A 57,546-nucleotide genomic window follows, 5' to 3' on the forward strand; every position below is an offset into this window, starting at 1 on the left:
ACGAGGTGACAGGCCGGTAGGTGAAGCCGCTCAGCGGTGCGAGGGCCTTCCAGCCGATCGCCTCGTAGAGCGCCCGGCCCTGGACGGTCGCGCCCAGGACGCCTTCGGACACGCCCCTCTCCAGGGCGGCGCGGGTGAGGGCGGCCATCACCGCCGTCCCGAGGCCGCGGCGCCGGTGGGCCGGTTCGGTGATGATCTGATCGAAGACGCAGGCGGTGTCCGTCAGGCCGGCCTGGCCGCGGGCGGCGAGTTCGCCGCCCGCGGCCACGACGCGCACGCGGGCCACGCCGTCGGCGGTCTCGACGGCGGCGGTGTACCCGTCCGGCGTGCGCACGCGCGCCGGACGCAGGTCGACGGCCATCAAGAAGCAGGGCTCGGTGGGCTCCCACCCGGCCGGGAACCAGGGTTCCATGTCGGCCGGCGGCAGGAACGCCTTGACGCACGTGGCCGGCTCGGTGACCGTGCCGACGAGCGTGCGGGCGGTGTCGGCGTCGGCACCGAGCAGGACGTGACGGACCGTCCGCGACGGCCGCCCGACCTCGATCCGCAGCCCCCAGGGGACGTCCTCCGGCGCGGTCGCCCCACGGGACACGGCCCATCCCTCGGCCCACGAACGCGCGGTCCTCAACATTTCGGTCACCCCGTGGAGACGCCTGCCGACACGACACGAGGGAGTCCCCGCGGCCGGCGTGAAGACGGCCCGGGCTCCCTCACCACCGCACTGTACGTGAAGCACGCCGGGCCGCCGGGGGGTTCGCCGTGCCGGGCGCCACCGGCGCCGGCGGGTCGCCGGCGCCGCACGACGGACGGCGTCGCGGGGACGGGGGGCTGGCGGGCGCGTTGTCAGTGGCGCCCCCTAATGTCGCTCGCACATCGCGGTTCAGGGGCGCTTCGGCCCCTGGTTCAGGCTGCGTGGACGGATGACGTACGGGTGGAGAGGCGCTGCTGATGGCGTGGCTGGATGCGGGTGAGGGGTACGAGGTCACCCTCGGCGAGGGCGGGCGTGTGGTCGCACGCCGGGCCGGGGGGCGGGAGCTGAAGTCCGTCCCGAAGGCGCTTCGGGACGATCCGGGGGTGGACCGGCTGCGGCGGCTCTCCGAGTGGCTGGACCGGCACGCGGACGCGTGCGTGGCGCAGGTGGACGCCTGGATGGTGTCCTCGCTGCCGGTGCCGACCGCGCTGATCGCCCGGGTCTGGCCGGACGAGGCGTGGCGGTCCGCGCTGCGCGACATGGCCGTCGTGGGGGACGACCCGGAGGAGGTCGGCTTCCTGAGGGACGTGTCCGGGGACGGCGGCCTCAAGGTCGTCGACCTCGACGGCGAGACGGTGCGGATGGCGCCGCGCACGGTCACCGTTCCGCACCCGGTGCTCCTCCCCGACCTCGACGACGTACGGGAGTTCGCGGCCGAGCTGGGCATCACCCAGCGCGTGGAGCAGATCCACCGCGCCACCTGGAAGCGCCCGGAGACCCACCCGGCGAACGCGACGGAGGTGCGGGACTACGCGGGCGGCAAGTTCGCCTCCCGCTTCGGGCTCGCCGCGCGGGCCACCGGCCTCGGCTACCGGGTCTCCGGGGGCTACGCCACCTGCAAGGTCCGCGACGGCGGGCGGGACACCGAGGCGTCGGTGTGGATCGGCGAGCCGTACTGGGACGGGGAGTCGGAGACCGGCGGGCTCAGCTGGCACGACGAGGAGGGCCGCGCGGTGCGGCTCGACGGGGTCGGACCGGTCGCCTGGTCCGAGGGGATGCGCATGGCCGCCGCGCTCTACGCCGGCCGCACGATCGAAGAGGGTGGGAACGCGTGACCGGCACGACCGCGACGAACGTGGACACGGAGCTGCTGAACGCCGGGGCCGTGCTCCCGGCCGACACCGTGGGGGCCGGGCCCTCCGCCGTGGAGCTGACCGCACGGACCTACCGCCATCCGGTGCTCGGCGAGGACCGGGTCGTGGTGCGGCTCACCGCCGCCGAACTCGGCGCGGCGGAGGACCTGGCCGCGGGCTTCCTCGGCCTCGAACCCGCCGCCGAGCCGGCGGTGGTGGGACTGGGACGGCGTCAGGAGCTCGGCTTCCCCGAGTGGGTGCTCGTGCACCACCCGGAGGACGGCCACCACGCGCTGGCCGTCGTGCCCGAGCTGGACCGGCTCGCCCGGCAGGCGAAGACCAAGCCCAAGGCGGCGCTCGACGCCTGCCTCGAACTCTCCGGACGGCTCGCCGCCTCCGTCCCGCACTTCCTGCCCGTCTTCTACGAGCAGGCCGCACGGGTCTTCCTCGCGGTCGAGAACACCACCTACGCGGGGCAGTTGTTCGGCCGCGCCCGCACCAGCGAGGCGCAGCACGGGCTGAGCGTCGACGAGGACCGGCTCGACGCCGTGTTCCTGGAGTTCGCGCTGGCCGGCGCGCTGCCCGTGAAGGTGCTGTCCGGGTACGGCAAGGAGCTGTCGGCGCGCCTCGCGCCGGCGGAGGCGTACGAGCGGTTCCGCCGTCTGTGCGTGCGCCGCACCGCGGGCGGTCTCGCCCCGTCCGCGCAGGCCGCCACGGAGCTGCGGCGGCTGGCCCGCGCGGCGGGGCTGCCCTCCGCGGAGGCCGAGCAGGACCACCTCGCCGAGCTGCTGCCGCTGCCGGCCACCCTGCGGGCGGCGACGGGCTGGTGGAAGGCGCAGCGTCCCGCGCTCGTCGCGCTCGCCCGGCGCGTGCCGGCGGTCCGCGGCACCCTGCTCACGCTGACCCCGCCGTCGGACGACGGCGCCATGAGCGAGCTGTGGCTGGAGATCCTCGCGGAGTCCGGTGCCGACGCGGGTCTCGTCGACGGGGGCCTGCCCGCCGAGGAGCGGTGCGCCGACGGTGCCGCGGGCTGGCTGGAGCGCTACCACGCGGCCCGGCACCGCGGCTGGGGCCGGCGCCCGACCCCGACCGCGCTGCTGGACCTGGTCGAGCGCGCGGCGGGCCTGATCCGCTCCGACCTCGCGGCCCGCCCCGAGGGGAGCCGCGAGCTGCGGGTCGGGGTCGACGACGTCAACCTGCTGGACCTGCTGCTCGCGCTGGACGTCCCCGTCGCCGCCCCGGCCCCGGAGGGCCACCGGCACGCCGCCATGCTGGACCTGACGGACTGGCACCAGTCCGAGCGGCCCCGGGACCTCGTGGCGCTCGCCGCCGACGGGCGTTTCCACAGCGCCTTCGACCGGGGCGCGGACTCGTTCAACGGCGCCGGTTCCAGCACGGACGTGATGCGCCGGCTGGCCGCCTCGGAGGGCGGTGCGGTGCTGCTGGCCCGCTGGACCCGGAGGGTCGCCCGAGAGTCGGTGGCGGCCGGGCTCCCCGCCGTGCCGCGCGTCCTGTCCACGCTGTCGTGGCTGCCGTCCGAGGCGCTGGCGCTGGCGCCGGAGGAGGTGGCCGCCGCGGCGGGCGTCGACCTCGGCGAGACGCTGGCGCGCACCCTGCGCGGCGGGCTGTGGGAGGAGTTCCACTGGCCCGCGTGGGAGCGGGCGGTGGCGGAGCTGTCGCCCGCCCGCTCCGACAGGGACCAGCTGACCGTGGTCGAGGCGTGGCCGTACCTGATCGTGGCCAACGCCACCCAGGCCCGGGTGATCGACGCCGACTCCACCGTCCTCACCCACGACCTGCGCATCCCGGCCTCCGCCGCGTCCTCGGTCCGCGCCCGCGGCTTCCACTACGTGGACGGCGCCCTGCTCGTGTTCTGGAGCGTGTACAGCAGCGGCCAGGTCCAGGGCTACTGGCACACCGCGCCCGACCGGCTGATCACCCTCGACGAGAGCGTCAACCGCTGGTCGCTGCGGTCCGGCCAGGTCAGCCTTCCGCTGCCCGGCGGCGGTCGCACCACGGGCCGCGGCGTGCTGCACGCCGGGGACACCCGGCTCCCGGAGGAGGTCCCCGTGATCTCCGACGGCACGTCGTACTGGGTGTACGAGAACGGCGACGAGAGCGGCTGGCGCGAGTACGACCCCGCGGAGGGCACCTACGGGAGGCGTTCGCTGCCCGGCTTCCTCGCCGACGCCCTGCGGCCGCACGCCCCGGGCGCCGAACTCGGCGCGTTCTCCTCCTGGCTGCGGCCCGCCCCCGCCGTGGAGGGCTCCGCCGTGGGCGCGCCCGTCGACGGCCTGCTGGGCTGGCGCGTGGTGCGGCTGGCGGAGCGCGGCTGGCACGCGGACGACCTCGCCGGGCGCGAGGTCGTCCTCCCGGCGGGCGCCCAGCTGCCGCTCGCGGCACTGACGTTCCCCGGCGACGACCGCCCGCGCGCCCTGACCCGTGAGTGGCGGACGCTGTCGCTCACCGACCCGGACGGCGTCGTCACGGCGACCAGCGAGGGCGGCCGGAGCGAGCTGTTCCGCACCGCCACGTCGCTGCTCCCGCCGCTCGCCTTCCTGTACGCGCTGCGCGCCCGCGACCCGCGGGGTTCGGCGGCGTTGCGCCGCGCCGACGCGGAGACCGCCGGCATCCTGCTGAAGGGGGCCGCCGGCGTCGAGAGCGGGGAGGACGTCGCGACCCTCGTGTGCACCGCGTTCCCCGAGCTGACCACGCCCGAACTCGTCGCCGGCGTGGCGCAGGCGATGGGGTTCGCCGTCCGGCAGCAGAAGGCGCTGGACGCGATCGCCGCCCGCCTCGACCCGGTGGCCGAGCCGGTCGTGACGCGGGAGAAGGGTCCGTCCGACCGGGTCTTCGCCCAGGCGCTCAACGGCGTGGTGGGCTCCGGCTACTACCGGTGGGGCTCCGAGAACGACGTGACCCACCGCTATCTGGAGGAGCTGGCCTCGGTCTGCGCCGACACGGACGCCGAGGCCGTGCCGGGCCGCCTCCACTTCGACCTGCCGTCGCTCCCCTGGTCCGGGCTGCCGTTCACCCAGCTGTTCGACCGGCCGGGCGCGCTCGCGTACCGGGCGGTCGCGCCCGGTACGGAGCCCGGGCGGGCGGGCGCGCTGCTCGACGTTCTCGGCCGGGCCGACGCCCTCGGAGTCCTGTCGGCGGCCGGATCGGCCGACCGCTGGCGGCGGGTCCTGCTGCACCTGGCCCAGCCGCACCTGACCACCCCCGACGGCCAGGACCGGAACCTGTCGCACCGCAGCGTCGTCCCGCTCGGCGGCGGGGCCGCCCTCGGCCTCACCGAGCAGAGCGACGGCGTCCCCGACGGCCGGGAGTTCGGCGCCCTGCTGTACGACCCGAGCGGGCGCTTCGACGTCCCCGGGCCCTACACGGTGCGCTCCTGCACTCCCGTCGGCGACCCGGTGCGCGGCGCCGGGTGGGCGGCCGCGTTCCTCGCGGAGGCGCGGGCGCGGGGCACCGCGCCGTACGTGCCGGCGGCGGCCGAGGAGTTCGGCCGGCTCACCGGGGCCTCCCGGGCGCTCTCCGCGCTCGTCCTGGCCGGCATGCCCGAGGTCGACAGCCACGAGAGCAACTTCCTGCCCGTGGAGCTGCGCAAGATCCTGGGCCTGAAGGTCGTCGAGGCCGGGCACGCGCGGAACGAGCTGCGGGACCTGCCCGTCGAGGTGCGCCAGGAGGTCGTGGCGGCGCTGCTGCCCGAGGACCCGGCGCTGCTGTGGACCGCCGGGCCGGACGTGGCGGCCGCGGCCGAGGTGTGGAACGCGCGCGTCGGCCGCCGGGTCCAGGTGCCCGACTGGCTGACGGCCGAGGCCGCGCGGGCGGTGCGCGGCGGCTGGCCCGCGTCCCGGGCGCTGCCCGCGCTGCTGGACCCGGCGGGCTCCCCCGAGCTGGGCACGGACGTGGCGTGGCGGATCCAGAACGACCGGCCGGAGCCGGTGGCGCCCGCCGACGCCCCGTTCAACGGCACCGTGCTGACGGGTGCGCTGGGCCTGATGACGTGGATGGCGCACCGGCTCCCGGCGGGCGACCCGCTGCGGGCGGCGCTGCCGGGCGCGCTGACGGCCGTGCGGCAGCGGCTGGCCTCGCCGGACCTGCTCGTCGCGGTGGGGCAGTTCACGAGCCTGGCGGAGTTCCGGAAGGTGGCGGGCGCCCCGACGGAGACGGCGCCGGACCACGAGCGGTACGGGGCGGTGCTGATGGCCACGCACGACGGGCAGCCGCTGCCGGCGCTGCGGACGTCGCTGCTGGACTCGACCGGCTCGGACCCGTACCTGGTCGCGCTGCGCGGGCCGGACCAGGCGCCGACGGCGGTCGAGGCGGCCCTGCGCCGCTGCCACGACCCGGCGTTCGCGCGGCTGCTCGCCGATCCGGGCGCGCCCGTGGCGGGCGGGACGGCCGAGGACGGCACGTGGTGGCCGCAGGACCCGTCGCGCTCGGTGCCCGCGCTCGTGGCGGAGGCCGCCGAGGCGCACGGCCTGGGGGCCGACGCCGCGACGCTGTACCTGATGCTGCTGGCCCTGCCCGACCCGACCGACCGGAACACGGCCCGGTGGACGGGGTGGAAGCCGGCGCGGCTGAAGGCGGCGCGGGCCGAACTCGCCGCCACCGACCTGGTGGTGTCCGCCGTCCGGGCCCGCGCGGGACGCTCGCTGTTCCTGCCGGGTGCCTGGGCGGAGCAGCCGTCGCCCGGGCTCCCCGTCGAGCAGTGGAAGCTGGCGCTGTTCGGCGTTCCGGCGGACGGACGGCCCGTCCTCGGGGCGCTGGTGCCGGCCGAGCCGGTCGCCGAGCTGTACGCCCGGGCGTGGCGGCGGATCGCCGACGGTGACCTGCCGCGCTTCGAGGAGCTGAAGGTGAAGCGCACCCGCCGGCGCCGCTGACCGGCCCGCCACCCGGCCACGGCCACGGCCACGGCCACGGCTACGGCTACGGCTACGGCTACGGCTACGGCTACGGCTACGGCTACGGCTACGGCGGACAACGGCCCCCCCGTCCCCGGGGGTGCCGTTGTCCGCCGGGCCGGGCGCCCCGCCGGCGTCCCCTCTCCCCCGTCCCCGCTCACGGCCCTCCATGCCCTCCCACCCTCCGCAGCCTCCGTCCCGAAGGAACCGCGCATGACCGTCACCGAACACTCCGCCCCCGCCCGGCAGGTCCGTCCCGCCGAGGAGCGTCACGCCGCCGAACTGGCCTTCCTCGCCGCCCAGGACCCGGGCCCCCGTCCGCCGGGCTGGGCGCTCACCCCGCGTGCCGTCGTCACCTTCGTCTGCGGCAGCGCCGGCGTCGAGCTGGCCCTGCCCGAGCGGCGCGAGGGCCTGCCCGCGAAGCTGGCGATCAGCCCGAAGTTCGTCGGCGAGCGGGCCCTCGTGGAGCGCTGCGTCGTCACCCTGGCCGGTGAGCGCGGACTGCTCCTGACCGGCGAACCGGGCACCGCCAAGTCGATGCTGTCCGAGCTGCTCGCCGCGGCCGTCTGCGGCACCAGCGCCCTCACCGTCCAGGGCACCGCCGGCACCACCGAGGACGCCTTCCGGTACGGGTGGAACTACGCCCTGCTGCTCGCCCAGGGCCCCACCCCTCAGGCCCTGGTCGACTCCCCGGTGCTGTCCGCCATGCGCACCGGCCGGGTGGTGCGCGTCGAGGAGATCACCCGCTGTCTGCCCGAGGTGCAGGACGCGCTGGTGTCCCTGCTGTCCGACCGGCGCGTCACCGTCCCCGAACTGACCGCCACCGAGGACGCCGTGGTGAGCGCCGCTCCCGGCTTCACGGTGATCGCGACGGCCAACCTCCGGGACCGGGGCGTCTCCGAGATGTCGGCCGCGCTCAAGCGCCGCTTCAACTTCGAGACCGTGGACCCGATCGCGGACGCCGACGCCGAGGCGACCCTGATCCGGCACCAGGCCGTCGCCGCGGTGCGGCGGGCCGGGGCGGAGTTCGGCGTCGACGACGCCGTCCTGGACGCCCTCGTGACCGTCTTCCGCGACCTGCGCTCCGGCCGGTCCACCGAGGGCTGGGACGTGGAGCGGCCGGGCACCGTCATGTCCACCGCCGAGGCGGTGCAGGTGGCGGCCTCGCTGGGGCTGTCGGCGGCCTACCTGCCCGGCGGGGACGTCCTCGACCTGCTCCCGGGCCACCTCCTGGGCGTCGTCCGCAAGGACGACCCGGCCGACCACGCCCGTCTCCTCGGCTACTGGGACGGGCCGGTCCGCCGCCGCGCGGAGACGGGTTCGGCGATGTGGCGCCGCCTCTGGGACCTGCGCGGGAGCCTGCGGTGACCCTTCCCGACCCCCGGGCGGCCGTCGATGCGCTGGCTGCGTCGCGCGCGCCGTACCTGCTGGGCGTACGGCACCACAGCCCGGCGCTCGCCGCCGTGGTGCCCGCCCTCCTGGACGCGGCGGAGGCCGAGGTGGTCTGCGTGGAGCTCCCCGCCGACTTCCAGCCGTGGCTGGAGCACCTCGCCGATCCCGAGACGGTCGCGCCGGTCGCCCTGGCCGGGACGGGCGAGGGCGGGCGGCTGTCCTTCTACCCGTTCGCCGACTTCTCGCCGGAGCTGGCCGCGGTGCGGTGGGCCCGGGCGCGGGGTGCCGAGGTCGTCTGCTGCGACCTGCCCCTCGGCGCCCCCGGCTGGTCCGCGACGGCCGACCGCACCCCCGGCGCGGACGGCGAAACCGAGCCGGACGGACCGGCTCGGCGTTCCTTCGCCGACGCGCTGACCGCCGCCGGCACCGGCCGGGACGGCGACGACCTGTGGGACCGCGCCGTCGAGGTGCTCGCCCCCGGCTGCGCGCCCGAGGCCGTGCGCCGGGCGGCGCTCGGGGTGGGCTGGGCGCTGCGCGCCGACGCCGTGGTGCCCGCCACCGATCTGGCGCGCGAGGCCCGGATGCGCCGCGTGATCGCGGAGGCGGCGGCGGACGGGCGGCGGGTCGCGGCCGTGATCGGCGCGTTCCACGCCCCGGCGCTGACGGCCGGGTTCGGGCGGGCCGACGGCACGGATCCGGACGGCGGCGACGCGGTCACGGGCCGCCCGGCCGGCTCCTCCCCGGCCGGAGCGGAGACCTCGGACGGCACGGCGGCCTCGGTGGCCGCCCCGGCCGGGGAGGCCGTCACCTCCTTCGTCCCGTACTCCTTCGACCTCCTGGACTCCCGCTCGGGCTATCCGGCGGGCATCCGCGACCCGCGCTGGCAGCAGGCCGTGTTCGAGGCGGGCGGCGCGCCGGACCGGCTGCGGGAGGCGGCCGCCACCGCGCTGACGGGCCTGTGCCGGGAGCTGCGCCGCGCGGGCCACACCGCCGGCACGGGCGAGGCCACCGAGGCGCTGCGGCTCGCCTGCGACCTGGCGGCGCTGCGCGGGCTGCCCGCGCCGGGCCGCGGTGAGCTCCTGGAGGCGGTCACCACCGTGCTCGGGCAGGGCGAGCCGCTCGGCCGGGGCCGGGCGCTGGCCCGCGCCCTGGAGGCCGCGTTCGTCGGCACCGCGCGGGGCAGGCTCACCCCCCGCGCCCCCCGGTCCGGCCTCGGCCCGTCCGTGGAGGACGAGCTGGCCCGGCTCCGGCTGCCCCGCCCGGACGACCCCGAGCCGCGCGAGGTGCGGCTCGACCCGCTGCGGTCGCCGCTGGACGGGCGCCGCGAGGTGCTGCTCCAGCGGCTGCTGGTCATCGGCGCCGCGTACGGCGAGCCGCTCGCGGTCGCCTCGACGGGCGACGGTACGGCGCTGGGCACCAAGTGGCGCCTGACGTGGACGCCTTCGGTGCCCGCGCGGCTCGACCTGGCCGGGGCCCGCGGGGTGACGGCCGCGCAGGCGGCCGCGGGCACGCTGGGCGAGACCGCGCGGCGCGAGGCCGCCGAGGGCGGGCCGACCCCGGCGCAGGTGCTGGCGGGACTCACCGCCGCCGCCCGCTGCGACCTGCCCGAGCTGGTCGCGGACCGGCTGCGGGAGGCGTCGGAGGTCCTGCCCGAGACGGCGGACCTGCCCGAACTCATCAACTCCCTGGACCTGTTGGAGGCGCTGCGCCGCGGCCACTTCCCGGGCACCACGCCCGGGGCGCGGGACACCGCCGGAGCGCTGACCGGTGAACTCCTCGAAGCCGCCGTCCGGTCGTTGCCCGGTCTCGCCGGGAGCGACGCCCCCGCGGACGCCGCGGCCCTGGTCGCGCTGGCCGACCGGGCGGCGGCGCGGCAGCTGGGCTTGCGGATGGACCGCGCGCTGGCCGACCTCTCGGCGGACGGCTCGCCCCTCGTCCAGGGCGCGGCCCTCGCCGTCCGCGTCCTGCTGGACCTCGATCCGGCCGCCGGACTCGGGGAGCGGGCCGCGGGCTGGATCGACGGCGCCGCGGGACCCGACGCGCGCCGTGCGCTCGCGAAGCGGCTGGCCGGTCTGCTCACCGCCGCCGGGCCGCTCCTCGAAGTCTCCCCGGACGCCCTCGGGCCGCTCCTGGACCGGGTCGACACGCTCGCCGACCAGGAGTTCCTCGATCGCCTGCCGGCCCTGCGGGGCGGCTTCGACGCGCTGTCGCCGGCCGCGCGCGAGCGGCTCCTGACGACGGTCACCGAGCGGCTCGGGGACCGCCCCGACCTCTCCCTCGACGCCCCGCCCGAGCTCCTCGCTCTGTGGGCCGCGGCGGACGCGGCGGGCCTGGCCGCTCTCAAGGCGCTGGCGCTGCCCGGCGCGGCGCCCGCGCCCGTACCGGCGGCGGGGGCGGCCGCTCCCGCGCCGGCGGCGGAGCCGGTGCCGCCCGTGCCGGAGCACGGGCTCGGGGCCGCGGACCGGTGGCGGCTGCTCCTCGGCCGCCAGAAGGACCTGCTGGGCGGCCGGGCCCGCCGCTACGCCCATGCGCTGGACGAGCTGTACGGCCACGGTCGCGGCGAAGGCTCCGACGGGCTCGACGGCGGCGCGTCCGGGCGGGGCGGCGGGCAGGAGGCGTCGTTCCCGACCGCCCGTGAGTGGGCGGAGGAGCTGGAGGCCCTGTTCGGGGCCGGCGTCCGCGAGGAGGTCCTCGCCGACGCCGCCGACGCGGGCCGGGCCGACGTCCTGGCCCAGCTGGACCCGGCCGCCGTCCGTCCGTCGGTGGAGCTGCTGTCCTCGGTGCTGTCCCTGGCCGGCGGCATGCCGGAGGCGCGGCTCGCCCGGCTCCGGCCGCTGGTGAAGCGGCTCGTCGACGAGCTGGCGAAGGAGCTGGCCACCCGGGTGCGTCCGGCGCTGTCCGGGCTGTCCTCGCCCCGGCCCACCCGGCGTCCCGGCGGCCGTCTCGACCTGGCCCGCACCCTGCGGGCCAATCTGGCGCACACCCGGCGGCTGGACGACGGCCGGGTCGTGGTCGTCCCGGAGCGTCCGGTGTTCGGCACCCGAGCGGGCAAGGAGGCGGACTGGCGGCTGATCCTGGTGGTCGACGTCTCCGGCTCGATGGAGGCGTCGGTCGTCTGGTCCGCCCTCACGGCGGCGGTCCTGGGCGGCGTGCCGACGCTGTCCACGCACTTCCTGGCCTTCTCCACGCAGGTGGTGGACCTCACCGACCGGGTCGACGATCCGCTCTCGCTGCTCCTGGAGGTGCGGGTCGGCGGCGGCACCCACATCGCCGCGGGCCTCGCGCACGCCCGGACGCTCGTCACCGTGCCCAGCCGCACCCTCGTCGTCGTGGTCAGCGACTTCGAGGAGGGCGCGCCGCTCGCCGGCCTCCTCGGGGAGGTCCGCGCGCTGGCGTCCTCGGGGGCGCACCTGCTGGGCTGCGCCGCCCTCGACGACGCCGGGGCGCCCCGCTACTCGGTGCCGGTGGCACGCCGCCTCGTGGCCGCCGGGATGCCGGTGGCCGCCCTCAGCCCCCTCGCCCTCGCCCGCTGGGTCGGCGACCGCCTCCGTGGAGAAGCCCGATGAGCACCGAACCGCTGCCGCCCGTCGCCCCCGAGGTCCTCGCCGAGGCCGTCGAGCAGCTCACCGCGCGGCTGCGCAAGAAGCTGGACGCCACCGTCGCCGAGTGCGCGGGGAAGGCCGTGGCGGGTGCCGACGGCTCCGTGGAGGTGCGGTTCGGCGAGGACACGCTGGTGACCCTGCGACCGGGCCCGTCGGGCGCCGTGACGGAGCCCGGCCAGGCGGTCTGCAGCTGTCTCCTGGCGCCGCGCTGCCTGCACCGGGCGGCCGTCCTCGGCGCGGCGCCCCTCGCGGACGCGGACGCCGTGGCCCCGGCCGGGCCGCCCGCCCCCGAGCGCGCGGAAGGGGCGTCGCCCCCGGGGGCGGCGCCCGTCACGGCGTCCCGTCCGGCGGCGGCCGAGGAGGCGCGGCCGTCGCTGACGCCCGCCCAGGTCGACGCGGCGTCGGGCCTCTGGCTGGCCGCCGCGGAGGCCCTCGCCGCGGGCGTCACCGCGGGCGGGACGGTCGTCCAGGCCGAGCTGCTGCGCGCCGCGCACTCGGCGCGGCTCGCGGGGCTGCCCCGGGCCGAGGCCGCCGCGCTCAGGGTCGTACGGGGTCTGCGGACGGCGCGCGAGCAGAGCCGGGGGCAGCGGCTCACCGACCTGACGGCCGCCTTCCGCTCCTTGCTCGCCGGGGCCGCCGCGCTCGCGTCCGGCGCGGCGGGGCCGGAGGGGGCCGGGACCGTGCGCCGCGCCTACGCGCAGGGCGGCAGCCTGCGGGTGCTCGGGCTGTGCCGGGAGCCGGTGCTCTCAGCGACCGGCTACGGCGGGGTGACGACCCATCTGCTCGGACCCGACGGCGCCCTCCACACCCTGTCCGACGTGCGGCCGGGCGGCCTCTCGCGGGCCAGGGGGGCGGGCACGGCGTCGGTCGCGCTCGGCGGGGCCGTCCTCGATCACGCCGGGCTGGCGCGCGGCGGGCTGCTGATCGCGGGGGCGACGGTCTCGGCGGACGGGCGGCTCGGCGCGGGCCGGGGGGTGCGCGCCACTCCCGTGCGCGGGGCGGACTGGTCGGAGGAGCCCGTCGCGTCGCTCTTCTCCAGGCCGGTACGGGAGGCCGTGGCGGCGGCGCTCGACGCGGCGGCGGAGGCTCCCGGGGACGTGGAGCCGGCGCTGCTCGGCTGTGACGTGACGGTCCTCGGCGCGGCCGGCGACCACGTGCTGGCGCGCGTCCTGGACGGCGGGCCGCTGGTGCGGCTGCGCGTCGCCCACCCCCACCCGGAGCTGCCGCACGCGGAGAACCTGCGCCGGATCGGCGGGTTCCCCGGTCTCGTCCTGCGGGTCCTGGGCCGCCCCGACCCGGACCGTGCGGCGACGCTCCGCCCGCTGGCGGTGGGCCCGGTGCCGGGCGCGTCGTCCTCGCTGCGGCTGCCGGAGGAGTGGCGGGGCCACGCGGACCTGGGCTACGACCGGCTCCAGGGCGATCACTTCCCGCGTCCGGAGACCGGCGCGTCCGCCGGCGCCCTCGGGCAGGCCGGTCCGGACCCGCTCGCCGACGCGCCGCTGTGGCGGGTCCGGCGGCTGCTGGAGACCGGCGTCGCGGGCGGGCGGCGCGCCGTCGCCGAGGCCGCCCGGGGGGCGGACCGGGCAGCTCTCGGGGTGCCGCTGCGCCGGGCGGGTCTCGCCGGGGCCGCCGACCTCGCGGAGGGCCTGGCCGCCGAGGCGGACCGCAGGCCGCGGGACTCCTTCGGCCGGCTGGTGGACGCCTCCCCCGAGGCGTACGCCCGGGCGTGGCTGGCCTCGGCGGTCCACCTGGACGCCGCCGAGCGTGCTCTGGTGACCGCTTCCTGGTCCTGAGGACCGTCCCCGGCCCCACCGGGGCGGGGCCGGGGACGGTCCTCGCGCCGGGCGGCCGGTGGGCGTCAGGCCGGCGCGGGGGCGAAGCGGTGGAGCTCGTCGGTGCCGGGCTGGACGACGCCGTAGCTGTTCTCCGGCACCTCGTTCCAGGCACCGGGCAGGTCACCGAGGGGCTCGGAGACGATCAGGCGGGTGTCCTCGGACAGGTGGCGCAGGAATCCGACGTCCGGGTGGAGCCGGCGCAGCGCCTCCACCCGGCTGCTGTAGAACAGCGAGCGCGAGGCGCGGGCGCTGGAGTAGCGGAAGACCCAGACGCGCGTGCCGTCGGTCAGGGCGAGCGTCATCTGGAGGGGGAACCCCACCCCGTGCGCCCGCCCGACCCGCTCCACGACGCCCGCCATCGCGGCGACGGCCGCGGGCGGGTCCTCGTCGAGACCGAAGGTCAGGGCCAGATAGAACATCACCTCGGAGTCCGTCGTGCCCTCGATGTCGGAGTAGAGCCCGGGGTCGACGAGCAGGGCGAGCTCACGGCGCAGGCGGGGGAAGCCGGCGATCGCGCCGTTGTGCATGAACATCCAGCGGCCGTACCGGAAGGGGTGGCAGTTCGACTGCTGCACCGCCGTCCCGGTCGAGGCACGGATGTGGGCGAAGAACAGCGGGGACCGGACGTGGTCCGCCAGCTCGCGCAGGTTGCGGTTGTTCCAGGCGGGCCCGACGTCCCTGAGCAGCGCCGGGGTCTCGCTGTGCTCCGAGTACCACCCCACGCCGAACCCGTCGCCGTTGGTCGTCTCCACCCCCAGTTTGGAGTGCAGGCTCTGGTCGATCAGGGAGTGGGCCGGCTGGTACAGGATCGTGTCGAGCAGCACTGGCGTGCCCCAGTAGGCGAGCCATCGGCACATGCCCGATCACCTGCGTCCCCGCCGGCTCCGCGCGTGACGTCCGCACGCCGTCCGGCCCTCCCATTGTCCGTACCCTTCCGTCCCGCCGCCACAGCGGAGCGGTCGGTCAGGCGATGGTCGTCATGCGCTCCCGGCCGTGGGCGGCGGGCGGGTGCGCGGCCAGGGACCGCTCCAGGGTGTCGAGCGCCTGCCGCATGCCGGCGATGCGCTCCGCGAGTTCCCCGGCAGCGGGCTCCGCGGGGGACGTCACGGGGCGGGTGGCGCCGTCGGTCTTTCCCGGGCGGGGTGCGCGGCCGGTGGCGCCGAGGGCGGCCTCGTCGAGTTCGCGGGCCTCGTCCAGGCTGTTGAGGACGACCCCGATGAGGACGTTGACCAGGACGAAGGAGGCGAGCAGGACGTAGGAGCCGTAGTAGAGGATGCTCAGGCGCGAGATGGCCAGCCCGTTGTAGATGGCGTCCTGGAGGCCCTCCAGGGTCATCAGCAGGAACAGGGTGAGCAGGGCGCGTCCCAGGGAGCCGAAGTGGGCCGGGTCGTGGGAGCCGAAGCAGACCCAGCCGACCATGGCGTAGACGTAGAGGACGACGGCTCCGACGAAGAGGAAGCTGACGGTGCCGGGCAGGCTGCGGGAGACGGCGATGAACAGGATGCGCAGCTGGGGCAGGAAGCGGGCGGTGCGCAGGACCCTCACCATGCGGAGCAGTCGCAGGACGGTGGCGTTCTCGCGGACGAAGGGGACGTAGGCGCCGGCCACGACGACGAGGTCGAAGACGTTCCACCCGTCGCGCCAGAACTCCTTGGGCCGGTCGGCGTGGGCGCCGAGGCGGAGCAGCATCTCCAGGGTGAAGAAGGCGAGGCAGCCGTGCTCGGCGCCGCGGAGCCGGGCGGCGTGGTCGGTGGCGAAGCCGTGGTAGGTCTCGGCGCCGAGCAGGACGGCGTTGAACAGGATCACGGTCAGGACGGCGAGGGAGAAGGCGGGGGCTTCGGTCACGGAGCGGCAGGATGCGGCGATCCGGACCCGGGTGGGAGCCGGGGCGGTGGTCATGGGGATCTCCGGAGGGCAGGTGCGGGCAGGGGGAGGCGGGAGCGGGTTTCCTGTCGTCCTAACGCGCCGGGAAGATCACGGGCTGCGGGGGTCCGGAGAATTGGGGGAACGATTCATCCGCGACGGCGAAAGACCGCGCATCGGGCCCCTTTCGGGCCGCCCGGTCCGTGACCGCCCCAGCCCAAGATCGTTAACTCCGTTCCGCTCGCGCCCGATAATGGCGTCGTGACCGAGAGACGACTCCGCGTGGTGCTGGCCGAGGACTCCGTCGTGCTGCGGGACGGCATGGTCGAGCTGCTGGGGGCGCGCGGGTGCGAGGTGGTGGCCACCGCAGGGACCGCGGCCGAGCTGCTCGACGCGGTGGGGGCGCACCGCCCCGACGTGGCCGTGGTGGACATCCGGATGCCGCCCACCCACACCGACGAGGGCATCCGGGCCGCCGTCGGCATCCGGGCGGACCATCCCGGCGTGGGCATCCTGGTCTTCTCCCAGCACATCGAGACCGTGTGGGCCGCGCGGCTGCTGGCGGACGGCGCGGCCGGCGTCGGCTACCTGCTGAAGGAACGCGTCGCGCGGACCGACGAGTTCGTGGAGGCGCTGCACCGCGTCGCCGACGGGGGGACGGCGCTCGACCCGGAGGTGGTCGCCGGGCTGATGCGGGGCGGACGGCGCGGTCCGGTGGACTCGCTGACCCCGCGCGAGCGCGAGGTGCTGGAGCTGATGGCGCAGGGCCGCTCCAACCGTGCCGTCGCGGCGTCGCTGGCGGTGTCGGAGCGGGCGGTGGAGAAGCACGTCGCCGCCGTCTTCGCGAAGTTCGGCCTGCGGGCGACGGACACCGACAACCGGCGGGTGAAGGCGGTCCTGGCGTTCCTGGCGGAGGGCGGCGCCTGAGCCGCCCTCACAGCCGGGCCGGCAGCTCGGCGGTGACCGTGGTGGGGCCGCCGGGCGGGCTGTCGACCGTCAGGACGCCGTCCACCGCCGCCAGGCGCCCGGCGAGACCGCTCAGACCGCTCCCGGTACGGGTGCCGGTAGCCGTACCGCCGACGGTGCCGGTGTCGGTGTCGGTGCCGGGCGCCGCACCGCCCCGTCCGTCGTCGCGCACGACCAGGCGGACGCGCCCGCCGGAGGCGCTCGCCAGGAGCTCGGCGGAGCGTGCGCCGCTGTGCTTGGCGACGTTGGTGAGCAGTTCGGCGGCGCAGAAGTAGACGGCCCGCTCGACCGCCGGGTCCACGTCCTCCCGCAGGTCGAGGCGGACGGCGACCGGCACCGGGGAGGTGGCGGTGAGGCCCGGCAGCGCCTGGGCGAGGCCGCCGTCCAGGGCCACCGGCCTGATCCCCCGGGTGAGCCCGCGCAGTTCGGCGAGGGTGACGTCGGTCTGGTTCCTGGCCCGCTCCACCAGGGCGCGCGACCGTGCCAGGTCCGGGCCGGCGGCGGGCGCGAGCGCGTCGTCCGTCAGGGAGAGGGTGATGGCCAGGGCGACCAGCCGGGCCTGGGTTCCGTCGTGCAGGTCGCGCTCCAGGCGGTGGAGCCGGTCGGCGTTCTCCGCGAGCAGGCCGGCGCGGGCCGTCTCCAGCTCCCTGACCCGCCGTTGCGCGGGGGCGGGGCCGAGCAGCAGCACGCCGAGCCGGCGGTTCGCCCCGCCGAGCGTCCTGATCGTCGCGGGCAGCGCGGTCAGGATCAGCACGCCGAGCGGTACGGAGACGAGGTCCGCCCAGCCGACGGGGCGCGGCCCCTCCAGGAGCCGGGCCCAGAGCGGGAAGCCGGTCAGCCAGCCGCAGGCGAGGGGCAGCCCCACGGCGGCGGCGAAGCCCAGGAGGCCGAGCGGCAGCCGCAGCAGCAGGTAGAGCAGGGCGCGCCAGGCGACCGGATCGGCGAGGACGACGCGGCCCCGGGCGAGCACGCCCTCGGGGCGGGGCAGTCCGGCCGGCGCCTCGACGTGCGTGCCGAGCAGCCGGCCGAGCAGCCACCGGTGCGGGGCGCCGAGGCCACGCGCCCCGAGCAGGGCGGCGGCGACGAAGGGCAGTCCGAGCACGGTGAGCGAGAGCAGCACTCCCGCGTACAGGACGGCGATCGCGTAGCCGCCGCCGACCAGCGCGAAAGGCAGCCCGGCCACGGCGAACACCCACTCGCCGCCCCGGACGGAGAACCACCCCCGATGTCCGGAAACAGCCCCCGGCCGCGACCGCCCGGACGCGGCTCGCGACCGCCCGGACGCGGACCGCCGCCACCACTCCGACGCGGGCCGCGCCCACCTCGACGCCGTCTCCGCACCGGACGCGGCTCGCGACCGCCCGGACGCGGACCGCCGCCACCACTCCGAGACGGGCCGCCACCACCGCTCCGACGCGGGCCGCGCCCGCCTCCGCGGCGTCTCCGCGCCGGTGGTGCCCTCGCGGGACGCGCCCCGGTCCTCGTCGGCCGGTCCTCCCCCGCCGCCGTGCTCAGTCACCGCTGCCGCCCGCCAGTTCCGCCGCCGGGCCGCGTACCGCCCGCAGGCCCGTGACGAGGATGACCGGGACCGTCACCGCCGTGGCACCCGCCACGATCCAGCCGCAGGCGGCCGGCGGGACGACCGGCACCGCGGAGCCGGTCACCGCCGCGCTGTACGCCGACGACGTGGCGCCCGCGACCACGGCGCCGAGCAGGACGCCCACCACGGCGGTCAGCACCGCCTCCACCGTGAGCATGCGCAGCAGCTGGGCCCCGGTCGCGCCGACCAGCCGCAGCAGGGCGAACTCTCGGCGCCGGCCGGCGGTGAGGGCCACCAGGGTGTTGACCGTGGAGACGGACGCGAAGCAGACCAGCAGGGCCAGTTCGCTCTGGCGCAGCCAGACGTCCGTGGCCGAGGTGACGCCGCTCGCTGCCGCGCCCGGGGCGTGCCCGGCGGTACTCGTCATGATCGACATGGTGCCCGACAGTCCCACGAGGAGCGCCACGGGCACCACGGCGGACGACAGGCGCCGGGCGTAGCCGCGCAGGTTGGCGTCGGCCAGCCACCCGGCGCGGGGTGCCAGCGCCCGTGCCGGCGCGCCGGAGACGGCGGCGAGGGCCCGGGCCGCGAGCGGTCCCAGGAGGGCCACCGCGGCCAGCAGCACGAGCGAGCCGAGCAGCGCGGCCTGTCCCGCCTGGTCCGCCCGCCCGGGCGGCCGCGTGGCGGCCAGCCGCAGGAGCAGGCCGCCGGCGACCAGCACGACGGCTCCGGCGAGCAGCCGCGGTGCGCCCGTGCGGTCGTGCTCGGTCGAGCTCGCGGTGAGGGCGGCCGCGGGCGCGATCCGGGAGATCCGCCGGGCGGCGACGGCAGCGGCGGCCAGGCCGACGGCGAGGACGGCGACCAGCGCGACCAGCGCGACCAGCATCGGCAGGACGGTGTCCGGCACGCGCAGGCCCGGCGCTGCCATGCCCCGCTCCTGGAGCTCCGCGAGGAACCGGCGGGCCCCCGCGGCACCGGCGGCCCAGCCCGGCGCGGCGACCAGCAGCGTCGTCGCCACGACCTCGGCGCGGACCAGGCGCCGGGCCTGCCGGGGCGTCGCCGCGACGGTGCGCAGCAGGGCCAGTTCGCGGTGCTGCTGCCGGAGGGCGAAGCCCAGCGCGTTCACCACGACGAAGAACGCGACCAGGACGGCGATCTCGCCGAACGCGCCCGCGATCACCATCGGTCCGGGTCCGTCGACCGGCTCCCCGGCGTCCGGCCCGGCGGTGGCCTCGGTGGCGAACAGCAGGCCGAACGTCGTCACGGTGGCGAGGGCGAGGAAGAGGGCGACGGCCAGTCCGGCGAAGGCGGCGGGGCGGCGCCGCAACTGCCCGAGGGCGAGTGCGATCACGGTGCTCACCCGCCCAGCCGGCTCAGGCGCTCGCCCACCCGCGCGGCGGTGGGCCGGTCGAGTTCGTCGACGAGCACGCCGTCGGCGAGCAGCAGCACCCGGTCCGCGTACCCGGCGGCGACCGGATCGTGGGTCACCATCACGCAGGTCTGACCCTCCCGGTCCACCCCCGCGCGCAGCAGGGCGAGGACCTCGTGGCCGGTGGCCCGGTCGAGCGCGCCGGTCGGTTCGTCGGCGAAGAGCACCCGGGGGCGGGAGACCAGCGCCCGGGCGATCGCCACCCGCTGCTGCTGTCCGCCCGACAGCTGCCCCGGCCGGTGCCGTTCGCGCCCGGCGAGCCCCACCCTGGCGAGCGCGTCGAGCACCCGTGCCCGTTCGGGCCGTTCGCCGGCCAGCCGGCCGGGGAGTTCGACGTTCTGCGCGACGGTCATCGCCGGCATCAGGTTGAACGCCTGGAACACGAACCCGACCCGGCTGCGGCGCAGTCGCGCCAGCCGCCGCTCGGGCAGCCGGGACACCTCGGTGCCGCCCCACCACACGGAGCCGCCGGTCGGTCTGTCCATCCCCGCGAGGCAGTGCAGCAGGGTCGTCTTCCCGGAGCCCGAAGGCCCCATCACCGCCGTGAAGGTCCCGGGCGCGAACGCGACCGACACCCCGTTCAGCGCCCGCACCGCGGCGGCCCCCCGCCCGTACACCCGGAGCAGTTCCTCCGCCCGCGCGGCGGTCTCCGTCCCTGGTTCCCCTGCCGTATCGATCATGCGTCCATCGTCGGCGGGAGGGGTCCGGGCGGTCGATGGTGTCCGCCCCCGGGCCGGGGGTTCGGATTTCCGAACCCCCGGCCCCGGACCCGTCGACGCCCTCGGGCAGGTGCGGGAGGTGCAGGTTCCGCCAGGTGTCCGGATAGGCGTCGACGATCTTCCGCTGGCCCTCCGAGCCCTCGGCGTGACCGGGCGGGGCGGCCGCCCGCCGGCCGCACAGCACGTGGTCCCACTCGGTGAGCTGCCAGTCGCCGTCCACGTCCAGGTGGTCGAAGCCGTGGCTGATCTCCGTGGCCAACAGGTCGGTGCCCACTCGGTCTCCTCCATGCGGAAGTCGTCGCCCGTGCCCCCGGGTTCGCGGCCGCCGCATCCCGGCCGGGGGTGCGCGCACGGCGCGCTGCTAGCGTCGCGTGCCGTGAACAGCAGCGTGTACGTGGGGAACGCGGGCGAGGACGCCGCGCTCGACGGGGGATGGCTCCTCGGGCATTTCAAGGAGGCCGGAAGTCCCCTGCGCAGCGAGGACGTGGAGGTCAAGTGGGGCGTGCATCCACGGGGTGAGGAACGCGCGCGGTGGGCGCGGGGCGAGGTGCGCACGGCCCTGCTCGTGCTCGTCAGCGGCCGCTTCCGTGTGGAACTGCCCGGGCGCAGCGTGCTCCTGGAGAAGCAGGGGGACTACGTGGTCTGGGGCCGGGGCGTCGACCACTCGTGGGTGGCGGAGGAGGACTCGGTGGTGCTGACGGTGCGCTGGCCGTCGGTTCCTGGTTACGCGGTGGTGGAGGAGCAGCAGTAGCGGTGTCTCCTTACGTCCCCTCCGTGTCGCCTCCGCACCGCCTCCGCGCGGGCGGAGGCGACACGAATGTCAGCGGCTCGCAAACGGGCGCGGACGGCTTCGTCGAAAGTCGCGGTCGTCCCCCGAGGCCATCGGCCGTGACGCCGCCGCGCGCCGCTTCGGCCGGACGGACACCGGCCTCGCACCTCTACGGAGCGCCTCCCCGCCCCGGCCGTCGCCGTGGCGGGTCGGGCCGCAGGTAAAGCGCGGTAAAACTCCTCGGGGACGGCCTGCGGTTCCCGTACGCGCCGTTCACGCCCCGTTATCGCGCCGTTGACGCCCGGCAGCCCCGCCGGCCCGGTCCTGGACGACGGATTCCGCAGCCATCAGGCCATTGACCTGCGGGTTCGCGAGGGCTTCCATTCAGCCCGGGAGCCACGGACATCACACCCCCCACTTCACCGGCCGCCTCGGAGGCGATACCGCTCCCCCTCGCGAAGACCGCACGCATCGATCGGAACCGCCTGATGACCGACACCCTCAGCGCACCACACGCCCTGGCACCCCAGACCGGCCCCGTGCCGCAGAAACTCAAGCGTTCCATCGGTGTCGTCGGCGGCACCCTCCTGACGCTCTCGTGCGTCACCCCGGCCTCGACGCTCTTCGTGGTCGTCCCCGACCTCTTCGGCAGCGTCGGCACCTTCACCGCCCTCACCATCGCGATCGGCTCGCTGCTCTGCGTCGGCGTGGCCTTCGTCTACTCCGAGCTCGGCACCCTCATCCCCAGCGCGGGCGGCGAGTACGCGATGGTCTCCACGCTGGCCGGGCGGCTCGCCGGCTGGCTGGTCTTCGTCCTGTCGCTGCTCGTGGTGATGATCGTGCCGCCGGTGATCGCCATGGGCACCGCCGACTACCTGGCGCCGCTCGTGCACGTCCCGGCCCCGCTCGCCGGTGCGGGCGTCATGCTCCTCGCGACCCTCGCCGGTCTGCTCGACCTGCGGGCCAACGCCTGGATCACCGGCGTCTTCCTCGTCCTGGAGGTCATCGCGGCCGGTGTCGTCGCGGTCCTCGGCTTCACCCACTCGCAGCGCGGCGCCGGCGCCCTGCTCCACGGCCAGGTGGCGGGCGAGGACGGCGCCCATTCGCTGGTGACCGCCGCGCTCGTCGTCTCCGGCCTCGCCATCGCGCTCTTCATCACCCAGGGCTTCTCGACGGCCGTCTACCTCTCCGAGGAGCTGGAGAACCCGCGTCGGAGCGTCGCCCGCACGGTGCTCGCCACCCTCGCCATCTCGACCGCCGTCATCCTCGTGCCCGTCATCGCCATCACCCTCGGCGCCGACGACCTGACGGCGCTGACCGGCGGCGACCTCAGCGGCATGATCACCGCCTGGTCCAACTCCGCCGTCGGCACCTTCATCAGCCTCTGCGTAGCGCTCGCGATCATCAACGCCGGCATCGTGATGGTCATCCAGAACTCCCGCGTGCTGTTCGCCTCCGCCCGGGACAAGGCGTGGCCCGAGCCGGTCAACAACGCCCTGTCCCGCCTCGGCCGCTTCGGCTCCCCGTGGGTGGCCACCCTGGTCGTGGGCGTCCCCGGCGCGGCCCTCTGCTTCGTCAACCTCGACACCCTCTACGGCGTCACCGGCGTCTCCGTCACCGGCATGTACCTGCTCGTCTCCGTGGCGGCCCTCTTCAGCCGGCGCGGCGCACACCGCGAGGTCGCGGCCTGGCGGATGCCGCTGTGGCCGGCGATCCCGGTCGTGCTCATCGTCGTCCTCCTCTACGTCCTGTCCATGCAGGACACCGAGTACCTGCTGTGGACCGGCGGCATCACGGCGGTCGCCACCCTGTACTGGGCGCTCTACCTGCGCCCGCGCAAGGAGACCCGCTGGCTGGTCAGCGTCCCCGAGGACGAGCAGCACGCCTGACGGACGGCCAGAACCTCGGGCCCGCGAGCGGCGCGTCCTGTCCGACGGCGGCGTCCGTCCCGTAGCCTCCTTCGGCCCCGCGCGTGGTGCGCGGGGCCGAAGGAGGCGAAGCGGATGACGGCGGCGTACGCGGACCGGATGGCACTCCGGACGGGGCAGGCGGTACGGGAGATCGGCTGGGACGAGGACACGGACCAGGCGATACGGGACGACGTCCGGCGCGCCACGGGCGACGAACCGCTGGACGAGGACTCCAAGGTGCGGGCGGACGCCGTCCTGTACTGGTGGCGCGAGGGCGACGGTGACCTCGCGAGCGAGCTGGAGACCGCCGTCGGGCCGCTGTCCGACGAGGGCGTGATCTGGGTGCTCACCCCGAAGCCGCGGCGGCCCGGCCACACCCCCGCCCCCGACATCACCGAGGCCGCCCACGAGGCGGGCCTCCACCACGCGGCCGACGCCGACCTCGGCGCCTGGACCGGACACCGGCTCGTCCGGCGGCCCGCCGTCCCGTAAGGCTTCGCACGGCCCCGGGGCCCCTCCGCGGAACCGCGTTCAGTCGCGCGGCGCGGCCTGGAGGTGCGGGGCGGCCTGGAGGTGCGGGGCGGCCTCGGCCGCGGTGTAGGAGGAGGTGAAGGTGAAGGCGCGCGGCGACGGCCCGTGCGCGCGCAGGTCCGCCAGCCGCTCCAGGGACTCGGCGACGGTCGGGACGTGACCGGCGGGGACCCACCACAGCACCAGGTGCGCCTCGACGTGCCGCGCGAACCAGTCGCGGCGCCGGCGCATCACCTCCAGGTGCCCGCTGCGGTAGGTGAAGTCCCACAGGGCCTCCTGGTTCTCCCACACGCTGAGGTTGACGATGACGTCCTCCCCCGCCGGGCGCAGGCCGGTGGCGTCGGGCGTCCCTTCCCCCACGAGCCGCCACACGAAGCCGGGCGTGCCGTCGGCGGCCGCGTTGACCGGGTCGAGCATCTCGACGAACGGTGCCATGCGGGGGTCGTCGAGGGGGAAGCGGAGCGTGGCCACGTTGAGCTGGGCGAGGTGGGCGGGCGGCGCGGAGGGCACGGGTGAGGTCATGACCTCATCCCAGCACGGCCCCTTTTCTATGTCAATGAAGGTTGTTTTTAGAAGGTTCGACCACCACGCAGCACTCCCCCGGCCGGGCGTCCATGCGGGCACGGACGGGCCCGTCCGTGCCGAGCAGCCCCTCCAGGAGCGCGAGGTTCATGCCGCAGACGAGGGGCGGGAAACGCTCGGCGACGGCGTGGAAGGGGCAGTTGCGCATCCGGAGGACGCTCGCGCCCGCCCCCTCCGGACCGCCGGACTCCGCCTCGCCCTCCCCGGCCCCGCCGGTGGCCCCGGTCCCTTCGAGGTGCGGTTCGTAGCCCCGGGCCGCCAGCACCGCCATGGCCTCCTCGATGCCGCCGCAGGGCGCGGCCGAGCCGCGCAGGACCTCGCCCCGGCTCCGCGCGGCCGCGCGGAGCCCGGCGTCCAGCCCGGCCAGTTCGGCGGCCTCCGCGAGCAGTTCGGCGGCGGTGCGGTAGTCCCGGGCGGGCAGCGAGACCGACCGCTCGCCCCGCGCCCGCGTGTACACCTTGGCGGGACGGCCCGCCCCCGGACCCGAACGGCCCGTCAGGCGGCGGCTGCCGCTCTCCAGCAGCCCCGCCTCCGTCAGCCGGTCCAGATGGTGCGCGGCGAGCGTGCGCGCCACGCCGGCCGCTTCGGCCGCCTCGTTGCGCCCGACCTCGCGGCCCTGCGCCGCCACGTACTCGTACAGACGGCGGCGTACCGGATCCTGCAGCACCGCGATCGCGTCGATGTCCTCCATCGGACCATTCTAATGACAATGGCGATGGGAGATAGAAAGGCGCGGATCAGCTCCGGGGGTCCGTCGGGATCGTCGCGCAGACCGAACGGGCGGCGAGCACCGCGCAGGCCATCACGTCCTCGGGGCGGGCGGCCGGAAGCATCGTCGTGTGGGCGTCACGCCCGCTGATCTGCGTGTACTCGCGCTTGCGCCCCGCCCGGTCGCCGATCCGGGCGACATCCCCCTGCGTGGTGTTGCTGATCTTGGTCCAGGCCGCGCCGCACTTCGCGCTGTAGCGGAGCTCGACGCCGATCACGGGGTCGGTGTCGACGAACGCCGTCACCGCGTCCGTGCGGCAGACGGTGTGGTTGGGCTCCAGACCGAAGCACTTCTCGCCCTCGCAGGGGGCGAGCCCGGCCGTCGGACGCCGCGAGCCGGCCTGAGGGACCGCGGCACCGGTGGCCCGGGAGGCCCCGTGCGCGCCCTCGTCCGCGCCCGGGGCCCGGTCCCGGCTCCCGTCCCCGCCTCCGCCTCCGCCTCCGTCCCAGGGGCCGGTGAGCCACAGCGCACCGGACACGACGAGAGCGAGGACCGCGGCCACCGCGGCGTACGCGGGAGCGCGGCGCGACCGGCCGACCGGGGCCCCGGCTTCCGGGACCGGCGCCAAGGCCGGGGCCGGGGCCGGGTCGGGGGCCGGGGCCGGGTCCTGCGGGGCGGTCGTCGCCCGGAGCCGCTGCTGCGCCGCGCGTTCGCGCGTGGCGCGCTCCCACAGGTCGAGGGCGACGGGCAGGTCCTCCGGCGGGCGTCCGAGGATCGCGTGGAGTGCCCGGACCACGTCCTCGCGGGCGATCTGCGGCTTCGACGGGTCCAGGTAGCGCGACAGGGTCGCCTGCGTGATCTCGATGCCGCGGAGCTTGAGCTGGGCGACGAGCGCGTCCTGTTTCCGCACCGCCGGCTCGCTCCGCCACCACTGCCGCAACAGCGTGGACAACGCGGCGCCCTCATTCACCTGATCGGGGTGTCCCACCGGTTCCTCCCTCTGTCGCCCTATGCGTGCATGGCCACGAAACAGCAGGTCAGGGCCGTGTATTGACCGTGGATCAGCGGTGTATGGGACGACCCCGAGCGCAGGGTAGAGGATCACCGGCCCCGGGGTGCAAGCTGCGGTCAGCGGTCGGCGACAGAGCCACCGCCCCCCCTCACTCCCCCGCCCCCACGGGCCGCACCGCCGTGCCACGGCGTGCCTTTCCGTGCCCCGGTGCGCGGGAGCGGGGGGCCATGACGCCGAGGAGCATCCCGTGATCCTGTCCCGTTCCCTCTCCCGCGCTCTCTCCCGCGCCGTCGTGACCGCGGCGCTCACCGGAGCGGTGCTCGCCCCCGCGGCGGCCGTCCCCTCCTTCGCGGACACGGCCTCCGCCTCCCGAGCCACGGCCGGCACGGCCGGCACGGCCGGCCCCGGCGCCGCGCGGGCCACGACCGTCGCCGCCTCGTGGCCGGCGCTCCGGCAGGGGTCGCGGGGCGTGGACGTCTCCACCGCGCAGGACCTGCTGGCCGCGGCCGGCCACCCGGTGGGCGCGGACGGCACGTTCGGGCCGGCGACGACCCGCGCCGTGAAGGGCTTCCAGAAGTCCCGCCGGCTGACCGCCGACGGCGTCGTCGGCCCGCGCACCTGGACCGCCCTCGCCGTCACCCTGCGGCCCGGCGCCGAGGGCCGGGCGGTGAAGGCGCTCCAGCGGCAGCTCGTCCAGGAGGGCCACCGGCTCGCGGTGGACAGCGTGTTCGGCGCGGGCACCGGCTCGGCGGTCCGGGCGGCCCAGCGGGCCCGCGGCCTGTCCGCCGACGGGGTCGCGGGAGCGCGCACCTGGGCGGCGCTGCTCGCCGCTCCCGGCTCCCCGGCGCCCGGGCGGCCCTCCGGCGACCCCTCCGCGCTGCGGAAGCGGATCGTGGCCACGGCCCGGGGCCAGGTCGGCGTCGCCGAGCCGTCCGGCTGCCGCACGTACCTGCGGGACTGCGCGCGTACGGCCTGGTGCGCGGCGTTCGTCTCCTGGACCTGGCGCAAGGCCGGAGTGCCGTCGGCGGCCGTGCCGAAGACGCTCGTGGCGCGGGAGGTCGGACTGTGGGGCCAGCGCAACGGCCTCTTCCACCGCACCCACCCGAAGCCGGGCGACATCGTCGTGTGGGGCGCGCCCGCCGCCCGGACCGGCGGCCACGTGGGGATCGTCGTCGCCGTCCACGCCGACGGGCGCGTCGACACGGTCGACGGCAACTACGGGGACAAGGTCGCCCTCCGCAAGAACATCGACCCCCGCACGGCGAGGACCCGCTCGCACGCCGTCTCCGGCTACGTCAGCCCGCGCGGCGCCTGACGTCCCGGCCGCCGCTCCCGCCGGGCCCGGCCATCCGGCGCATCCGGGCTCTCCGGCGGGGCCCGGCTCTCCGGCGCGGCTCGTTCATCCGGCGCATCCCAGTTCTCCGGCCGGGCCTGGTTCTCCGGCCCGGCCGGGCCGGAGCGACCGGCCCTGCGGCTCGCCCCTCCCCTCGTTTTCCGCCGCCACCTCACGACAAGGAGCCGTCATGCGCACGTCCCGTCTCACCGCGGCCGGTCTCGCCCTCGTGGGCGCCCTGACCGCCGCCGTACACCTGGTCCCGGCCGCCCGGCCGGCCGTGGCCGCCGAGCCGTCCTCGTACCGGATCACCGGCGTGGACACGAGCCACTACAACCACGCCGCCCCGGGCGGGGGCGAGACCGCCCGGATCGACTGGCGGAAGGTCGCCGCCTCGGAGTCGTTCGCGTTCCTCAAGGCCACGCAGCACACCACCGGCAAGGACGCCTGGTTCGCCGCCGACTGGAAGGCCGTCTCGGCCACGTCTCTGGCCCGCGCTCCGTACCACTTCTTCGACCCGCGCGGCCCCCGCGACGGGGTCGCGCAGGCCGAGCACTTCGTCCGCACCGTGCGGGCGGCCGGTTACACAGGTGCGCGGCCGGGCGAGCTGCCACCGGTCCTGGACGTCGAGAAGGTCCGGCGCGACGGCAAGGAGGTGTGCCCGCCGGCGCTGCGCGCCGACCAGGTCCAGGCGTTCCTGCGCCGTGTCCGGGCCGAGTTCCGGGTGACGCCGATCGTGTACACCCGCGCCTCCTTCGTACGGGAGTGCATGAACGGCGACGGCCGCGTCTTCGCCGGCCACCCGCTCTGGCTGGCCCGGTACGGCAGCGGCGCGGGGGAACCGCAGCCGGTGCCGGGCGCGGCGCCCCGGTGGACGTTCTGGCAGCACACGGAGACCGGGCGGGTGCCCGGCATCCCGACGGCCGTCGACCGCGACGTGTACGCGGGCACCCGCGCCCAGCTCCGCGCCCTGGCCCACCTGCCGGCCGGCACCCCGACGCCGGCTCCGCTTCCGGTCCCGGCTCCCCCGGCCGACTGGCCGACGGTCCGGACCGGCCAGCGGGGCCCGGACGTGCGCACCGCCCAGACCCTGCTGGGGATCCGCGACGACGGCCGCTACGGCCCGGACACCACCCGCGCGGTACGGGACTTCCAGCGCGGCCACCGGCTGCGGGCCGACGGCGTGGTGGGCCCCCGCACCTGGACGGCCCTGGTCCGGACGGTACGCACCGGGGACAGCGGCGCGGCGGTGCGCGCCGTCCAGCACCAACTGGCCGCCTGCGGGCACCGGGTGACGGCGGACGGCCGTTTCGGCCCGGACACCGCCCGTGCCGTACGGGACTTCCAGCGCGGCCACCGGCTGACGCCGGACGGGGCGGCGGGCCCCACGACCTGGCGGGCGCTGCTGACGGCGTCCCGAGGATGACCCGCCCCTCCCTTCCCCCTCTCCCTCTCCCTCCCCCTCCCCTTCTCCCTCTCTCTCCTCACCGGCAACGACCCAAGGAGCACCCGCCATGACCACGACGTCCCCCTTCTCTGCCCGCTGGACCCGCCTCGCGGCCGGCGTCGCGACGGCCGCGGCCGTCATCCTCGGCGCCGCCGAGGCCGCACCCGCCACCGCGGCGCCCACGGCCTCCACCGCCGGCTCCGCGACCACCGCCACGGCCTCCGTCTCCGCCACGTACACGCCCGCCCAGGCGAAGGCCAAGCTCCGCGCGGCCGGCATCACCTGGCGCTCCAGCAAGAACTGCGAGGACAAGAACCGGAACGGCTGCACCAGCTTCCAGGGCATCCGCAGGACGACCGTCGACGGCGTCATCGCCCTGCGGCGTGCCAGCCGCTGCCCGATCGTCATCACCGGCGCCGCGGAGATCCCGCCGCACAAGACCACGGGCACGTACACGCACGGCAAGGGCTACAAGGTGGACATCGCCCTGAACCCCTGCGTCAACCGCCACGTCCCGCGGCACGCCCGCAAGATCGGTTCCGCCACGTGGGCGGCCGGCAGCGTCGAGTACCTCCGGGAGAGCAACCACTGGGACATCACGTACAAGGGCAGCGGCTCCGGCTCGACCGCCCCGGCCGCCCGGACCTGGCCCACGCTCCGCTCCGGCGCGCGCGGGCACGCCGTCACCACCGCCCAGCAGCTGCTGCGGATCGGTGCCGACGGGCGGTACGGCCCCGCCACCGTCCGGGCGGTGAGGACCTTCCAGCGCAAGCACCACCTCACCGCCGACGGGGTCCTCGGCCCCGCCACCTGGCAGCGCCTCGCCCCCACGCTCCGCTCCGGCTCGCGCGGCGACGCGGTCAAGGCCCTCCAGACCCAGCTGCGCCGCCACGGCGCCCGGATCGCCACGGACGGCGGATACGGCAACGCGACGGCCGGCGCCGTCCGCGCCTTCCAGCGCAAGCACCGCCTGACCGCCGACGGCATCGCCGGCCCCGCCACCTGGCAGCGCCTCCTCGCCGCCAACTGACCCCGGACGCCCGTCCCGTGGGCCCCGGCCGCCTGGGCGGCCGGGGCCCACGGGTTCCCGCGCCCGGGCCCGTCAGGCCCGGAAGTCGTGGTCCGTCAGGTCGACGGCGATCGAGTGGCCGAGGTTGTTGAAGAAGCGGGCGGTCGTGCCCTGGACCTCCACCCTCTCGAACGGGTTGGAGTCGCTCATCGGCACCACCCACACGAGCCGCCGCTCGGCGTCCAGCCGTGCGACGAACCCCTGGGAGCCGTGCGGGCCGTCGCCCCCGCACACGTACCCGGAGCCGTCGGGGAGGGCGGCGACGCATTCCGGGTGGATGTCGTAGTCGGTGACGCCTTCCGGATCCCCGGCGAGCGACGCGTCCGGGTCGAACGGGTCCCCTAGGGCGAAGCGCGACAGCCCGGCGGAGTCCACTTCCACGTCCCGCGCCGTACCGTCCGCCCGGTACAGCCCTTCGCGCGCCGGCACCAGGCCGGCCTCCCACAGCGCAGTGATCCGGCTCATGCCCCGAGCGTGCCAGACGCGCGCCACAGGCCGGCCGTCAGGGGAAGGACGGGCGGAGGTCAGGGAGAGGGGTGTCAGGAAGAGGTCAGGGAGATGTGTCAGGGAGAGGTCAGGCGGAGAACAGGCCGCCGTCAGGCGGAGGTCATCGCCGCCACGAGCCGTGCGAAGTCCGCGCGCTCACGGCCGGTCAGCTCCGCGTAGAGGGGCAGCTGCAGCTCGTCGGTGAGCCGCTCCGCGTGTTCGCGCCGCGCGATCTGGGCCGGGTCCGCGGGGTGTGGGTCCTGCCAGCCGTAGTGGGCCGCCCGCTCGGCACCCAGGTTGGCGACCATGGCCGTCCGGGCGCTCAGACCGCTCGCACGGACCGCGACCAGGTGGCAGGCGCCGCGGTGTTCGCGCAGGACGTGGACGCGCTGCATGGCCGCGCCGGCCGGGTCGTCATCGGGGCACGGCTGGGCGCGCCAGGCGGCGAACAGGGGCAGGGCGTCCGCGTCGGCGGCGTCGATCAGCCGCCGCGCCAGGTGGTTGAAGTGCTCCACGTCGGCGTCGGCGGGGACGTGCGCCCGTCCCCACGCACGGACGGCCCGCGCGTAGCAGGCGGCCGCGTCCTCCGCCGGCATCACGGGCCGTCCCTCCAGCCAGCCCGTCGTCACCAGCCGGGGGCCGAGGAAGCCCTGCACCGCCTGGACGACCGCGACCGGCACCTCGCCGAGCACTCCGAAGCGTCCGCGGCAGTAGAAGCCGCGGCCCGGGGAGAAGCCGGCGCGCAGGCCGATCCCGGCCGTCGCCCCGTCGGACATGAACTCGTCGCCGAAGTCGTGGAGGGGCCGGGCGACCGCGGCGACGCACTGGGGAATTTCCATGCCCCGAAGGTCGCCCACCCCGACTCGACAGGTCAAGGGGCTCTTTCCTGACACGACCCTTTAGCTAATCTATCGAGTCATGCTCGACGTACGCCGTCTCCAGACGCTCCGGACCGTCGCCGCCCGGGGCTCCCTCACCGCGGCCGCCCACTCCCTGGGGCTGACCGCCGGTGCCGTGTCCCAGCAGCTCGCCGCCCTGAGGAACGACGTGGGAGTCGATCTGCTGCGCCCCGACGGGCGGACCGTCGCGCTGACGGAGGCCGGTCGCGTCCTGCTCGCTCACGCCGACCGGATCGTCGCAGCCGTGGAGGAGGCGGAGAGCGCCGTCGCGGCGGTCAAGGACACGGTGGGCGCCACCGCCACCCTCGCCGCCCTGCCCTCCACCGTGACCAGGATCGTCGCCCCCGCGCTCGCCGCACTCGGCGCGCGCCACCCGCGGCTCGCCCTGACCTGTCTCCTCACCGACCAGGCACAGCTCCAGGAACTCACCCTCGGCACCGTCGACGTGGTGCTGGGACAGCGCTACCACCACCTGCCGGACACCACGCCCCGCGCCGTCGACGTCTCGCCCCTGGTCGACGACCCGCTGCTCGTCGTCACCGCCGCCGGCGGGGGTGACGGCCGGCCGGTCGCGCTGCGGGACCTGGCCGCGCGCGACCTCGCCGTACCGCCCCCGGCCACGGACTGCGGACAGGCCGTCCTCCAGGCCTGCCGGCAGGCCGGCTTCACCCCCACCACCCGGTACGTCACCGCCGACATCACCGCCCAGCTCACCCTCGCGCGCGCCGGCCTCGCCACCGCGCTCGTCCCCCGGACCGCCATCGACCCGACGATGCCCGGCATCCGTACGGCTCCGCTCGCGGACCACCCGGTCCGGCGCCTCCTGTTCGCCGCGACCCGGCGGACCGCCCACGCGGACCCGACGACCGGCGCCGTCGTCGCGGCGCTGCGCGCGGCCGCCCGCGAACTGCCCGCCGAAGCACAGGAGTCGAGATGAAGCGGGCGACGCGTGCGAGGCGGACAAGGAGGACGGCGCGGCCGACGCGGGCGTAAGACCCAGGTCGTACGGCTCCGGTGGCGATTGCGCCCGTGGGTGGAGGCGGAGCACGGCACCGGGACCGTAGCGTCGTCGGCATGAACAAGCTGACCCGGGCGGCAGCCGCCGCCCTCCTCGCCTGCGCGGTCGCGTTACCGGCGGCCGCCACCGCCACAGCGGCCACGACCTCGGCCCCGTCCCCGTCCCCGGCCCCGTTTTCCGCAGCCACCGCAGCCACCGCGGCCGCCGCCTCCGCAGCCACCACCCCCACCGCCGCCTCCGTCCCGGACCGGCCGGCCGACCGGCTCGCCCTGCGGCTGCCGGCGCCCACCGGGCCGTACGGGGTGGGGAGTTCCGTCCTCCACCTCGTGGACCGCTCCCGCACCGACCCCTGGGTGCCCGAGGCCGACGGCCGGGAGGTCATGGTCACCCTGCACTACCCCGCGGCCCGGCCCGCGACCGCCCCGCACACGCCGGGCCGCCCCGCCCCGTACTCCACCCGGGAGGAGGCGCGGCTGCTGCTGGAGGCCATCCAGGTCGACGACCCCGCGTCGGTACGGGAATTGGCCCGGATCCCCACGCACAGCGCGGTCGACGTGCGCCCCGCGGCGGGGCGGCATCCCCTGGTGGTGCTCTCGCCCGGGTTCGGCATGCCGCGGTTCACCCTCACCGGCCTCGCCGTGGACCTCGCCTCCCGGGGCTACGTCGTCGCTTCGCTCGACCACGCCTACGAGTCGTCGGGTACGTCGGTGCCGGGCGGGCCCGCTCTGACCTGCGTCGCCTGCACCGTGATGGAGGAGAGCGGCTGGTCCAAGGGTGCGCTGGTGACCGGCACCCGCGCGGCCGACACCCGGTTCGTCCTGGACCGGCTGACGGGCCCCCGGGCCGCCTGGCGGTTCGCGTCCTCGATCGACCGGACGCGGATCGGGATGGCGGGCCACTCGGTAGGCGGCGCGAGCGCCATCACCGCCATGGCCGCCGACGGGCGCATCGACGCCGGAGTGAACATGGACGGCTCGTTCTGGGACGCGCCGCCCTCCGACCGGCTCGGGGGACGTCCGTTCCTGCTGCTGGGCACCGACGCGTACCACCGGCCGAACGGCGAAGACACGTCGTGGGACACCACGTGGGCGGCGCTCGGCGGGGAGCGGCGCTGGCTGACGGTCGACGGTGCCGAGCACCTCGACTTCTCCGACGCGCCCGTCCTCCTCGGCCACTTCGGGGTGCCCGGCGGAGCGCTCCCGGCCGAGCGCGCGATCGCCCTCACCCGCACGTACGTCGCCGCCTTCTTCGACGAGCACCTGCGAGGTGAGGACCAGCCCCTGCTCGACGGCCCGGACCCGGCCCACCCCGAGATCCGGTTCCACCGCCCCTGATCCGAGGACCGGCGCGCGCCCCCTCCGTCGCCCGGACGCCCGCAGCCGTAGGATCCACAGGCTGCTCGCCTCCCCACCGAGGACACGAAGGACGCGGAGGGGAGGGCACGGAGGGGAGGGCACGGGGGCGCGGGGGGCGCGGGGGGCGCGGGAGCATTCGCAACACGCCCAGCAGGCACGTCAAACGGGGAACGAGCACGTGAGCGGAACCAGAGGGGCGACCGAGGTCCGGGCCACATCGCGCGGCGGCGCGCCGAGGGCCTTCTTCCAGGGCACGGCGGGGAGTTCCCGCGCCGGCGGGGCCGAGCGCGTGGAGGACGGACTCATCGCGGGGAGGCGACCGGTACGGACGGTGCTCGGCCTGGTGGCCGCAATCTGGCTGGTGGCGGCCTGTCACCTGACCGGCGGCAAGGAGGAGGCCGTCCTGGGCAAGCTCGTCGAACCGGGCCGCGTGTGCGCCGTCCTGGCGGTCGGCAGCGTCATCGGCATCACCGCCTTCCTCGCCGCGAGTGCCCGGGAGAGGCGCCGTGACTTCGCGGCGCGCCCGCACGGGCCGGTCCTCACGGCCCTGGCACTCGCTCCCGGCCCCCTCGCCCTGTGGGTGGGCGTCCTTCACGACGCTCCGGGGCGGTCTCGTCAGCGGTGCGGACCTGAAGGGCTTCTTCTCCGCGACCACCGGCACCGAGATCATCTCCACGGTCCTGACGTTCCTGGTCCCGGCGTTCCTGGCCCTGGCGTTCCTGGCCCTGGCCCTCGACCGGCCGGCCGCCTCGCCGTACCGCTCTGCTCGGTCCCGTACACCCCCGTCGCCACGTACGTCCGCGTCTTCACGTGCTCCCGGGCCCCGGACGTGCACCAGCCGCCCCCGGAGGCGCTGTACGCCTTCATGCCCGGCGGCCCCCACTCGGTGACCGCCCTCTCGGCCCGGGAGGTACGCCGCCCGCGCGGCCGTCACGGCATCACCCTGCGCGTGGCGCTGGGCCGCCGAACCTTCACGACCGGACCCGGACGCGGCACACCGCCAGGAGGGGATCACATTGGAACGACGGAAGCTGATCGGGATCGGCGCCGCGCTGGCGGCCCTGCCCGCCTGGTGGGCGCTGTGGCCCTCGGCGGACGGGACGGAGAACGGGGCGGGGCACGGCTGGCACACCGACACCGCCCCACTGGAGCGGGCGTTCCCGCGACTGGGCCCGCTCACCGACGCGAAGTGGGTGAGCAGCCGGGACAACGACCGGGACCTCCCCTCCCCGGAGCTGGTGATCTCCGGCTACGCCCGTCTCGCACCGGGCAGGCTCGCCGAACTGACGGCGGCCCACGCCTTCACCTCCGAAGGGCCGGCGAAGGACTTCTCCTCGTGGTTCGAGAAGCCGCTCGAAGGCGAGGGACCGGAACAGCCCCGGTGGATCCGGTCGCGGGAGCTCGACCGCGAGGGCGCCGGGCACCGCACGGCCCTGTGGTTCGACCGCGACAGCGACACGGTCCGCTTCTGGGCGCTCGATCCCTACTCCTGACGCGCCCTTCGGCTTCCGGGCCGCCGTGCCGCCGGGCGGCCGCGTCCACTGGGCGGGACCAGCGAAGACCCCCGACAGCGCGGCACCCTCTCGGCACCCTCTCGGCACGCGCCGCGAGTACGGCGCGAGTACGGCGCGGCGTCTGTCAGAGCCGGGTGACAGGCTGGGCGCGTGCTGATCGAGGGATACGAGGACGCTCCGCTCGTCCGCCTGCTGCTCCTGCCCCCGGTTCTCGGCGACAGCGGCCTGCCCGGCGACGCGGCCGCCCTCATCGGTGCCGCGCTCGTCCGGACGGGCGTCTCGGGGGAGGCCGCCCCCGGGCCGGCCGACGCCCTCCTCCAGGACCCTCCGCCGCGGGTGGCGGCCGAACGGGGCCTTCCCTCCCCCTCCCCGCTCTCCGGCGCCGAGCAGCGCTCCTCCGGCATCCCGCGCTGCGACCGGCCCGGCGGGCCCCGGTGCGGAAGGGGTCTCGTCCGGGGAATCGGCCACGGACACACCGCCCGTCCGGCCCGGTCCCCCGGTACCCTTCCCGCGCCACGGTCATCCGCTCCGGCCGGCGCCCGCACCCGTGAGGACGGGGACGCCGCATGAGTACGCGCCTCTATCTGAACAGCTCCCGGGAGCCCCGGACGCCTGACGGTTCGTCCGGCGAACGGGCCGGCTTCTTCGACGGGGCGATGGAACTGGAGGCCAAGAACTGGCCGCCGTTGCTGTGGTGGGCGATGTTCGGCTCCGGCGACCTTATGGAGGCGAGGATCGCCGACACCGAGGACGCCGGCAGCGTCGAGCACGAGGAGCTGCTCGACGAATGGGGCGAGGCGACCTACCCGTACCTGGTGGTCGACCGGCGGACGGCACTGGCTCGGCTGGAGGGTCGGAGGGAGGGACTGCTGGACCGGATCGGCCCGCGCTTCTCGCCTCTCTACGAGGAGTTCGTCGCGCTCGTGGACGCCCGGTTCGCTCCCTATGTGCTGCTGAGGACCGAGGCGCTGGCCGGCGACCGTGAAGGCGGCGTCCGCCTGCTCTTCGAGGAGACCCTGGCCGACCTGGAACGCCTGGACGCCGGCCGGGCCCTGCCGGCCGGCGGGCGGGTGGACGGCCTGATCCGTGACTTCCTGCGGTGGCGGCACACGGACCCGGTACGGCTGCTGTCGGGCGTCGGGGACGGCTGGCCGAGCGAGGAGCTGCGGGAGCGCTGCTCCGGCGCCGCCCCGAGGCGGCCGTCCCGCGAGGGCGCTGGGCGGCCCTCCCCCACGGGCGGGGCGCGGGGCCTGCTGGCCGGCCTCTGCGGGATCGCTGCCCTCTGCGGGGCCGGTGCGTACGGGCTCACCGGGAGTGCCTGGCCGATCGTCGTCGCGTGCGGAGGGCTCCTGGCCGCGGTGGCGGCGGCGTACGCCCGGCGGCGGTGAGCGCGGCCGCGGACCACCCGACCCGAGCCTCCCTGTGGGCCGCGCATATGATCACCTGGGTGTCGCCCGTCGGGGGACGGGCCCTATCGAGCGGGGTGACGGGACGATGTGGCCTCGGGTCGACGGGATGCGCGCACTGGAGCTGGGCTCCCCGGGTGCGGTGCGGGACGAGCTCAACTCCCTGGTCCTGGCCGGCGTCAAAACCGCCACGACCGGCCTGCTGGACGAGTACGCCCGGGAGGCCGAGGGGCTCGAGTACGTCGGCGAGCGGCAGGCCCTGCTGGACAACGGGGGCCGGCGGGTCGCCACCCTGGTGTTCACCGGCGTGGAGGTGAAGGCCTTCGGCGAGGTCACCTGGGAACACGCCCGTGCCGAAGGCGAAGGCGACGCGTCCCTTCATGCCTGGCGTGATGTCCACCGGCGCTTCTGGGCCGGGGAGGGCACGCCCGTCGACGACGACACCGTGGTCGTCTGCCTCGCCTTCCGAGTGGTGGAGGACGGCTGATCGCCGCCGGCGGGATCCGCGCCCGGTGCGGCCCGCCGCCCGTTCGCCCACCTGCTCGCCCACCTGCCCTCTCCCGTTTCATCTATCGATGAAACGGTCCGTTGCGATCTCGTTAACTCTTCACTTCTTGACGGCAAAGTGCGGGCCGAGTTGACTTCGTGGCACCTCGGCCGCACCGTCGCGGCCTCGTCAGGGAGGCACCCCCCATGAACGCAACGACCCGTCGTGTCGTCACAGGCACGGCCGTGGTCTCGATGGCCCTCGCGCTCTCCGCGTGCGGCCAGGCCGGTGGTGGCGACACCCAGGACAAGGGAAGCTCGACCAAGATCGGTCTGCTCCTGCCGGAGAACAAGGCGGCGCGGTACGAGTCGCTGGACAAGCCGCAGTTCGAGAAGGCCGTCAAGGCCGCCTGTCTCGACTGCGAGGTCGTGTACAACAACGCCGTCTCCGACGTGGTGAAGCAGAAGCAGCAGTTCGACCAGATGATCGCCGACGGCGTGAGGGTCATCGCGCTCGCGTCGGTCGACTCCGCCAAGTCGGCGGGCTGGGTCAAGGAGGCGAAGGGCAAGGGCGTCAAGGTCGTCGCCTACGACCGCGCGATCGAGGGTGCGGACGCCTACGTCAGCCACGACAACTACAAGGTCGGCGAGCTCCAGGGCGAGGCCCTGCTGACCGCCCTCGGCGACAAGGCCGCCTCCGCCCGGATCGTCATGATCAACGGCGACGAGAAGGACCCGAACGCCGCCCTCTTCAAGAAGGGCGCCCACATGGCGCTCGACGACAGGGTCGGCAAGATCGCCTACGAGGCCTCCGGCGAGTGGGACCCGAAGGTCGCGGGCGAGAAGATGACCGCCGCCGTCTCCTCCGTCGGCAAGGACAAGATCGGCGCCGTCTACTCCGCCAACGACGGCATGGCGGGCGGCATCATCACCTCCCTGGAGAACGCCGGCATCAAGAACATCCCGGTCGGCGGCCAGGACGCCGAGGTCGCGGGCATCCAGCGCATCGTCGCCGGCACCCAGACCTTCACCATCTACAAGTCGCCGCTCGACCTGGCTCCCAAGGCCGCCGAGTTCGCGGTCGACCTGCTGATGGGCGTCCCGATCCACGCCCAGACCATGACCGACGGGGTGCCGTCGAACCTCCTCGACCCGGTGGTCGTCGACAAGACCAACATCCAGTCCACGGTCGTCAAGGACGGCATCTACGCCGCCGCCGACATCTGCACCGCGGACCTCGCCGCCAAGTGCGCCGAGCTGGGCATCGAATAGGCCTGCCGGCCCGGCTCCGCCGGCTCCGCGGCCACACCCGCGGCCACGCCTTCCCGGCGCTCATTTCAAGCCGTGGATTTCAGGCCATGACTTTCAACAGGTGAATTCAGTGCCCCCGCGAGCTCCGCACGCCGCGCAGTTCGCGGGGAGCCCTTCGAGGCCGACGCCGCCGCCTTACGAAGCGACAACCGCCTTGCCGGTCACAGGTCGAACTCGTGCGGCGGCAGGTCGAGCGTGAAGCACGCCTCACGCACGACGGCCTGCTCGGCCTTGTCGAAGTCCCCGTCCGCGCCGCCGATGACGATGCCGATCTGGATCACGGCACGCGCCTCGGCCGGCTTCTTCTTCGCCTTCGCGATCTCCTGGAGCACACTGACCTTCCCGAAGTCGAAGTCGGCCGTCAGCTTGTTCAGGTTCTCGTCGAACCGGCGCTGGAGGTCCAGCGCGTCGAAGTTCTGGAGCACCTCGTTGGTCGCGATGAGCTGGGCGACCCGTCGGCGCTCCGACGGGTCGATGCTGCCGTCCGCGGCGGCCACCAGGGCGCACATCGCCATGGACGCGTCGCGGAACGCCCCGGACTTGAGGTCGTTCTTCTTCGCCGTCAGCTGCGTCTGCATCGTCGACGCCGACTCCTTGATGCGGTCCCACAGGGCCATCGAGAACTCCCTCACAGATATGGACGGCCACCCGGGCCGGATGGGGGTGGGGCGGGGTGACCCGGGCGAACCTTCTTCTACATTACTGTAGAAGTTATCAGGTCCCGCCCGGCCCCTCCCCGGGAACCCCGGGGCCGGCGACAGCGAGCTCCTTCAGGGTGGCCACGGGCAGAGACGGGCCCCCTGCCCGCCACCACCAAGAAGGGCCGGGTCGTCCGCCCCCGGACCTGCACCAGGGGCGTCACCGGAGCCTCCGGCGGTCAGGTCGACGTGCTGAAGCGAGCCCACCGCCTGGACACGGCCGTGGCCGAACGGCCCGCCCTTCGCCCGTCGCCGACCCCGAGGCCCGGTCCATGGACACGGCCCCGGCACGAGGCGGTCGACTTCGACGACGCCGCCGAGCTGAGGCGTCGCCCGGGCACGACGGCGTTCGTGGTGCTGTCCCCCTTGACCGGCGTGCGCCCTGGGGAAGCGCTGGGCCTGTGCTCAGGATGCTGCCCCGGCCCCGAACCGGGCGAGGGCGGCCAGACCGGCCGGCACTTGATCCGGGGCCACGAACACAGGACCGCGATCGACGAGAACGACAACCCCCTGTCGGCCGGAGTCGAACGGGAGGTTTCCCGGGTGGCCATCGCGCCCGCCGTCAATGCCGTCCGTGTACTGGAGCGGATGGTGCCGCCGGGGCACCTGCCGTCCGACCGTCAGGCACACGGCCTGCGTGTCGGCCGGTCCTGACCCTCCGGCCCGCTGAAGCACGCCACCGTCCGGGCCCGCATCGAGTACGTCGTGACGTGGGCGAACGCTGGGGCGGCCCGCCGGCAGCTGCCCAGCGAAACCGTTCCGCCCGATCCGCACGGGAGGATCGGATCCAGGCGTTTCCGCAGGTCGCCGCCCTGGCACATCGCCCGCCGCCTCGGCCCCTCGCAGGACGAGGCCCCGCCGCACCGGGCCGCGCGCCCCGCACGACTCGCACGCGCGGACGCGGAGACGTCCCCTCCTCCTCTCCCCCGGCGCGCGCCTCTCCCGTCAGGCGGGCTCGAGTCCGGCCGGACGCTGAACACCGGCCCTCCCCGTGGCCGGACGCTGAACACCGGCCCTCCCCGTGGCCGGACGCTGAACACCGGCCCTCCCCGTCCGCCTCAGGCGGATTCGCGTACGACGAGCTCGGTGGGGAGGACCTGCGGTTCGTCCGGCAGGGGTGCGCCGCGGAGCCGGGCGAGGATCAGCCCCGCGGCGGTCGAGCCCATGGCCCTCATCGGCTGCCGGACGGTGGTGAGGGGCGGTTCGGTGTGCCGGGCCATGGGCAGATCGTCGAAGCCGACGACGGCGACGTCGTCGGGCACGGTGCGGCCCGCAGCGCGTATCGCGCTCATGGCCCCGGCGGCGATCAGGTCGTTGTGCGCGAACACCGCGTCGAAGTGCCGGCCTTGGGCGAGGGCATGTTCAACGGCGGTCCGGCCCGTCTCCCAGGTGAACTCGCCCTCGCACACCAGTGCGGGAGGGAGCGTGTCGGCGAACCCCTCCAGACGCTCGCGAACGCAGCCGAAGCGGGCAGGGCCCGTGATGACCAGCGGACGCCGGCGGCCGGAGGCGTGCAGTCGCGCGGCGGCAGACTCCCCGCCGGCGCGGTTGGTGGTCGCGACCGACGGAAGTCCGGGCTGGTGATGGCCGTGGTCGTCGATGAGGACCACCGGCATGCCACCCCGTCGCATCTCGGTGACGGCGCCGAGGCCGCCGTCCGGCACGATCACCAGCAGGCCGTCGAAGGCCCGCGCGGAGAACTGGGTGGTGAAGTGGGCCATCGACCTCGCCCCACCCGCCGAGGTGAACAGCAGCAGACCGTATCCGGCCGCCTCGGCCTCGTCGGCGACGCCCTGAAGCACTTCCCCCATCCACGGCCACGTCAGAGACGGGATGAGCATGCCGAGCACCTGGCTGCTGCCCCGCGCGAGATGGACAGCGCCCGACCGCGGCACGTACTCGAGCCCGGCCATAACTTCCCGAACGCGCGTCGCGGTGACGGCGTCAACCTCGCCCCGAGTGTTGAGGACGCGGGACACCGTGCTTTTGCTGACGCCGGCCGCGCGTGCGACGTCGGAGATCGTGACAGGCACCGGTGAGCCTCCCTGGCCTGACATCGTTGCCGGAACCGGTTCCGGGATGCCGGTGGCGAGTCAACAGCTCGCCGGACGCAGCGTCAAGGCTTCACACCGGAATGGGCGGAACAGCAAGCTCCAGGCGCTGTAGGCGAGTTGGGCATTCAAGAACCGAACGCACGGTCTTGACGTGTCTGGTTCAGACCTTTAGGTTCCCGGCTCAGAACACGAGGCGTCACCGGCCTCCTTCGGCTCACGGCCTCGGAAGCACCGAGCTCGTCACGCGACGGCGAGCTTCTGCTCCGACGCCCATCCGGCCTGTTTCCGCGATCCATGCCCCACCGACGAGCCCGTCCGCTAGTCGAGAGGACCCCCCATGCCCTCCCATCGCACGACCAGGCGCGTGCCGCTGACCCTGGCCGCACTCTCCCTCGCCGCCGGCAGTCTTACGCTCTCCGCCGGCACGCCCGCCGAGGCGGCCTCCGGCCGGATCACCGGCATCGGCGGCAAGTGCGTCGACGTCGCCGGCGCCAACCCCGGCAACGGCACGACCGTGCAGCTGTACGACTGCAACGGCACCGCCGCCCAGACCTGGGACGTCGGCGCCGACGGAACGATCAAAGCCCTGGGCAAGTGCCTCGACGTGGCCTCCGGCGGCACCGCCGACGGCACACGCGTCCAGCTGTGGGACTGCAACGGCACCGCCGCCCAGCGCTGGAGCGTCAACGCCGCCCGCGACATCGTCAACCCGCAGGCGGACAAGTGCCTGGACGCCACCGGCAACAGCTCCGCCAACGGGACGGCGCTGCAGATCTGGAGCTGCACCGGCGCCGCGAACCAGAAGTGGACCGCCCCGTCCGGCGGCACCGGTCCGGTGCCCGGCGGGAACATGGCGGTCGCCCCGTACCTGTACAACGGCTGGGGCAGTCCGCCGAGCCCGACGACGGTCATGAACGCCACCGGAGTCAAGTGGTTCACCCTCGCTTTCGTCCTCAGCAACGGCTACTGCAACCCCCAGTGGGACGGCAACCGCCCTCTCACCGGGGGAGTCGACCAGCAGACGGTCAACACCGTCCGCGCGGCCGGCGGCGACGTCATCCCGTCCTTCGGCGGCTGGAGCGGCAACAAGCTGGAGAGCTCCTGCTCCAGTGCCGGCGAACTGGCAGGCGCCTACCAGAAGGTCATCAACGCCTACGGCCTGAAAGCGATCGACATCGACATCGAGGCCGCCGCCTACGACAGCCCCGTCGTCCAGCAGCGGACCGTCGACGCGCTGAGGACCGTGAAGGCGAACAACCCCGGCCTCAAGGTGTACGTCACCTTCGGGACCGGTCAGAACGGGCCCGACACCAGCCTCATCAACCGGGCCGCCGCGGCCGGCCTCTCGGTCGATTCGTGGACGATCATGCCGTTCAACTTCGGCGGCAACGGCCAGAACATGGGCACCCTGACGGTCCGGGCTGCCGAGGGCCTGAAGACCGCGGTGAAGAACGCGTACGGCTACAGCGACGACCAGGCGTACCGGCACACCGGCATCTCCTCGATGAACGGCGTCACCGACGTCGGCGAGACCATCACCCAGAACGACTTCCGCACCATCCTCGCCTACGCCCAGCAGCGTCACCTGGCCCGCCTGACCTTCTGGTCCGTCAACCGCGACCGCCCCTGCACCGGCGGCGGCGCCGACACCTGCTCCGGCATCGCCCAGCAGCCGTGGGACTTCACGAAGATCCTCGCCGCCTACACGGGCTGACCCGCCGCCCTCCACGAAGGAGACCCATGCACCTGATCCCCCGCACCGCCGCCGCGCGGCGGGCGGTACCCGGCTCTTCCCGTACGCGCGGCCGCTACGCCGCCTCCCTGACCGCCGGCGCGGTGTTCGGCTCGCTCCTGATGGCCCTCGCTCCGGGTGCGGCCGCCGCCGAGATCCCCACCGGCACGGTCACCGTAGCCAACGCGGGCAACGGCAAGTGCCTCGACGCCCGGGCCGCCGCGACGGCCGACGGCACGGCCGTGCAGCAGTACGGCTGCAACGGGACGACCGCTCAGCAGTGGACCGTGACCGCGACCTCGGACGGCCACGTACGGATCGGCAACCGCAACGACCCGGCGCAGGTCGTCGACGTCACGGACGTCTCCACCGCCGACAACGCCCCCCTCCAGCTGTGGACCTACGGGGGCGGCCTGAACCAGCAGTGGCGGGCCGTGGACGAGGGGGACGGGACCTTCCGGTTCGTCAACCGCAACAGCGGAAAGTGCCTCGACGTCCCGGCCGCCTCGACCGCCGACGGCGTGCAGCTCGTCCAGTACACCTGCAACGGCACCGCCGCGCAGCGCTTCCGTGTGACCCCGGTGAGCACCGCGCCGGGCGACGTGGACCTCGGGCCGAACGTGACCGTCCTCGACCCGTCGATGTCCTCGGCCGCGATCCAGGGCCGGCTGGACACGATCTTCCAGCGTCAGGAGACGAACCAGTTCGGCCAGGAGCGCCATGCGATCCTGTTCAAGCCCGGAACGTACGACAATGACGTGAACGTCGGCTTCTACACGCAGGTCCTGGGCCTGGGCACCTCGCCCGACTCGGTGAACGTCAACGGCGCCGTGCACGTCGAGGCCGACTGGTTCCCGCCGCAGAACGCCACCCAGAACTTCTGGCGCGGTGCCGAGAACCTCTCCGTCACGCCCACCGGCGGCACCGACCGCTGGGCCGTCTCGCAGGCGTCCGCCTACCGCCGGATGCACGTCCGGGGCAATCTCGAACTCAGCGACGGCGGCTGGTCCAGCGGCGGTTTCATCGCCGACAGCAAGGTCGACGGCCAGGTCCGCTCCGGCACCCAGCAGCAGTGGCTCACCCGCAACTCCCAGCTCGGCAGCTGGACCGGCTCCAACTGGAACATGGTCTTCGTCGGCAGCCAGGGCGTCCCCGCCACCAGTTTCCCCAACCCGCCGCACACCACGGTCGACCGCTCGCCCGTCACCCGCGAGAAGCCGTACCTCACGGTCGACGCGTCCGGCGCCTACCAGGTGGTCGTGCCCCCGCTCCGCACCGACTCCACCGGAGCGGGCTGGACCGCCGGCGCCCCGGCGGGCATACGGCTCGGCATGGACACCTTCTTCGTCGTCAAGCCCGGAGCGACTGCCGGCCAGATCAACGACGCTCTCGACGCGGGCAGGAACCTCCTGGTCACCCCTGGGGTCCACCACCTCGACCAGACCCTCCGGGTCACCCGCCCCGACACGGTGGTTCTCGGTTTGGGTCTGGCCACCTTCGTCCCGGACAACGGCATCAAGGCCATGGCCGTCGCGGATGTCGACGGCGTGAAGATCGCCGGCGTCCTCTTCGACGCCGGCCCCGTCAACTCGCCCGTTCTCCTCGAAGTCGGCCCCACCGGCGCCGGCGCCTCCCACGCGGCCAATCCCACGTCGCTCCACGACGTGTACGTACGGGTCGGAGGCGCCGGCGTCGGCAAGGCCACCACCAGTGTCGTCGTCAACAGCGACCACGTCATCGGCGACCACATGTGGATCTGGCGCGGCGACCACGGCAACGGCGTCGGCTGGACGGTCAACACCGCGGACACCGGCCTCGTCGTCAACGGCGACGACGTCACCATGTACGGCCTGTTCGTCGAGCACTACCAGAAGTACCAGACGGTGTGGAACGGCAACCGCGGGCGGACGTACTTCTACCAGAACGAGATGCCGTACGACCCGCCCAGCCAGGCCGCCTGGATGAACGGCTCTACCCAGGGCTACGCCGCCTACAAGGTCGCCGACTCCGTCACCAGCCACCAGGCGTACGGCCTCGGCAGCTACTGCTACTTCAACGTCAACCCGCGCGTGGTCGCCGAGCGCGCCATCGAGGCGCCCAACCGGCCCGACGTCCGCTTCCGCAGCATGGTCACCGTCTCCCTCGGCGGCACCGGCACGATCCGCCACGTCATCAACGACCGCGGCGGGCCGTCCAACTCCTCCACCAACGTCGCGAACCTGGTGAGCCACCCGTGAATCGACTCCTCCTCGGGCTTGTGGCCCTGATGTCGCTCTTGCTCGGATCCACAGCCACCTCGGCCCTGGCCGCGCCGGCGGCTCCGGACTTCCGCGTCCTGGCGTTCTCCAGCGGCACCTGGGACGCCGCCCACATCGACTTCGTCAAGGAAGCCAACGACTGGTTCCCGCGCACCGCGGCGGCGAACGGCTTCACCTACACGGCCACCACCGACTGGAACCTCCTCGCCAACGGCGGCGTCGACGCCTACGACGTCGTCCTCTTCCTCGACGACGCCCCCAAGACCGCGGCCCAGCGCGCCGGCTTCGAGCGGTACATGCGGGACGGCGGCGCGTGGCTCGGGTTCCACGTCTCCGCGTTCACCACCGACGCCTCCTCATGGCACTGGTACTACAACCAGTTCCTGGGCAGCGGCGACTTCCGCTCCAACACCTGGGGTCCCACCACGGCGATCCTGCGCACCGAGAACGCCAGCCACCCCGTGGCGAGCGCCCTGCCGGGGACGTGGACCTCTGCGGTCAGCGAGTGGTACAGCTGGTCGAACAACCTGCGCAACAACCCTTCCATCAAGGTTCTCGCCTCCGTCGACCCGTCCGGCTTCCCCCTCGGCACCGACCCCGACCAGTCGTGGTACGGCGGCGACTACCCGATCGTCTGGACGAACAGCAACTACCGCATGCTGTACGCCAACTTCGGCCACAACGCCATGAACTACTCCACCAACACCCGGACGTCGTCCACCTTCGCCTCCGCGACGCAGAACCGGCTCCTCGTGGACGCTCTCAAGTGGCTCGGCAACGCCCCCGTGGCCACCGACCCCTGGTACTCGCTCACCTCCCAGGCCAACGGCTTGTGCGTCGACGCCCGCGCGGCGGCCACCGCCAACGGCACGGTGGTCCAGCAGTACACGTGCAACGCCACCACCGCCCAGCAGTTCCGCCTGACCGCCACCGACAGCGGGTACGTCCGGCTGGCCAACCGCAACAACCCCGACCAGGTCCTCGACGTCACCGGCGTGTCCGGCGCTGACAACGCGCCGATCCAACTCTGGTCCTACGCGGGCGGCGCCAACCAGCAATGGCGGGCTGTCGCCGAGCCGGCCGGCACCCACCGCTTCGTGGCCCGCCACAGCGGCAAGTGCCTGGCCGTCGCCACCACGGCCGCCACCGACTCGGTCCAGCTCGTCCAGCGGCCCTGCGACAGCACCCCTTCGCAGAGCTTCCGCCTGGCCCCTCGGCCCTGAACGAGAAGCTGCGCCAGCAGTGCGGCGCCGGGCCCAGCCGCTGGCCCGGCGCCGCAGCCGCAGCCACTGACACGCGACACGCGAAAGGCTCGTGTTCTCGCACCCCGCCCCCGGTGGCTTCGACGCGAGTGCCACAGCGTCCAGGTCACCGGGCCCGCCCCTCGCGTTCAGTAGACGTCGCGGACGTACCGCTTCTCCGCCGCCATCTGCTTCACGTACACGGCCGCTTCGTCCTCGCTCATCCGGCCGTGCCGGGCGACGAGTTCACGGAGGGCCCGGTCGACGTCCTTCGCCATGCGGGCGGCGTCGCCGCAGACGGCGAGGTGGGCGCCGTCCTGGAGCCAGGACCAGAGGGCCGCGCCGTGCTCGCGCATGCGGTCCTGGACGTAGACCTTGGCGCGCTGGTCACGGGAGAAGGCGGTGTCCAGGCGGTCGAGGTGCCCGGTCGCCAGGTGGGCCGCGAGTTCGTCGCGGTAGTAGAAGTCGGTGGCCTCGCGCTGCTCGCCGAAGAAGAGCCAGTTGCGGCCCGTGTGCCCGCGGACCAGGCGGTCCTCCAGGAAACCGGCGAAGGGCGCCACGCCCGTCCCCGGACCGACCATGACCAGGGGGGCGGCGGGGTCGGCGGGCGGGCGGAAGTGCGGGGAGCGCTGGACGAAGACCTGGACGGGGCCGTCGTCGGCGTGGTCGGCGAGGTAGGCGGAACAGACGCCGGTGCGGTCCCGGCCCCGGTCGTTGGCGTAGCGGACGACGGAGACGGTGAGGCGGACCTCGCTCGGGTGGGCGAGGGGGCTGGAGGAGATCGAGTAGAGCCGCGGCTGGAGGCGTTTGAGGACCGACGTCCAGTCGGCGGCGGAGGCGCGGACCGGGTAGGAGGCCAGGAGGTCCGCCGCCTGGAGGCCCCAGCTCCACTTGGCGAGTTCGTCCTTGTGGCCCGGGCGGAGCAGCCGCTTGAGGTCCTGGCTGCCGGTGCGCTCGGCGACGAACCTGAGCAGGTCCGGCGTGATGCGCGTGATGTCGAGGCGGGTCCGCAGCGCTTCGGCCAGGGGCAGGGGGCCCGTGGCGCTGTCGCCCGCGGCGACGGGTTCGGAGGGGTCGAGTCCGGTGAGGGCGAGCCACTCGGCCACCAGCTCGGTGCTGTGGGCCGGCCACACCCCGAGGGCGTCGCCCGCCTCGTAGGCGAGTTCGCCGCCCCGCGTGTCGAAGGCGAACTGTCGCACCTCCTTCTGGGAACCGGGCAGACTCAGCAGCCTGTTGCCGACGAGGAGCGTGGGGAACGGCGACGCCTTCGAGAAGGACTTCCGCTCCGCCGGCCCCGCCGGGGACCCGGCCGTGCCGCGCGGGGGACGGGGCGCGCGGGGCTCCGGGGCGGGCGCGGTCAGCAGGGGCACGAGGGCGGCGAGCCAGGCGGCGGAGGCCTCGTCGTGGTCGGGTTCGCAGTCGGTACGCGGGAGCAGGCGGCCGGCGCCGAGTTCGGCCAGGCGCTCGTCCACCCGGCGCCCGTGGCCGCAGAAGTCGTCGCAGCTGGAGTCCCCGAAGGCGAGGACCGAGTAGCGCAGGCCCTCCAGGCGCGGGGCGTCGGGCGCGCTCAGCGCCTCCCAGAAGGCCGCCCCGTTGTCGGGGGCGTCGCCGTCGCCGAACGTACTGGTCACCACCAGCAGGTCCGTGTCCGCGCCGATCCCCGCGAGGTCGGCGCCCTCCATGGGGAGCAGCGCCGGCCGTCGTCCGGCCTCGGACAGCCGGGCGGCGGCGGTCGCGGCGAACTCCTCGGCGGTGCCCGTCTGGGAGGCCCAGAGGACGAGGAGCCGGCGGGTGGGAGGCTCCGGCCGCTCGGGGCGGTCCGCGGGCGTGGCCCGGGCGGGCGGGGTGGAGGCGAGCGGCGCGGCCCCGGGTGCGGAGGGGAGGGACGCGGGGGTTCCGGGCGCGACCGTGCGGGAGAACATGCCGGCCAGGACCCCGTCGACCCAGAGGCCGTGGTCGGGGGCGAAGGGGGCCGAGGGCGGCAGGACCGGGACCCCGCCGCCGGCGATGGGGGCGGAGGCGGCGGGAGCTGACGAGGGCGCGCCGGCAGTGGCGGTGGCGGCGGAGAGCCCGGAGAGGAAGCCGGCGAGGTAGCGGCGCTCCGGTTCGGAGAACGCGGGCGGGACGAGGTCCGTGACGCCGAACAGGCCCGCGAGCGCCGCCGCCGGCGACGACGACGCCCCGGGCGCGGCCGTCGCGGTCGGGTCCCCCGTCGTCATGCCCTCGCTCGGCGCCGCCCGTCCCTCCGCGGCGGGTTCCTCGGCGGGCCGGCCGGCGGGCACGGGGGCGACGGTCTTCGCGAGGGTCACCGCGCACGCCTTGAACTCGGGCTGGAAGGAGAGCGGGTCGACGGCGTCGTTGGTGACGGCGTTGACGCTCAGGTACTCGCCGAAGAGGTCGTTCCAGTGGAAGGGGGCGAAGCAGGTGCCCGGCAGGACCCGGTCGGTCACCACGGCGGGCAGGACGGCGCGGCCCCGACGCGACGCGATCTCCACGTGGTCGCCCTCGCCGACGCCGAGGGGGGCCGCGTCCTGCGGGTGGACCTCGACGAACGGGCCGGGGTTCAGCTTCGTCAGTCTGGCGACCTTGCCGGTCTTGGTCAGGGTGTGCCACTGGTGCTGGAGGCGCCCGGTGTTGAGGACGAACGGGTAGTCGTCGTCGGGGAGTTCGGCGGCAGGGAGGTGCGGCCGGGCGAAGAGGCGGGCCCGTCCGCTCGGCGTCGGGAAGGCGAGGCGGGGGCGGCTGCCGTCCGCGCGCTCCAGGAGGGTCTGGCTGGTGCCGTCGTTGAGGTAGCGGACCGGGTTGCGGTCGGGGCCGTCGGCCGTGGGGGCGGGCCACTGCACGGGGGTGGCGCGCAGCCGCTCGTACGAGATGCCGCGCAGGTCCCAGCCGGTCTGCGGGTTCCACGCCCGCTTGAGCTCGTCGAAGACCTCCTCGGCGGAGGCGTACGTGAACGCCTCCTCGAACCCCATGGCGCGGGCGACCCGTGCGATGAGCTGCCAGTCGGGCAGGGCCTGGCCGGGCGGGTCGACGACGCCCTTGACGAGGGTGAGGTCGCGTTCGGAGTTGACCATGACGCCGTCGGACTCCGCCCACAGGGTGGCGGGCAGGACGACGTCGGCGTAGGCGTTGGTCTCGGTCTCCGCGAACACGTCCTGGGTGACGACGAGTTCGGCCGCTTCGAGGGCGGCTATGACGGTCTTGCGGTTGGCGACGGAGGCGACGGGGTTGGTGCAGATGATCCAGCACGCCTTGATGTCGCCGGCCGCCATCCTTTCGAACATCTCGACCGTGCCGCGCCCGGTGTCCGTGCGCAGCGAGCCCTCCGGGACGCCCCACAGCTCCTCGGTGAAGGCGCGGTCGGCGTCCACCAGGACGGATCGCTGCCCGGGGAGGCCGGGCCCCATGTAGCCCATCTCCCGGCCGCCCATGGCGTTGGGCTGGCCGGTGAGCGAGAAGGGGCCGGCGCCGGGGCGGCAGATGGCGCCGGTGGCGAGGTGCAGGTTGACGAGGGCGTTGGTGTTCCAGGTGCCGTGGGTGGACTGGTTGAGGCCCATCGTCCAGCAGCTCATCCACGCGCCGGCCTCGCCGATCCAGCGGGCGGCCTCCCGGATGCCGGCCTCCGGGAGGCCGGTGATCGCGGCTACCTCCGCGGGCGGGTAGGCGGCGAGGAAGGCGGGCATGGCGTCCCAGCCCTCGGTGTGCTCGGCGAGGAACTCCTCGTCGATGTGGCCGTTCTCGACGAGGAGGTGCAGCAGGCCGTTGAGCAGGGCGAGGTCCGTGCCCGGCTTGATCTGGAGGAAGAGGTCGGCCTTGTCGGCGGTGGCGTTGCGCCGGGGGTCGACCACGATCAGCTTCGCCCCGGCCGCCTTGATCCGCTCCGCCATCCGCAGGAAGAGGATCGGGTGGCAGTCCGCCATGTTGGAGCCGATCACGAGGAAGACGTCGGCGTGGTCGAAGTCCTCGTACGAGCCGGGCGGCCCGTCCGCGCCGAGCGACAGTTTGTAGCCGGTGCCGGCGGAGGCCATGCACAGGCGGGAGTTGGACTCGATCTGGTTCGTCCGCACGAACCCCTTGGCCAGCTTGTTCGCCAGGTACTGCGCTTCCAGGGACATCTGCCCGGAGACGTAGAACGACAGGGCGTCGGGCCCGTGCTCGTCCAGGATGGCGCGGAGCCGCCGCGCCACCTCGGCGACGGCGGCGTCGACGTCCGCGGCCACGGGTTCCGCCCCGCGCCCGGCCCGCACGAGCGCCGTCGACGCCCGCCCCGGGGCGGCCATCATGTCCGCGCTCGTGGCCCCCTTCGTGCAGAGCCGCCCGCCGTTCGCGGGGTGGGCCTTGTCCCCGGTCGCCCTGACGGCCGTACGGCGCCCGGTCGCCGGGTCCCTCACGACGTCGAGGACGATGCCGCAACCGACCCCACAGTACGAACAGGCCGTACGCACCGACCCGTCCCCCGTCTCCGGCGACACCACTGGCACCCCTCCACCCACGCTCCCACGCTCCCACGTGGGAAATCTCCCACGTCAGAGACGGTAGGAAGGCCGGGTTTCCGGTCGATCACACGCTTCACCCGCGAGGGGTTACACCGCGCGCACGCCGGGGCGGGGCGAGCGGTGAGGCTGCGCCCCGGAGGGAGGCTCCGCCCCGGGAGGGAGGGGCTGCTCCGGGGCGACGGGTGGGCACGGGCGGGACGCCGGGGACGTTTCCCGCCGGCCGTCCCTTCGAGGCAGGCGGGTGGAGGCAGGAAGCCCTCGCCCTTCCCCGGAGCGGTACCGGCCCCCCTCCCCGGCCCGTGCCGGCTGCCGGATGTCGGCTGTCGGCTGTCGGCTGTCGGCTGTCGGCTGTCGGCTGTCGGCTGTCAGCTTTCGGCCGGAGCCGCCTGCCGGATGTCGGCCTCGGCGAGGCCGCCGGGCGAGAAGACCGCGGCGGCGATCCGGAGCCCGGCCGGCAGGACGGACCACAGCTCGGTGAGGAGGTCGGCGCGGTTCCCGGCGTCGACGCGGACCTCGGCGAAGGGGTCGCCGGTGGCGATCTCCTGTCCGTCCGAGCGGTAGGTCGTCATGAGCACTCCCTCGCCGGGCCCCAGGCCGTCGACCCGCAGGGTCAGCCGGTTGGTGTCCGCGCGTGCCCCCGCGCTGTGCCGTGCCGCGCCGAACCAGGCCGGCCCACTGCCCCTGCCGTCGGCGACGACGGTCAGGCGGGGGGTGAAGATCGGCGGGTCCGGTTCGTAGTCCAGTCCGTCCAGGGCCAGGGCCGGGTGCTCCCCGGAGTCCAGCCGGTCGGCGACCGCGGCGACCTGCTCGCCGTTGCCGAAGACCAGCCGGTGGCCGCTCTGGCGGGCGGCGACGTAGTGGCGCAGGTGATCGTGCGCGCTCGCCTCGGAGGGGGCGACGATCAGCGTGCCCTCCGGAGTGCGGTGCAGCGTACGGGCCTGGGAGGCGCGGCTGCGCCCCGTGAGGAAGTACGCGCCGAGGAGGTCGCCGTCGCCGGTACGGCACCACAGCACGCCCCGTCCGGGATAGTGGTTGTCCGTCAGCACCTTGTCCAGCCTGTTCACCGAGTTCAGCACCCCTCCGACCGCTACGTGTCCCCGCATCGGCGTCGACATCGATTTCGGCACCGGTTCGGGCACCGGTTTCGGCATCGGTTTCGGCATCGGCGTCGAGCGGGCTGTCGACGACATCCAATCCGATCAAGGAACGCCGCCCTCCCCCGGGGTCTCGCCAGGCGCGCTTCCAGGGTGTCGGCCGGGGCGCTCCCCGTCTCCCGGCCGAAACCGGCGCCGGAACGGCGGCCCGTCATTCGGGCAGGTTTCCGTCGCCCCCCATGTTGGCGACCATGCGGCGCAGGACGTTGATCGTGGTCGCGAAGTCCGCCGCGTCGACGCCCTCGTGCACCCGCCGGTGGACGCGCAGGTTGCGTTCCCCGGCGCGGGCCCGGCCCTCCTCCCCCGCCGCGGTCAGCGTCATGCGCCCCGTGCCCTCCTCCTCCGTCAGCCAGCCGCGGGCGGCGAGGTCGTCGAAGACGCCGTGGAAGTCGGTTCCGGCGTCGTCCCACCGCGCCAGTCGCCCGGCCAGTTCCGCTCGGTTCCACCGGCCCGGGGCCCCGGCGACGTGGTTGAGGGTCCACCAGTGCGGCTGCGTGAGGCCTTCCACCGCCAGCTGTTCGCGGAGGGCTCCGACGACCAGGCGGAAGGCCATGCCGCTCCAGGCGCCGATGGGCTGCGCGGCGAGTTCCCGCTCCGGGTAGTCCTTGAGCGTCCCGTCCCCGTCCGCACCCCTGTTCACGTCTCCCTCACCGTCCGCGTTCACGCGCCCCTCCACGTTCACGTCTCCGTGCGCGTCCACGTGCCGCTCCTTCCGTTCGTCGGGTCAGCGGTACGCGGTCACCGTAGAAACTCAGGTTCGGTCGAGGTCAAGGCGTTCGGCCGACAGGCGGGCTCGCGCGGCCACGCGGATGCGCCGGGTGCGGCCGCCGGCCGCCAGAGTCCTCAGGGCCCCGGCGGACGGGCACGTCTCCGCCGTGCGGAGCTGGAGCCAGTTCGTGGCGGCGAGCAGGGCCTCGGCCTCCCACGGCTCGCCCAGCGTCATGGCCCGCAGCAGGGTCCACTCGCGCAGCCGCCGGGCGGAGAAGGCGTCCGCTTCCACGGGGCCGGTCAGCTCCGCGCACCAGGAGGGGTAGCCGGGGGTCGTGAGCAGTTCGGCGGCGCGCCGGTCGAGGTAGGCGCGGACGGCGCTGTTCGCCGGGCCAGGGACCGGGTCGGGGTCGGCGAGGACGCGGGTGACGAGGGCGGGCGCGTCCTCCGCCGTGACCGCGTCGAACGCCCGGCGGTAGCGGGCGAACCGCGCGTGCTCGTCCGGCTCCCGGCCCGTGTCACCGGCTGTCGCCCGCTCGGTCATGATCACCACCACCCCCGCACAAGTGTGCCAGGAAGGGATCGCGCCCTTCGCCCGGTGGTTCCGCTGCGCCCGCGTGGACGTGACCGCCCTCGGGCCGGCCGCTCCCGGACAGGAGGCATATGCGGCCCGGTCGCGGTCCTTGTCGGCGGCGGGCCGGGACACGACGATGTGCGCCTGGGAGCCGTACGACCTCGATGGGGAGGCCGAGTTGAGCGAGGCGACGACGCGGAGGGGCGGGCGGCGCGAGCCGTGGCCCGTGTCACGGCCGGGAGCGCGGCCCGCGGTGCGGGCGCTGGTGGCGGAGTCGTGGCGGCGGTCCGAGCGGGCGCGGGTCAGCCGGGACGGGGCGGCGCCGATGGAGCTGGACGAGGAGGAGCTGGCGGCGTACCGGGAGGGGCATCCGCTGGTGGCGGCGATGCCGGTGATCCGGGAGCTGCTCGGCGCCGACGCCCGGGACGGCGGGCATCTGCTCGCGGTGTGCGACGCGGGCGGCCGGCTGCTGTGGGTGGAGGGGGATCCGGCGACGCTGCGGCAGGCACGGCGGATGAACTTCGTGGCCGGGGCCGGCTGGGCGGAGGCGGCCGCGGGGACGAACGCACCGGGGACGGCGCTCGCCGTCGGCCGGCCGGTGCAGGTGGTGGCGGCCGAGCACTTCCGTCCGCCGGTGCGGGACTGGACGTGCGCGGCGGCGCCGCTGCACGATCCGCGCAGCGGGCGGCTGTTGGGCGCGGTCGACCTGACGGGCGGTGCGGGGCTCGCCCATCCGCACAGCCTCGGTCTGGTGCGGGCGGTGGCGCGGGCGGCCGAGGCCCAGCTGGCGCTGCTCGCCCCGGAACCGGCGCCGGGCCGGCCGCGGCTGACCGCGCTGGGCCGGGACGAGGCGCTGCTCGCGCTGGACGGACGGCGGCTGCGGCTGAGCCGGCGGCACAGCGAGATCGTCGTGGTGCTCGCGCACCGTCCGGAGGGGGTGTCGGGCGAGGAGCTGCTGACCCTGCTGTACGAGGACGGGTCGGTCACGCCGGTGACGCTGCGCGCGGAGCTGTCCCGGCTGCGGGCGCTGCTCGGTCCGGGGTTGCTGCGCTCCCGTCCGTACCGGTTCGCCGGTCCGGTGGACGCGGACTTCGCGGCGGTGGACCGGCGCCTGGCCTCGGGGGCGGTGGCGGCGGCCGCCGGGGACTACGCGGGCCCGCTGCTGCCGGGATCGGCCGCGCCCGGGGTCGTACGCCTGCGGGAGCGGCTGGCGGACCGGGTGCGGGCGGCGCTGGTGGCGCGGGCGGATCCGCTGCTGCTCGCGGACTGGGCGCACAGCGCGTGGGGCGAGGAGGACGTGGAGGTGTGGCGGGCGCTGTGCGCGGCGGTGCCGGCGGCGCAGCTGGCGCCCGTACGGGCCAGGCTCGACCGCCTGGAGGCGGAACTGTCCGACGGCGCAACGGGGTTGCAACGTCCGTTTCCGCACACTCGGCGGTGAGAGAGCGCCGGTCGTGACGACGGCGCGCACCGTCCGGCCCGCCGCGCGTGCCCGCCTTCCAATGGCCCGCGGGGTCCGGATCCCGTCCGACCCGCAGGGAGGTCCGCCCATGACCCGTTACGCCGCACCGGGTACCGAAGGCGCGCTCATGGCGTTCGCGCCGCGCTACGACCACTGGATCGGCGGCGAGTACGTCGCCCCGGCCGGCGGCCGGTACTTCGAGAATCCGAGCCCGGTCGACGGCAAGCCGTTCACCGAGATCGCCCGGGGCACGGCCGAGGACGTCGAGCGCGCCCTGGACGCGGCGCACGCGGCCGCCCCGGCCTGGGGGCGCACGGCGCCGGCCGAGCGGTCGGGGGTGCTGCTGCGGATCGCCGACCGGATGGAGGCGAACCTGGAGGCGCTCGCGGTCGCGGAGACCTGGGACAACGGCAAGCCGGTCCGGGAGACCCTCGCCGCCGACATCCCCCTCGCCATCGACCACTTCCGCTACTTCGCGGGGGCGCTGCGGGCGCAGGAGGGGGCGCTCAGCCAGATCGACGAGGACACGGTGGCGTACCACTTCCACGAGCCGCTGGGGGTCGTGGCGCAGATCATCCCGTGGAACTTCCCCATCCTGATGGCGGTGTGGAAGCTCGCCCCGGCGCTGGCGGCGGGGAACGCGGTCGTGCTGAAGCCGGCCGAGCAGACCCCCGCGTCGGTGCACTACTGGCTGAGCCTGGTCGCCGACCTGCTGCCGCCGGGCGTGCTGAACGTCGTCAACGGCTTCGGCGAGGAGGCCGGCAAGCCGCTCGCCTCCTCGCCGCGGGTGGCGAAGATCGCCTTCACCGGCGAGACGTCGACCGGCCGCCTGATCATGGAGTACGCCGCCGCCAACCTGAAGCCCGTGACGCTGGAGCTGGGCGGGAAGTCGCCGAACATCTTCTTCGACGACGTGTGGGCGGCGGACGACGACTTCCGCGACAAGGCGCTGGAGGGCTTCACGATGTTCGCCCTCAACCAGGGCGAGGTCTGCACCTGTCCCTCGCGGGCACTCGTCCAGCGCGGCTGCTACGGCGAGTTCATGGAGGCGGCGGTCGCCCGCACCGAGGCGATCGTCGCGGGCCACCCGCTGGACCCGACGACCATGATCGGCGCCCAGGCGTCGGCGGAGCAGCTGAAGAAGATCCTCTCCTACCTGGAGATCGGCCAGCAGGAGGGCGCGAAGATCCTGACGGGCGGTCAGCAGGTGGGCCACGGCGGCGACCTGGAGGGCGGCTACTACATCCAGCCGACCGTCTTCGAGGGCGACAACCGCATGCGGATCTTCCAGGAGGAGATCTTCGGCCCGGTCGTGGCGGTGACCTCCTTCACGGACTTCGACGACGCGGTCCGGACGGCGAACGACACCCTGTACGGCCTGGGCGCCGGCGTCTGGACCCGCGACACGAACACCGCCTACCGCGCCGGCCGCGCCATCCAGGCGGGCCGCGTCTGGACCAACTGCTACCACGCCTACCCGGCCCACGCCGCCTTCGGCGGCTACAAGCAGTCGGGCGTCGGCCGCGAGACCCACAAGATGATGCTGGACCACTACCAGCAGACGAAGAACATCCTCCAGAGCTACTCGCCGAAGAAGCTCGGGTTCTTCTAGGGGCCCGCGAAGAGGCGTCTGAACTGGGCTTTTGCCCGGCAGACGCCTCTCGCTCGCCCTCTGCGGGAACGGGCCGCGACTACATCGAGCGTCCGGGCGTCGGAGCCGCGGTGATCGCGCGGGGCGCTCGCCTCGACCGGCACCGCGGCCTTCCCGGCGGCGCGAGCTTCCGAGGCGGGCCCGGGACGCCCGCCCCGGCCGCGGGCCGGGCACCGCTGGGGGTCTCCCCCCCTTGTCCGCGTCCTCGCCGCACAGCGGGGTCGACCGCCGTGCTTCCGGTGCCTTTCGGCTGCGCGAAGATGTCCCGGCGCCTACGGGATCCTCCTCTCCGTGGCCTCGGAGGCTTGTGAGTACCTGGGCGACGGCTTTTTGATCATGGTGTTGGTCCAGCGCGTCTGACGCAGGGTCTGGGGGTGGCAGGAGGAGGTGGGCGCGAGGAGCCGGGGGTCCTTCAGGGCCTGTGCGACTTGGGCGAGCATTTCCCGGTGCAAGGAGTTGTGCTCAGCGGCCGGACGCGCTTCGCGCAGGTCACGAAGGAGCAGCAGCCCGGGCTCGGGTCGGTCGCCCGCCGACTCCGACGCCTTCTCCCTGAGCGTCGAGAACAGGCCGTGGGAGGAGTCGTCGGGCGGGCCGCCGAGTTCCGGGCCGTAGTGGGTGGCGGTGTCGGCCAGGCGCTGGACGTGCTCTCGGGACCATGCGGCGATGTCGGTGGCGCACACCGGCCGGGCCCGCCCCTCGGCTCCTCAGCGCGACCCGTCACGTCCTCGTGAGGGGCCGGGGCCGCGCCGAATCCCCCGGCGCCCGTCGTCCCGGTGTGAAGGATCGGGGCGCGGGCGCAGGGGGCCGCCCGGGCGGCTCTAGGGTGATCGGCATGTCTGCCTCTCTCAGTCCTGCGAGAACCCGTGTCGCGCTGCGCGCCTCGGCCCGCATATCGGCGGAGCTGCTGCTGGTCCTCTTGGGCACCGCGGTGATGATCTGGCTGCTCGGCCGGATGTGGCCGATCGTGTGGCCGCTCGTCGTCGGTCTGCTGATCACTACGCTGACCTGGCCCTCCGCCCGCTTCCTGCGCCGCCGCGGCTGGCCGCCGGCGCTCGCCGCCGCAGTGGTCACCGTCCTCTTCCTCGCCGTCACCGCCGGCGCCATCACGCTCATCGCCGTACCGGTCGTTTCGCAGTCAGGCGAGTTGACCGACGGGGTCGTCGAGGGCATCCAGCGCCTGCGCGAATGGACCGCGGGTCCGCCGCTGAACATCGGCGACGACCAGATCACCAGCGCCCTGGACACCGCCACCGACCGCCTCCAGAACAGCGTCGGCTCCATGCTGACGACGCTCGCCACCGGCGTCGGCACGGTCGTCAACGGCGTCGTCACGGCCGTGCTCGCGCTCTTCCTGATGTTCTTCTTCCTCAAGGACGGGCCGCGCTTCCTGCCCTGGCTCGCCCGTCAGCTCCCCGGCCGCCTCGCCACCGACGCCACCACGATCGCCGAACGCGGCTGGGACACCCTCGGCGCCTTCGTCCGTTCCCAGGCGGCGGTCGGCCTCCTCGACGCCGTCCTCATCGGCATCGGTTTGTGGGTCCTGGGCGTCCCCCTCGTCCTGCCGCTCGCCGTACTCACCTTCGTCAGCGCCTTCGTGCCGATCG

The 57,546-nt window shown here is 74.9% G+C and carries 45 protein-coding genes (3 of these 45 cut by a window edge); 27 read left to right on the plus strand and 18 right to left on the minus strand.

Going from position 1 to position 57,546, the window contains the following annotated elements:
* Positions 1–9: the 3' portion of an MMPL family transporter gene (locus ACF1ED_RS08480; RefSeq protein WP_391757917.1), read on the plus strand. It extends 2,199 nt beyond the left edge of the window; the window shows 9 of its 2,208 coding nt (coding positions 2,200–2,208); its start codon lies beyond the left edge, outside the window; the stop codon is at positions 7–9.
* Here ACF1ED_RS08480 and ACF1ED_RS08485 read toward each other — a convergent pair.
* Positions 1–592, minus strand: partial view of a GNAT family N-acetyltransferase gene (locus ACF1ED_RS08485; RefSeq protein WP_391757919.1) — the 5' portion only. The gene continues 2 nt to the left of window position 1, outside the view; only the first 592 of its 594 coding nucleotides appear in the window; the start codon lies at positions 590–592; the stop codon is cut by the window's left edge — 1 of its three bases falls inside, at position 1. The genes ACF1ED_RS08480 and ACF1ED_RS08485 overlap by 11 nt on opposite strands.
* Positions 593–948: 356 nt before the next feature.
* On the opposite strand from ACF1ED_RS08485, the gene ACF1ED_RS08490 reads away from it, so the two are divergent.
* From ACF1ED_RS08490 to ACF1ED_RS08510, 5 genes are all read left to right on the plus strand, one after another.
* A complete protein-coding gene (locus tag ACF1ED_RS08490; protein ID WP_391757921.1) occupies positions 949–1,806 on the plus strand; it encodes a DUF4132 domain-containing protein in 858 nt (285 codons plus the stop codon).
* Positions 1,803–6,713 carry a DNA-binding protein gene (locus ACF1ED_RS08495; protein WP_391757923.1) on the plus strand — a complete coding sequence of 1,637 codons (4,911 nt, stop codon included), beginning with the start codon at positions 1,803–1,805 and terminating at the stop codon, positions 6,711–6,713. The genes ACF1ED_RS08490 and ACF1ED_RS08495 overlap by 4 nt, the downstream gene beginning before the upstream one ends.
* A 234-nt stretch (positions 6,714–6,947) precedes the next feature.
* Positions 6,948–8,102: an AAA family ATPase gene (locus ACF1ED_RS08500; protein ID WP_391757925.1), complete on the plus strand. Its 1,155-nt coding sequence runs from the start codon at positions 6,948–6,950 to the stop codon at positions 8,100–8,102.
* A complete protein-coding gene (locus ACF1ED_RS08505; protein WP_391757927.1) occupies positions 8,099–11,692 on the plus strand; it encodes a DUF5682 family protein in 3,594 nt (1,197 codons plus the stop codon). Before ACF1ED_RS08500 ends, ACF1ED_RS08505 begins: the two co-directional genes overlap by 4 nt.
* Positions 11,689–13,521, plus strand: coding sequence for a hypothetical protein (locus tag ACF1ED_RS08510; protein ID WP_391757929.1), 1,833 nt, complete (start codon positions 11,689–11,691; stop codon positions 13,519–13,521). Before ACF1ED_RS08505 ends, ACF1ED_RS08510 begins: the two co-directional genes overlap by 4 nt.
* A 65-nt stretch (positions 13,522–13,586) precedes the next feature.
* On the opposite strand, the gene ACF1ED_RS08515 is transcribed toward ACF1ED_RS08510, so the two are convergent.
* A complete protein-coding gene (locus tag ACF1ED_RS08515; protein WP_391757931.1) occupies positions 13,587–14,420 on the minus strand; it encodes a class II glutamine amidotransferase in 834 nt (277 codons plus the stop codon).
* A gap of 106 nt (positions 14,421–14,526) precedes the next feature.
* Positions 14,527–15,462, minus strand: a complete 936-nt coding sequence (locus ACF1ED_RS08520) for an ion transporter (RefSeq protein WP_391757933.1) — start codon at positions 15,460–15,462, stop codon at positions 14,527–14,529.
* A 225-nt stretch (positions 15,463–15,687) separates the two neighbouring features.
* Between ACF1ED_RS08520 and ACF1ED_RS08525 the strand changes: the two genes are divergently transcribed.
* Entirely contained in the window at positions 15,688–16,353 is a 666-nt protein-coding gene (locus ACF1ED_RS08525; protein ID WP_391757935.1) for a LuxR C-terminal-related transcriptional regulator, read from the plus strand.
* Positions 16,354–16,360: 7 nt separating this feature from the next.
* Here ACF1ED_RS08525 and ACF1ED_RS08530 read toward each other — a convergent pair whose 3' ends face one another.
* The 3 genes from ACF1ED_RS08530 to ACF1ED_RS08540 all read right to left on the minus strand — a co-directional run bounded on the left by ACF1ED_RS08530 (position 16,361) and on the right by ACF1ED_RS08540 (position 20,041).
* Positions 16,361–17,575, minus strand: coding sequence for a sensor histidine kinase (locus ACF1ED_RS08530; protein ID WP_391757937.1), 1,215 nt, complete (start codon positions 17,573–17,575; stop codon positions 16,361–16,363).
* Between the two features lie 328 nt (positions 17,576–17,903).
* Entirely contained in the window at positions 17,904–19,283 is a 1,380-nt protein-coding gene (locus tag ACF1ED_RS08535) for an FtsX-like permease family protein (RefSeq protein WP_391758725.1), read from the minus strand.
* 5 nt (positions 19,284–19,288) lie between these two features.
* A complete protein-coding gene (locus ACF1ED_RS08540) occupies positions 19,289–20,041 on the minus strand; it encodes an ABC transporter ATP-binding protein (RefSeq protein WP_391757939.1) in 753 nt (250 codons plus the stop codon).
* A gap of 415 nt (positions 20,042–20,456) precedes the next feature.
* On the opposite strand from ACF1ED_RS08540, the gene ACF1ED_RS08545 reads away from it, so the two are divergent.
* From ACF1ED_RS08545 to ACF1ED_RS08555, 3 genes are all read left to right on the plus strand, one after another.
* The gene (locus tag ACF1ED_RS08545) at positions 20,457–20,831 is read left to right on the plus strand and encodes a signal peptidase I (RefSeq protein ID WP_391757941.1); all 375 of its coding nucleotides are present in this window, start codon (positions 20,457–20,459) and stop codon (positions 20,829–20,831) included.
* Between the two features lie 506 nt (positions 20,832–21,337).
* Entirely contained in the window at positions 21,338–22,738 is a 1,401-nt protein-coding gene (locus tag ACF1ED_RS08550) for an APC family permease (RefSeq protein ID WP_391757942.1), read from the plus strand.
* Positions 22,739–22,852: 114 nt separating this feature from the next.
* Positions 22,853–23,251, plus strand: a complete 399-nt coding sequence (locus ACF1ED_RS08555) for a DUF3052 domain-containing protein (protein WP_391757944.1) — start codon at positions 22,853–22,855, stop codon at positions 23,249–23,251.
* A 39-nt stretch (positions 23,252–23,290) separates the two neighbouring features.
* On the opposite strand, the gene ACF1ED_RS08560 is transcribed toward ACF1ED_RS08555, so the two are convergent.
* Genes ACF1ED_RS08560 through ACF1ED_RS08570 form a run of 3 tightly spaced genes read right to left on the minus strand, consistent with a single transcriptional unit; the run spans position 23,291 to position 25,533 of the window.
* Positions 23,291–23,812, minus strand: coding sequence for a DUF3291 domain-containing protein (locus tag ACF1ED_RS08560; RefSeq protein WP_391757946.1), 522 nt, complete (start codon positions 23,810–23,812; stop codon positions 23,291–23,293).
* Positions 23,813–23,843: 31 nt separating this feature from the next.
* Positions 23,844–24,563: a helix-turn-helix transcriptional regulator gene (locus ACF1ED_RS08565; RefSeq protein ID WP_391757948.1), complete on the minus strand. Its 720-nt coding sequence runs from the start codon at positions 24,561–24,563 to the stop codon at positions 23,844–23,846.
* 46 nt (positions 24,564–24,609) lie between these two features.
* Positions 24,610–25,533 carry a DUF2690 domain-containing protein gene (locus tag ACF1ED_RS08570; protein WP_391757950.1) on the minus strand — a complete coding sequence of 308 codons (924 nt, stop codon included), beginning with the start codon at positions 25,531–25,533 and terminating at the stop codon, positions 24,610–24,612.
* A gap of 307 nt (positions 25,534–25,840) precedes the next feature.
* Here ACF1ED_RS08570 and ACF1ED_RS08575 point away from each other — a divergent pair, with 307 nt between their 5' ends.
* From ACF1ED_RS08575 to ACF1ED_RS08585, 3 genes are all read left to right on the plus strand, one after another.
* Entirely contained in the window at positions 25,841–26,908 is a 1,068-nt protein-coding gene (locus tag ACF1ED_RS08575; RefSeq protein WP_391757952.1) for a peptidoglycan-binding protein, read from the plus strand.
* 208 nt (positions 26,909–27,116) lie between these two features.
* Positions 27,117–28,352: a peptidoglycan-binding protein gene (locus ACF1ED_RS08580; protein WP_391757954.1), complete on the plus strand. Its 1,236-nt coding sequence runs from the start codon at positions 27,117–27,119 to the stop codon at positions 28,350–28,352.
* 88 nt (positions 28,353–28,440) lie between these two features.
* Positions 28,441–29,403 (plus strand): peptidoglycan-binding protein, encoded by a 963-nt coding sequence (locus ACF1ED_RS08585; RefSeq protein WP_391757956.1) that lies wholly within the window; start codon positions 28,441–28,443, stop codon positions 29,401–29,403.
* A gap of 72 nt (positions 29,404–29,475) precedes the next feature.
* On the opposite strand, the gene ACF1ED_RS08590 is transcribed toward ACF1ED_RS08585, so the two are convergent.
* Positions 29,476–29,907, minus strand: a complete 432-nt coding sequence (locus tag ACF1ED_RS08590) for a hypothetical protein (protein ID WP_391757958.1) — start codon at positions 29,905–29,907, stop codon at positions 29,476–29,478.
* 131 nt (positions 29,908–30,038) lie between these two features.
* The gene (locus ACF1ED_RS08595; protein ID WP_391757960.1) at positions 30,039–30,767 is read right to left on the minus strand and encodes a hypothetical protein; all 729 of its coding nucleotides are present in this window, start codon (positions 30,765–30,767) and stop codon (positions 30,039–30,041) included.
* Positions 30,768–30,846: 79 nt separating this feature from the next.
* Here ACF1ED_RS08595 and ACF1ED_RS08600 point away from each other — a divergent pair, with 79 nt between their 5' ends.
* The 7 genes from ACF1ED_RS08600 (at position 30,847) to ACF1ED_RS08630 (ending at position 37,878) form a co-directional block, all read left to right on the plus strand.
* Entirely contained in the window at positions 30,847–31,764 is a 918-nt protein-coding gene (locus ACF1ED_RS08600) for a LysR family transcriptional regulator (RefSeq protein WP_391757962.1), read from the plus strand.
* 137 nt (positions 31,765–31,901) lie between these two features.
* Positions 31,902–33,179, plus strand: a complete 1,278-nt coding sequence (locus ACF1ED_RS08605; RefSeq protein WP_391757964.1) for an alpha/beta hydrolase family protein — start codon at positions 31,902–31,904, stop codon at positions 33,177–33,179.
* Between the two features lie 1,037 nt (positions 33,180–34,216).
* Complete coding sequence (locus ACF1ED_RS08610) at positions 34,217–34,693, plus strand: hypothetical protein (protein ID WP_391757966.1); 477 nt, start codon at positions 34,217–34,219, stop codon at positions 34,691–34,693.
* A gap of 171 nt (positions 34,694–34,864) precedes the next feature.
* Positions 34,865–35,284 carry a hypothetical protein gene (locus ACF1ED_RS08615; protein ID WP_391757968.1) on the plus strand — a complete coding sequence of 140 codons (420 nt, stop codon included), beginning with the start codon at positions 34,865–34,867 and terminating at the stop codon, positions 35,282–35,284.
* The gene (locus ACF1ED_RS08620) at positions 35,281–36,102 is read left to right on the plus strand and encodes a hypothetical protein (protein ID WP_391757970.1); all 822 of its coding nucleotides are present in this window, start codon (positions 35,281–35,283) and stop codon (positions 36,100–36,102) included. Before ACF1ED_RS08615 ends, ACF1ED_RS08620 begins: the two co-directional genes overlap by 4 nt.
* Before the next feature lie 127 nt (positions 36,103–36,229).
* Positions 36,230–36,607 carry an ASCH domain-containing protein gene (locus tag ACF1ED_RS08625; protein ID WP_391757972.1) on the plus strand — a complete coding sequence of 126 codons (378 nt, stop codon included), beginning with the start codon at positions 36,230–36,232 and terminating at the stop codon, positions 36,605–36,607.
* A gap of 206 nt (positions 36,608–36,813) precedes the next feature.
* Entirely contained in the window at positions 36,814–37,878 is a 1,065-nt protein-coding gene (locus tag ACF1ED_RS08630) for a sugar ABC transporter substrate-binding protein (protein ID WP_391757973.1), read from the plus strand.
* Between the two features lie 200 nt (positions 37,879–38,078).
* On the opposite strand, the gene ACF1ED_RS08635 is transcribed toward ACF1ED_RS08630, so the two are convergent.
* Positions 38,079–38,534: a tellurite resistance TerB family protein gene (locus tag ACF1ED_RS08635; protein WP_391757975.1), complete on the minus strand. Its 456-nt coding sequence runs from the start codon at positions 38,532–38,534 to the stop codon at positions 38,079–38,081.
* A gap of 432 nt (positions 38,535–38,966) precedes the next feature.
* On the opposite strand from ACF1ED_RS08635, the gene ACF1ED_RS08640 reads away from it, so the two are divergent.
* A complete protein-coding gene (locus ACF1ED_RS08640; protein ID WP_391757977.1) occupies positions 38,967–39,269 on the plus strand; it encodes a hypothetical protein in 303 nt (100 codons plus the stop codon).
* A 404-nt stretch (positions 39,270–39,673) separates the two neighbouring features.
* On the opposite strand, the gene ACF1ED_RS08645 is transcribed toward ACF1ED_RS08640, so the two are convergent.
* Positions 39,674–40,648: a LacI family DNA-binding transcriptional regulator gene (locus ACF1ED_RS08645; RefSeq protein WP_391758727.1), complete on the minus strand. Its 975-nt coding sequence runs from the start codon at positions 40,646–40,648 to the stop codon at positions 39,674–39,676.
* Positions 40,649–41,006: 358 nt separating this feature from the next.
* Between ACF1ED_RS08645 and ACF1ED_RS08650 the strand changes: the two genes are divergently transcribed.
* The 3 genes from ACF1ED_RS08650 to ACF1ED_RS08660 are packed head-to-tail and all read left to right on the plus strand — an operon-like array spanning position 41,007 to position 45,882.
* A complete protein-coding gene (locus ACF1ED_RS08650) occupies positions 41,007–42,383 on the plus strand; it encodes a ricin-type beta-trefoil lectin domain protein (protein ID WP_391757979.1) in 1,377 nt (458 codons plus the stop codon).
* Positions 42,384–42,409: 26 nt separating this feature from the next.
* Positions 42,410–44,638, plus strand: a complete 2,229-nt coding sequence (locus ACF1ED_RS08655) for an RICIN domain-containing protein (protein ID WP_391757981.1) — start codon at positions 42,410–42,412, stop codon at positions 44,636–44,638.
* A gap of 29 nt (positions 44,639–44,667) precedes the next feature.
* Positions 44,668–45,882, plus strand: a complete 1,215-nt coding sequence (locus ACF1ED_RS08660; RefSeq protein WP_391757983.1) for a ThuA domain-containing protein — start codon at positions 44,668–44,670, stop codon at positions 45,880–45,882.
* A 167-nt stretch (positions 45,883–46,049) separates the two neighbouring features.
* Here the strand turns inward: ACF1ED_RS08660 and ACF1ED_RS08665 are convergent, their stop codons facing one another.
* From ACF1ED_RS08665 to ACF1ED_RS08680, 4 genes are all read right to left on the minus strand, one after another.
* Positions 46,050–50,372 (minus strand): molybdopterin-dependent oxidoreductase, encoded by a 4,323-nt coding sequence (locus ACF1ED_RS08665; RefSeq protein WP_391757985.1) that lies wholly within the window; start codon positions 50,370–50,372, stop codon positions 46,050–46,052.
* A gap of 389 nt (positions 50,373–50,761) precedes the next feature.
* The gene (locus tag ACF1ED_RS08670; RefSeq protein WP_391757987.1) at positions 50,762–51,460 is read right to left on the minus strand and encodes an IMP cyclohydrolase; all 699 of its coding nucleotides are present in this window, start codon (positions 51,458–51,460) and stop codon (positions 50,762–50,764) included.
* A gap of 241 nt (positions 51,461–51,701) precedes the next feature.
* The gene (locus ACF1ED_RS08675) at positions 51,702–52,190 is read right to left on the minus strand and encodes a MarR family winged helix-turn-helix transcriptional regulator (RefSeq protein WP_391758729.1); all 489 of its coding nucleotides are present in this window, start codon (positions 52,188–52,190) and stop codon (positions 51,702–51,704) included.
* Positions 52,191–52,301: 111 nt separating this feature from the next.
* On the minus strand, positions 52,302–52,802 hold the full coding sequence (locus ACF1ED_RS08680) for a hypothetical protein (protein ID WP_391757989.1): 501 nt from the start codon (positions 52,800–52,802) through the stop codon (positions 52,302–52,304).
* Between the two features lie 166 nt (positions 52,803–52,968).
* Here ACF1ED_RS08680 and ACF1ED_RS08685 point away from each other — a divergent pair, with 166 nt between their 5' ends.
* Together ACF1ED_RS08685 and ACF1ED_RS08690 are read left to right on the plus strand one after the other, a co-directional pair.
* Entirely contained in the window at positions 52,969–54,270 is a 1,302-nt protein-coding gene (locus ACF1ED_RS08685) for a GAF domain-containing protein (protein WP_391758731.1), read from the plus strand.
* 109 nt (positions 54,271–54,379) lie between these two features.
* Positions 54,380–55,903, plus strand: a complete 1,524-nt coding sequence (locus tag ACF1ED_RS08690; RefSeq protein ID WP_391757991.1) for an aldehyde dehydrogenase family protein — start codon at positions 54,380–54,382, stop codon at positions 55,901–55,903.
* A gap of 311 nt (positions 55,904–56,214) precedes the next feature.
* Here the strand turns inward: ACF1ED_RS08690 and ACF1ED_RS08695 are convergent, their stop codons facing one another.
* Positions 56,215–56,622, minus strand: coding sequence for a hypothetical protein (locus ACF1ED_RS08695; protein WP_391757993.1), 408 nt, complete (start codon positions 56,620–56,622; stop codon positions 56,215–56,217).
* 152 nt (positions 56,623–56,774) lie between these two features.
* On the opposite strand from ACF1ED_RS08695, the gene ACF1ED_RS08700 reads away from it, so the two are divergent.
* Positions 56,775–57,546, plus strand: partial view of an AI-2E family transporter gene (locus ACF1ED_RS08700; RefSeq protein ID WP_391757995.1) — the 5' portion only. Its footprint extends 365 nt past the window's final position; 772 of the gene's 1,137 nt are visible here — the first part of the coding sequence; its start codon is at positions 56,775–56,777; the stop codon falls past the right edge of the window.

It is taken from the genome of Streptomyces sp. NPDC014656 (assembly GCF_043084305.1).
Lineage (GTDB): Bacteria > Actinomycetota > Actinomycetes > Streptomycetales > Streptomycetaceae > Streptomyces.

Coding starts and splice junctions, on each gene's coding strand:
- ACF1ED_RS08490 (WP_391757921.1), top strand. CDS start 949: ATGGCGTGGCTGGATGCGGGTGAGGGGTACGAGGTCACCCTCGGCGAG.
- ACF1ED_RS08500 (WP_391757925.1), top strand. CDS start 6,948: ATGACCGTCACCGAACACTCCGCCCCCGCCCGGCAGGTCCGTCCCGCC.
- ACF1ED_RS08510 (WP_391757929.1), top strand. CDS start 11,689: ATGAGCACCGAACCGCTGCCGCCCGTCGCCCCCGAGGTCCTCGCCGAG.
- ACF1ED_RS08515 (WP_391757931.1), bottom strand. CDS start 14,420: ATGTGCCGATGGCTCGCCTACTGGGGCACGCCAGTGCTGCTCGACACG.
- ACF1ED_RS08520 (WP_391757933.1), bottom strand. CDS start 15,462: ATGACCACCGCCCCGGCTCCCACCCGGGTCCGGATCGCCGCATCCTGC.
- ACF1ED_RS08540 (WP_391757939.1), bottom strand. CDS start 20,041: ATGATCGATACGGCAGGGGAACCAGGGACGGAGACCGCCGCGCGGGCG.
- ACF1ED_RS08550 (WP_391757942.1), top strand. CDS start 21,338: ATGACCGACACCCTCAGCGCACCACACGCCCTGGCACCCCAGACCGGC.
- ACF1ED_RS08555 (WP_391757944.1), top strand. CDS start 22,853: ATGACGGCGGCGTACGCGGACCGGATGGCACTCCGGACGGGGCAGGCG.
- ACF1ED_RS08560 (WP_391757946.1), bottom strand. CDS start 23,812: ATGACCTCACCCGTGCCCTCCGCGCCGCCCGCCCACCTCGCCCAGCTC.
- ACF1ED_RS08565 (WP_391757948.1), bottom strand. CDS start 24,563: ATGGAGGACATCGACGCGATCGCGGTGCTGCAGGATCCGGTACGCCGC.
- ACF1ED_RS08580 (WP_391757954.1), top strand. CDS start 27,117: ATGCGCACGTCCCGTCTCACCGCGGCCGGTCTCGCCCTCGTGGGCGCC.
- ACF1ED_RS08585 (WP_391757956.1), top strand. CDS start 28,441: ATGACCACGACGTCCCCCTTCTCTGCCCGCTGGACCCGCCTCGCGGCC.
- ACF1ED_RS08590 (WP_391757958.1), bottom strand. CDS start 29,907: ATGAGCCGGATCACTGCGCTGTGGGAGGCCGGCCTGGTGCCGGCGCGC.
- ACF1ED_RS08595 (WP_391757960.1), bottom strand. CDS start 30,767: ATGGAAATTCCCCAGTGCGTCGCCGCGGTCGCCCGGCCCCTCCACGAC.
- ACF1ED_RS08600 (WP_391757962.1), top strand. CDS start 30,847: ATGCTCGACGTACGCCGTCTCCAGACGCTCCGGACCGTCGCCGCCCGG.
- ACF1ED_RS08605 (WP_391757964.1), top strand. CDS start 31,902: ATGAACAAGCTGACCCGGGCGGCAGCCGCCGCCCTCCTCGCCTGCGCG.
- ACF1ED_RS08620 (WP_391757970.1), top strand. CDS start 35,281: ATGAGTACGCGCCTCTATCTGAACAGCTCCCGGGAGCCCCGGACGCCT.
- ACF1ED_RS08625 (WP_391757972.1), top strand. CDS start 36,230: ATGCGCGCACTGGAGCTGGGCTCCCCGGGTGCGGTGCGGGACGAGCTC.
- ACF1ED_RS08630 (WP_391757973.1), top strand. CDS start 36,814: ATGAACGCAACGACCCGTCGTGTCGTCACAGGCACGGCCGTGGTCTCG.
- ACF1ED_RS08635 (WP_391757975.1), bottom strand. CDS start 38,534: ATGGCCCTGTGGGACCGCATCAAGGAGTCGGCGTCGACGATGCAGACG.
- ACF1ED_RS08650 (WP_391757979.1), top strand. CDS start 41,007: ATGCCCTCCCATCGCACGACCAGGCGCGTGCCGCTGACCCTGGCCGCA.
- ACF1ED_RS08655 (WP_391757981.1), top strand. CDS start 42,410: ATGCACCTGATCCCCCGCACCGCCGCCGCGCGGCGGGCGGTACCCGGC.
- ACF1ED_RS08660 (WP_391757983.1), top strand. CDS start 44,668: ATGTCGCTCTTGCTCGGATCCACAGCCACCTCGGCCCTGGCCGCGCCG.
- ACF1ED_RS08680 (WP_391757989.1), bottom strand. CDS start 52,802: ATGACCGAGCGGGCGACAGCCGGTGACACGGGCCGGGAGCCGGACGAG.
- ACF1ED_RS08685 (WP_391758731.1), top strand. CDS start 52,969: ATGTGCGCCTGGGAGCCGTACGACCTCGATGGGGAGGCCGAGTTGAGC.
- ACF1ED_RS08690 (WP_391757991.1), top strand. CDS start 54,380: ATGACCCGTTACGCCGCACCGGGTACCGAAGGCGCGCTCATGGCGTTC.